The organism is Pseudomonas sp. P8_229 (genome assembly GCF_034008635.1).
Lineage (GTDB): Bacteria > Pseudomonadota > Gammaproteobacteria > Pseudomonadales > Pseudomonadaceae > Aquipseudomonas.
This window is the reverse complement of record NZ_CP125378.1, coordinates 6065208-6122878: the sequence shown is the minus strand read 5'-3', so window position 1 is coordinate 6122878 and position 57671 is coordinate 6065208. Positions and strand designations below refer to the sequence as shown.

General features: G+C 58.9%; 49 protein-coding genes (2 of these 49 cut by a window edge). 28 read left to right on the top strand and 21 right to left on the bottom strand.

From position 1 onward, the window contains the following. The 7 genes in view from QMK55_RS27510 to QMK55_RS27480 are tightly spaced (at most 36 nt apart) and all read right to left on the bottom strand, a layout consistent with a single transcriptional unit that may run on beyond the window. Positions 1-1066: the 5' portion of a hypothetical protein gene (locus QMK55_RS27510; RefSeq protein WP_102355994.1), read on the bottom strand. Its footprint begins 77 nt before the window's first position; only the first 1066 of its 1143 coding nucleotides appear in the window; it begins with the start codon at positions 1064-1066; the stop codon falls past the left edge of the window. Continuing rightward, a complete protein-coding gene (locus QMK55_RS27505) occupies positions 1045-2490 on the bottom strand; it encodes an alkaline phosphatase family protein (protein WP_320328227.1) in 1446 nt (481 codons plus the stop codon). The genes QMK55_RS27510 and QMK55_RS27505 overlap by 22 nt, the downstream gene beginning before the upstream one ends. Further along, positions 2480-3706 carry a metabolite traffic protein EboE gene (eboE, locus tag QMK55_RS27500; protein ID WP_320328226.1) on the bottom strand — a complete coding sequence of 409 codons (1227 nt, stop codon included), beginning with the start codon at positions 3704-3706 and terminating at the stop codon, positions 2480-2482. Before eboE ends, QMK55_RS27505 begins: the two co-directional genes overlap by 11 nt. Further along, positions 3703-4587, bottom strand: a complete 885-nt coding sequence (locus QMK55_RS27495; RefSeq protein ID WP_102355997.1) for a TatD family hydrolase — start codon at positions 4585-4587, stop codon at positions 3703-3705. Before QMK55_RS27495 ends, eboE begins: the two co-directional genes overlap by 4 nt. A 36-nt stretch (positions 4588-4623) precedes the next feature. Beyond that, positions 4624-5394, bottom strand: a complete 771-nt coding sequence (locus tag QMK55_RS27490; protein WP_102355998.1) for an EboA domain-containing protein — start codon at positions 5392-5394, stop codon at positions 4624-4626. Beyond that, the gene (locus QMK55_RS27485) at positions 5391-6281 is read right to left on the bottom strand and encodes a UbiA family prenyltransferase (RefSeq protein ID WP_320328225.1); all 891 of its coding nucleotides are present in this window, start codon (positions 6279-6281) and stop codon (positions 5391-5393) included. Before QMK55_RS27485 ends, QMK55_RS27490 begins: the two co-directional genes overlap by 4 nt. Further along, positions 6278-8152: a 3-dehydroquinate synthase gene (locus QMK55_RS27480; protein ID WP_320328224.1), complete on the bottom strand. Its 1875-nt coding sequence runs from the start codon at positions 8150-8152 to the stop codon at positions 6278-6280. The genes QMK55_RS27485 and QMK55_RS27480 overlap by 4 nt, the downstream gene beginning before the upstream one ends. Positions 8153-8775: 623 nt before the next feature. Between QMK55_RS27480 and QMK55_RS27475 the strand changes: the two genes are divergently transcribed. Then, positions 8776-9291, top strand: a complete 516-nt coding sequence (locus QMK55_RS27475) for a cupin domain-containing protein (protein WP_320328223.1) — start codon at positions 8776-8778, stop codon at positions 9289-9291. A gap of 218 nt (positions 9292-9509) precedes the next feature. On the opposite strand, the gene QMK55_RS27470 is transcribed toward QMK55_RS27475, so the two are convergent. Continuing rightward, positions 9510-10121, bottom strand: coding sequence for a dTMP kinase (locus QMK55_RS27470; protein ID WP_102356002.1), 612 nt, complete (start codon positions 10119-10121; stop codon positions 9510-9512). A 187-nt stretch (positions 10122-10308) separates the two neighbouring features. Here QMK55_RS27470 and QMK55_RS27465 point away from each other — a divergent pair, with 187 nt between their 5' ends. Continuing rightward, a complete protein-coding gene (locus tag QMK55_RS27465; RefSeq protein WP_102356003.1) occupies positions 10309-11436 on the top strand; it encodes an aminotransferase class V-fold PLP-dependent enzyme in 1128 nt (375 codons plus the stop codon). Here the strand turns inward: QMK55_RS27465 and QMK55_RS27460 are convergent. The 4 genes from QMK55_RS27460 to QMK55_RS27445 all read right to left on the bottom strand — a co-directional run bounded on the left by QMK55_RS27460 (position 11429) and on the right by QMK55_RS27445 (position 17962). Continuing rightward, positions 11429-14569, bottom strand: a complete 3141-nt coding sequence (locus tag QMK55_RS27460) for an efflux RND transporter permease subunit (RefSeq protein ID WP_320328222.1) — start codon at positions 14567-14569, stop codon at positions 11429-11431. The two genes, QMK55_RS27465 and QMK55_RS27460, sit on opposite strands and share 8 nt — an antisense overlap. After that, the gene (locus QMK55_RS27455) at positions 14566-15732 is read right to left on the bottom strand and encodes an efflux RND transporter periplasmic adaptor subunit (protein WP_320328221.1); all 1167 of its coding nucleotides are present in this window, start codon (positions 15730-15732) and stop codon (positions 14566-14568) included. Before QMK55_RS27455 ends, QMK55_RS27460 begins: the two co-directional genes overlap by 4 nt. Further along, positions 15729-17147: an efflux transporter outer membrane subunit gene (locus tag QMK55_RS27450; RefSeq protein ID WP_320328220.1), complete on the bottom strand. Its 1419-nt coding sequence runs from the start codon at positions 17145-17147 to the stop codon at positions 15729-15731. Before QMK55_RS27450 ends, QMK55_RS27455 begins: the two co-directional genes overlap by 4 nt. Positions 17148-17272: 125 nt before the next feature. Beyond that, entirely contained in the window at positions 17273-17962 is a 690-nt protein-coding gene (locus QMK55_RS27445; RefSeq protein ID WP_320328219.1) for a response regulator transcription factor, read from the bottom strand. A gap of 117 nt (positions 17963-18079) precedes the next feature. On the opposite strand from QMK55_RS27445, the gene QMK55_RS27440 reads away from it, so the two are divergent. The 3 genes from QMK55_RS27440 to QMK55_RS27430 all read left to right on the top strand — a co-directional run bounded on the left by QMK55_RS27440 (position 18080) and on the right by QMK55_RS27430 (position 21266). Continuing rightward, positions 18080-18772: a response regulator transcription factor gene (locus QMK55_RS27440; RefSeq protein ID WP_102356007.1), complete on the top strand. Its 693-nt coding sequence runs from the start codon at positions 18080-18082 to the stop codon at positions 18770-18772. Further along, positions 18750-20126 (top strand): ATP-binding protein, encoded by a 1377-nt coding sequence (locus QMK55_RS27435; RefSeq protein WP_102356008.1) that lies wholly within the window; start codon positions 18750-18752, stop codon positions 20124-20126. Before QMK55_RS27440 ends, QMK55_RS27435 begins: the two co-directional genes overlap by 23 nt. 75 nt (positions 20127-20201) lie before the next feature. After that, entirely contained in the window at positions 20202-21266 is a 1065-nt protein-coding gene (locus QMK55_RS27430; RefSeq protein ID WP_320328218.1) for a hypothetical protein, read from the top strand. Here QMK55_RS27430 and QMK55_RS27425 read toward each other — a convergent pair. The 4 genes from QMK55_RS27425 to QMK55_RS27410 all read right to left on the bottom strand — a co-directional run bounded on the left by QMK55_RS27425 (position 21238) and on the right by QMK55_RS27410 (position 25421). Next, positions 21238-21687, bottom strand: coding sequence for a fe2+ zn2+ uptake regulation protein (locus QMK55_RS27425; RefSeq protein ID WP_178082127.1), 450 nt, complete (start codon positions 21685-21687; stop codon positions 21238-21240). The two genes, QMK55_RS27430 and QMK55_RS27425, sit on opposite strands and share 29 nt — an antisense overlap. Before the next feature lie 66 nt (positions 21688-21753). After that, positions 21754-23994 carry a TonB-dependent siderophore receptor gene (locus tag QMK55_RS27420; RefSeq protein WP_320328217.1) on the bottom strand — a complete coding sequence of 747 codons (2241 nt, stop codon included), beginning with the start codon at positions 23992-23994 and terminating at the stop codon, positions 21754-21756. A 109-nt stretch (positions 23995-24103) separates the two neighbouring features. Further along, on the bottom strand, positions 24104-24505 hold the full coding sequence (locus QMK55_RS27415) for a ParB N-terminal domain-containing protein (RefSeq protein ID WP_102356011.1): 402 nt from the start codon (positions 24503-24505) through the stop codon (positions 24104-24106). Between the two features lie 25 nt (positions 24506-24530). Then, complete coding sequence (locus QMK55_RS27410; RefSeq protein WP_102356012.1) at positions 24531-25421, bottom strand: HpcH/HpaI aldolase/citrate lyase family protein; 891 nt, start codon at positions 25419-25421, stop codon at positions 24531-24533. A gap of 616 nt (positions 25422-26037) precedes the next feature. Here QMK55_RS27410 and QMK55_RS27405 point away from each other — a divergent pair. The 12 genes from QMK55_RS27405 (at position 26038) to QMK55_RS27350 (ending at position 41167) form a co-directional block, all read left to right on the top strand. Next, positions 26038-27432, top strand: a complete 1395-nt coding sequence (locus tag QMK55_RS27405; RefSeq protein WP_320328216.1) for a Y4yA family PLP-dependent enzyme — start codon at positions 26038-26040, stop codon at positions 27430-27432. A gap of 15 nt (positions 27433-27447) precedes the next feature. Then, complete coding sequence (locus QMK55_RS27400; protein ID WP_102356014.1) at positions 27448-28491, top strand: PLP-dependent cysteine synthase family protein; 1044 nt, start codon at positions 27448-27450, stop codon at positions 28489-28491. A 28-nt stretch (positions 28492-28519) separates the two neighbouring features. Further along, on the top strand, positions 28520-29680 hold the full coding sequence (locus QMK55_RS27395) for an NAD/NADP octopine/nopaline dehydrogenase family protein (protein ID WP_320328215.1): 1161 nt from the start codon (positions 28520-28522) through the stop codon (positions 29678-29680). A gap of 36 nt (positions 29681-29716) precedes the next feature. Then, positions 29717-31567, top strand: a complete 1851-nt coding sequence (locus QMK55_RS27390; protein ID WP_320328214.1) for an IucA/IucC family protein — start codon at positions 29717-29719, stop codon at positions 31565-31567. Between the two features lie 13 nt (positions 31568-31580). Beyond that, the gene (locus QMK55_RS27385) at positions 31581-32825 is read left to right on the top strand and encodes an MFS transporter (protein ID WP_320328213.1); all 1245 of its coding nucleotides are present in this window, start codon (positions 31581-31583) and stop codon (positions 32823-32825) included. 15 nt (positions 32826-32840) lie between these two features. After that, positions 32841-34025, top strand: a complete 1185-nt coding sequence (locus tag QMK55_RS27380; RefSeq protein ID WP_102356018.1) for an aminotransferase class V-fold PLP-dependent enzyme — start codon at positions 32841-32843, stop codon at positions 34023-34025. A gap of 85 nt (positions 34026-34110) precedes the next feature. After that, complete coding sequence (locus QMK55_RS27375; RefSeq protein WP_320328212.1) at positions 34111-34626, top strand: sigma-70 family RNA polymerase sigma factor; 516 nt, start codon at positions 34111-34113, stop codon at positions 34624-34626. Continuing rightward, positions 34627-35604 (top strand): FecR domain-containing protein, encoded by a 978-nt coding sequence (locus QMK55_RS27370; RefSeq protein WP_320328211.1) that lies wholly within the window; start codon positions 34627-34629, stop codon positions 35602-35604. A 98-nt stretch (positions 35605-35702) separates the two neighbouring features. Further along, positions 35703-38117, top strand: coding sequence for a TonB-dependent receptor (locus QMK55_RS27365; RefSeq protein WP_320328210.1), 2415 nt, complete (start codon positions 35703-35705; stop codon positions 38115-38117). Positions 38118-38178: 61 nt separating this feature from the next. Next, a complete protein-coding gene (locus QMK55_RS27360) occupies positions 38179-39360 on the top strand; it encodes an ABC transporter substrate-binding protein (protein ID WP_102356022.1) in 1182 nt (393 codons plus the stop codon). Beyond that, positions 39357-40418 (top strand): iron ABC transporter permease, encoded by a 1062-nt coding sequence (locus QMK55_RS27355; protein WP_320328209.1) that lies wholly within the window; start codon positions 39357-39359, stop codon positions 40416-40418. Before QMK55_RS27360 ends, QMK55_RS27355 begins: the two co-directional genes overlap by 4 nt. Continuing rightward, complete coding sequence (locus tag QMK55_RS27350) at positions 40412-41167, top strand: ABC transporter ATP-binding protein (RefSeq protein WP_102356024.1); 756 nt, start codon at positions 40412-40414, stop codon at positions 41165-41167. Before QMK55_RS27355 ends, QMK55_RS27350 begins: the two co-directional genes overlap by 7 nt. A gap of 131 nt (positions 41168-41298) precedes the next feature. Here the strand turns inward: QMK55_RS27350 and QMK55_RS27345 are convergent, their stop codons facing one another. After that, positions 41299-41703, bottom strand: coding sequence for an acyl-CoA thioesterase (locus QMK55_RS27345; RefSeq protein ID WP_102356025.1), 405 nt, complete (start codon positions 41701-41703; stop codon positions 41299-41301). A gap of 282 nt (positions 41704-41985) precedes the next feature. On the opposite strand from QMK55_RS27345, the gene QMK55_RS27340 reads away from it, so the two are divergent. The 5 genes from QMK55_RS27340 (at position 41986) to QMK55_RS27320 (ending at position 46266) form a co-directional block, all read left to right on the top strand. Beyond that, complete coding sequence (locus QMK55_RS27340) at positions 41986-43167, top strand: ferritin-like domain-containing protein (protein ID WP_320328208.1); 1182 nt, start codon at positions 41986-41988, stop codon at positions 43165-43167. Between the two features lie 10 nt (positions 43168-43177). After that, a complete protein-coding gene (locus QMK55_RS27335) occupies positions 43178-43690 on the top strand; it encodes a PaaI family thioesterase (RefSeq protein WP_320328207.1) in 513 nt (170 codons plus the stop codon). Next, positions 43677-43940 (top strand): acyl carrier protein, encoded by a 264-nt coding sequence (locus tag QMK55_RS27330; RefSeq protein ID WP_158242598.1) that lies wholly within the window; start codon positions 43677-43679, stop codon positions 43938-43940. Before QMK55_RS27335 ends, QMK55_RS27330 begins: the two co-directional genes overlap by 14 nt. An 80-nt stretch (positions 43941-44020) precedes the next feature. After that, positions 44021-45694, top strand: a complete 1674-nt coding sequence (locus QMK55_RS27325; RefSeq protein WP_320328206.1) for an AMP-binding protein — start codon at positions 44021-44023, stop codon at positions 45692-45694. Beyond that, the gene (locus QMK55_RS27320) at positions 45691-46266 is read left to right on the top strand and encodes a thioesterase family protein (RefSeq protein ID WP_102356030.1); all 576 of its coding nucleotides are present in this window, start codon (positions 45691-45693) and stop codon (positions 46264-46266) included. The genes QMK55_RS27325 and QMK55_RS27320 overlap by 4 nt, the downstream gene beginning before the upstream one ends. A gap of 158 nt (positions 46267-46424) precedes the next feature. On the opposite strand, the gene QMK55_RS27315 is transcribed toward QMK55_RS27320, so the two are convergent. After that, positions 46425-47990, bottom strand: a complete 1566-nt coding sequence (locus tag QMK55_RS27315) for a carbohydrate porin (RefSeq protein ID WP_320328205.1) — start codon at positions 47988-47990, stop codon at positions 46425-46427. 168 nt (positions 47991-48158) lie between these two features. Here QMK55_RS27315 and QMK55_RS27310 point away from each other — a divergent pair, with 168 nt between their 5' ends. The 6 genes from QMK55_RS27310 (at position 48159) to QMK55_RS27285 (ending at position 54993) form a co-directional block, all read left to right on the top strand. Further along, positions 48159-49433, top strand: a complete 1275-nt coding sequence (locus QMK55_RS27310; protein ID WP_320328204.1) for an ABC transporter substrate-binding protein — start codon at positions 48159-48161, stop codon at positions 49431-49433. Positions 49434-49454: 21 nt separating this feature from the next. Continuing rightward, complete coding sequence (locus QMK55_RS27305; RefSeq protein ID WP_102356033.1) at positions 49455-50417, top strand: carbohydrate ABC transporter permease; 963 nt, start codon at positions 49455-49457, stop codon at positions 50415-50417. Continuing rightward, complete coding sequence (locus tag QMK55_RS27300; RefSeq protein WP_320328203.1) at positions 50414-51256, top strand: carbohydrate ABC transporter permease; 843 nt, start codon at positions 50414-50416, stop codon at positions 51254-51256. The genes QMK55_RS27305 and QMK55_RS27300 overlap by 4 nt, the downstream gene beginning before the upstream one ends. 27 nt (positions 51257-51283) lie before the next feature. Beyond that, complete coding sequence (locus tag QMK55_RS27295; protein ID WP_320328202.1) at positions 51284-52429, top strand: sn-glycerol-3-phosphate ABC transporter ATP-binding protein UgpC; 1146 nt, start codon at positions 51284-51286, stop codon at positions 52427-52429. 29 nt (positions 52430-52458) lie between these two features. After that, a complete protein-coding gene (locus QMK55_RS27290) occupies positions 52459-53925 on the top strand; it encodes a glycoside hydrolase family 32 protein (protein ID WP_413787261.1) in 1467 nt (488 codons plus the stop codon). A gap of 75 nt (positions 53926-54000) precedes the next feature. Continuing rightward, entirely contained in the window at positions 54001-54993 is a 993-nt protein-coding gene (locus QMK55_RS27285) for a LacI family DNA-binding transcriptional regulator (protein ID WP_102356037.1), read from the top strand. Between the two features lie 168 nt (positions 54994-55161). Here QMK55_RS27285 and QMK55_RS27280 read toward each other — a convergent pair whose 3' ends face one another. The 3 genes in view from QMK55_RS27280 to QMK55_RS27270 are tightly spaced (at most 10 nt apart) and all read right to left on the bottom strand, a layout consistent with a single transcriptional unit that may run on beyond the window. Further along, positions 55162-55815 carry a DUF1266 domain-containing protein gene (locus QMK55_RS27280; protein WP_320328200.1) on the bottom strand — a complete coding sequence of 218 codons (654 nt, stop codon included), beginning with the start codon at positions 55813-55815 and terminating at the stop codon, positions 55162-55164. A 10-nt stretch (positions 55816-55825) separates the two neighbouring features. Continuing rightward, a complete protein-coding gene (locus QMK55_RS27275) occupies positions 55826-57046 on the bottom strand; it encodes a hypothetical protein (RefSeq protein ID WP_320328199.1) in 1221 nt (406 codons plus the stop codon). Next, on the bottom strand, positions 57037-57671 hold the end of the coding sequence (locus tag QMK55_RS27270) for a hypothetical protein (RefSeq protein WP_320328198.1). Its footprint extends 1687 nt past the window's final position; only the last 635 of its 2322 coding nucleotides appear in the window; the start codon falls outside the window, past its right edge; it ends in the stop codon at positions 57037-57039. The genes QMK55_RS27275 and QMK55_RS27270 overlap by 10 nt, the downstream gene beginning before the upstream one ends.

Here is a 57671-nt window from a genome sequence, read left to right as displayed (position 1 = left end):
GCGGAGTGGTTGGGTAGACGATGCCGCCACCTTGCTTGAGGGCGAAATTGAAGTAGCCCTTGTCGTTCGAGTAGGCGGCGGTGCCATGGCAGGCCAGGCAGGACGAGGTGTTCTGGAAAGCCGATTCCAGCTGCGAGTTGGCCAGTACCTGGGTGACGGGCTGGTACTCGACTCCGATCAATTCGTACTTCGACAGCGTCGGATTACTCGCCTGGAAGCTGACATTCACCGGTTTGGCGGCCGGGGTCGGCCCGGTGGTGTTGGTCATCGGCGTCGGTGTCGGCGCGTTGGTCACGGTGTATTTGCTGTTGTTGATGTTTTCGAAGGTGGTCCACACCCAGCTGTCGTCCAGTTTGTTGACGACATGCAGCCCGCTCAATGCCGCATAGCCAACCTGATAAGTGCCGTCGTCCTGCTGGAAATAGGCCTGGGCTACGTAGTAGCCGTCGTTGACCAGAGTTTGTCGGTAGGTCGTGTCCGAGCCGATCCACAGCCAGGCGGCTTTCAACTCCCAGGCAGTCGCCGGGAAGTGAAGGTTGTCGGGCAGTGCGGCCTGACCATTCATGTTGTAGACCTGACGCTGCACGATGTAGTCGAACGTGTCTTGCCCCATCAGCAGTTGAAAGCGTACGGGGTTGCCTTTTTGCGCCGCCGGCACGGCGCCGCCCATATGCAGCGCCAGACCATCGACCTGTTGGGTGGCATTGATGTTATGGAACGCGCGGGACAGGTCCATACCCTGGGCTTTGGCTTGCGTCTCCACGGCGGCCGGGAGCGGCGCGTTACTGGCATAAGGGCCGGGCGCAGCACCATTGGGCAGGTAGACCTGGTCCGAAGGCTTCATCGTTTCCCAAACCCGATTACTGGTCTGGGCGGCGCTGGGCTGGTTCAGACAGACGAACCAGTTCCAGGCCATGGTCTCGGGATTCTGCTCGAACGCAGCCCGGGTCTTGGTGATGTCAGTCCCAAACTTCAGAAATTGGCTGCAATCGAAAGGGGTGGTGTCCTGTGCCTGAGCCAAACCGGCCAGTGCACTGAGAACAGTTATAGAAATGGCTCGCCGCATGGAAGCTCCTTGGCATTGGCCGAGTGGGTGTATGAGTGCCCCAGAAAATGCTGAAGGAGCAGTTGTTTCACTGCCGTTGCCGCAAGGGTTTGCGGCAACGGCAGATCGCAATTGGTGATGAACAGCGGGCCGGTTTCCTCGCGCTCGGGCAGGCGACCGTGACTGCCACGGACCAGTCCGGTGTCCAGTGGAATCAGGTCCATGTAGTAGCGAAAGCCGAGTTTCTTCTGCAGCAGGCGCCGCGCGACTCTCAATTTCGGGAAACGAATGGCCGGGTCGATGAACAGTTCCAGCGGGTCGTAGCCGGGCTTGCGGTGGATGTCCACGGTGCGGGCAAAGTCGGGCGCCTTGCGATCATCGAACCAGTAGTAGTAATCGAACCAGTAACCGGCTGCGGCCACGGCCACCAGCTCGCCGCTGCGCGGGTGATCCAGCTGAAACGCCCGCTGTTCGGCCTTGTCCAGCACCTGCTCGATACCGGGCTGGCGCTGCAGCAGCGCTTTGACGCGGGGAATGTCCTGGGTCCGTTTCACGTAGACATGCGCGATCTGATGATCGGCCACGGCAAACGCTGCACTGGCGCCGGAGTCGAGCAGTTCCCAGGTCAGCGATTGGCGCACCTCCAGCAAACCTTCCGAGCGCAGCAGGCGGTTGATTGAAACCGATTGATTGACCGCTTCGATCCCGTATTCCGACAGCAACATCACCGCCGCGCCCTGTTCTTCGGCAAACGCCAGCAGGCGGCCGACTTCCTTGTCGATGGCCCGAACCTCGTCGGCAATCGACGGATGCTCCGGCCCCACGCGCTGAAGGCTGTAGTCGAGATGCGGCAGGTAGATCAATTGCAGGTCGGGCCGATTGAGCTGAAATTCGGCGATGGCGCAATCGACGATCCAGCGGCTCGAGGCAATGCCGGCCGCCGGGCCCCAGAAGCCCGGAAACGGAAACTCGCCAATCAGTTGCTCGATACGCTCGTGCAGCGCAGCCGGTGACGAATACAGACCGAACATTTTCCGGCCATCGGCCGGGTAGTGAGGGCGCGGGGTGATGGCAGCATCCACGTCGGCGTACATGTTGTACCACCAGAACAACTGGCTGCAGCGAAACCCGGGCAACTCGCGTTTGAGCGTCTCCCAGACCTTTTCGCCCTGAATCAGCGCATTGGGTTGCAGCCAGAAACGCACTTCAGCCTGGTCGCGAAAATACCAGCCATTGCCGACGATGCCGTGCTCGGACGGTGGACGCCCGGTGAGAATCGAGGCTTGCACCGACGATGTGACGGCCGGAAACACCGGTTGCAGGCTGGCCATTTTTGCGACTTTCAGCAGGGCATTGATGTGCGGCGTCGCTTCTCCAAGCAACGACGGCGTCAACCCGACCACGTTGATCAGCAGCAGTGGTTGACGCGCAGGGTCAGAGCGCATCGGCGTACGCCTCCTGTGCTTGTGATTGCAGCAGTCGCCGTTGCCGCAACTGGTCCTCGACCCAGTTCAGTTCTGCGGCGATCCCCTGAAGCTGGGCGGACTCGGTCGTCGGCCGCAGTTGCGCGGGCAGGACGCCCCAGCTGTAGGTTTCCACCTCCAGCACCGGACGAAAGTCCTCGTGGCTGGCGAGAAAATCGAAGGTCTGCGACAGGGCGATCTGACTGCCGCTCAGATCGGGCAACAACAGCTGTTCGCTGAACAACGGGATGTGGAAATGAATCCTCAGTTCGGGGTAACGCCCCGGGAGTTTTGCGCATTCGACGAGGGCGGCGGGCAGATCCGCCCAGGCCTGCAGGCGACCCTGCGCATCGCGCGCCTTCACTTGATGCAGGTAGGTGGTTTCGCAGAAGTCACTCAACGTCTTGAGCACCTGTTCGCGGCGCCCGTCGTCAGGTAGACGACAAATCAATGCGTTGGACAGCTGGATCTTGCCGATGGCTACCTGTGCCTGACGCAGCTTTGCCAACGACTGAAAGCAGTCTTCGAACATCACCGCCTGATGGCAGACATCAAAGCACAGCGCCAGATAGGGATGGTTCGGGTCTGTGGTTTGCCAGCGGCGGAAGAAGGCGATGGCCTGGTCAGTGGTTTCCAGCACGCAATCCGGCTCCATCTCCAGGCAGAACACGATCTTCTTGCCGGTTTCCCGATGCAGTTGGGCCAGCGAAGCGGTGAGTTCGCGCAGTTGCTGCTCGGCCCGTTGTTGCAGCGTCGGGGTCCAGGTGGCGGCATAGCCGAGCGGCACGGTGGAGATCACCCCTTGATGACAATCCGGCGGCAACGCCTGCGCGAGGATGTGCGCCAGATTCAGGCTGTACGCCAGGCGTTTCGGCTCGGCCCAATTGGGCAGGTAGACCTCGGCTTTTATCGCACGGTCATGAAATTGGCCGTAGGGAAAACCGTTCAGCGATGTCAGCCGCAGTCCGCTGCGTTGCAGCAGGTTCAGAAACGCCGAACGCGCCGATTTCTGCTGCAGCCTGGACGCGGCAAGGGCGCTGATCCACAGTCCGCTGTTCTGCGCTTGCAGCCCGCGCAGGGTCCGCACGCCCTGAAAGTGCTGCTCGATCGAAGACTGCAACCCGGCCAGGTCGCGGGTAGGGTGCACATTGCTGCAATAGCCGATCTGTCCGGGCGTCCAGCCCTTGCCGGCGTTCATTTGATCACCGGTTCCTGGCCACGCAGGGCGGAGTTTTCCTGATACTGCCGGCGCTGATCGATGGGCAGCGGGGTGCTGACCAAGGTTTTATCCAGTTGGCCGCTCTGGGCGAAAAAATCGACGGGGTTGTGGAACAGCACCTGCTCGACCTGGGCTTCACTGAAGCCGGCCGCCAACATCGCCTGACCGGTTTTCGGCACTTTGAGCGGATCGCTGATGCCCCAGTCGGCAGCACTGTTGACCACCATTTTCTCGGTGCCGTATTGCTGGAGCAGGGCGACCATCCGTTGTTCCGACATTTTGGTGTTGGGATAGATCGAGTGACCGCGCCAGCAGTCGCTGTCCAGCACCAACGGCAGGGTCAGTTCATTGAGGTGATCGATGATCACCAGACTCTCGTTGATCCCCACCTCGCGAATCACCGCCAACGTCCGCTTGGTACCGCCGATCTTGTCGCGGTGCGGCGTGTGTACCAGCACCGGCAGATTGAATTGTCTGGCCAGCTCCAACTGCGCCGCGAGAAAACGATCTTCCTCGGGCGTGATGTCGTCGTAGCCGATTTCGCCGACCGCCACGACGCCGTCCTTCACCAGATAACGCGGCAGAATCTCCAGCACCTCGTTGGCCACCGACAAGTCATTGGCCTCCTTGGGATTGAGACCGATGGTGCAGAAGTGATGGATGCCAAACATGCTGGCGCGAAAGCGCTCCCAGCCCAACAGGGTGTCGAAGTAATCAATGAAACTGCCGACACTGGTTCTGGCCTGACCTTGCCAGAAGGCTGGCTCGATCACCCCGGTAATTCCGGCGGCGGCCATGTTCTGGTAGTCATCAGTGGTGCGGCTGACCATATGAATGTGCGGGTCGAAATACTTGGGCATGATGAATCCTCGTTGAGGGAAAGGAGTCGTTGGGCATCAGTTCGATGGCGTGTCGGTCAGGTGATCGCGCCATTCCGGCGGCAAACGTCGCTGCTGGTTCAGGCCGATAAGTCGCTGACGTTGCACAGGGCCGAGCTGGTCGAAGGCAATCGCCAGGGGCAAGCCGGCGGACACCGTTCGGTCAGCGGCGAGTTGCTCTTCCAGCAGGTCGAGGGCCAATTGATTGAGGGTGACGCTGCGTCGTTGCGCCAGACCGATCAGGCGTCGCACGTCGAGCCCCATGCCCAGCGCTTTCAGCACCAGTTGGTGGAAGGCTCGTTCCGGGTAGTGACGCGACGGGTAGAGCGTGTCGAGGGCGAGGGCGGCAAACACCTGGCTGTTGCTGGTGCGTCCGGCCTGCAACGCCAGTTCCACGCACAGCCCATGACCGTCGAACCAGTCGAAGGCTTTCAGGGTGGCGACCTTTTCCTGATCGTCACCCCACAGAAATAGCTGACGCAGCAGAGGCCGTTGCCCGACTGGCGGTGATTGCTCAAGGACTTGCGCCAGCAACAAGGCGCGGGCCAGCTGGATCAGGTTCCAGCGACTGTCGGGCAGTGCACGATCACGCAGATGACGCCTGCACTGGCCGCTCAGGAGCGACGCGGTACTGGCGTCCGGCTGGCGGGCAAGTTGCGCCTGCGCCTGACGCCACCAGTGCAGCTCGTTCTCATCGAGTTGCCCGGTCAACACCTGATGCTGTTCGGCAAGGCAATCGTGGCGCATGCCGAGGGCCGCCGTTGGCGGCGCAGTGACGTCCATGTTCATGTCGGTTTGATCCAGCGCTGGAAATGTGGGAGCAGCAAAAACACCAGAACACACAGCAGGCTGCCCAACGGTTGGTTGGCCACGGCCATCACCAACGCATCGAACAGTGGCAGTGCCGCAAGACCTGCACCGATAAAGGCGCGGACTTGTCGGTGTTTCGGGCTGGCAAGGTTGTGCCAGTAATGCCAGCCCAGCCAGCCGAGCCAGAGCAACAGCACCGGCCAGAACCACAGGTTCTCGGAGTAGATCGCCAGGGCCAGAGGACTCAGCATCAGGATCAACGGCAGGCGGCTGAGCAACTGGTTGTGATGCTCATGCCGGGCCAGATAAGTCAGCCCGCTGATGTAGACGCCGAGCAAAATCGCGCAGAGCCAGATCGGCTCCGGTGGCACCGCCAGACTGGCCGCTGCCGTGAGGTACAGCGCCGAGCGGCAGGCGCCCATCAACCACACGCTGTGGGCGTATCTTTTGTGCAGCACGTTGTAACCGATGATGCAGCCCACCAACAGCGTGACGCTGGCCAGCAGCCAATGCGGCTGATCGATCAGTTGGCTCAGGCCGAGTACCGAGGCCGCGGCCAGTGTCAGCAGCAACACCGTGGCGAGGCGCACTTGTTGGCGACTGACCAGGCCCAGCGTGATGGGCCGCGGATTGTGGTGTTGCTGATCCCAGTCTGCATCCAGTAGATCGTTCAGCAACATGCCGGCCAGATACAGCAACGACAGGGTGACCAGCAGCAGAACCCACACCAGCGATGAGGGCGGCGCCAGTGCACCGGCGCTGCTGGCCAGCAGTGCGGCGGCCAGGGTGTTGGTCCAGACCGTGGGCAGATTGGATACCCGGCCCAGCGTCATCCAGGTTTTAAGGCTTTGCGGGGTCTGGTTCATTTCGCGAAGCCCTCGCTCAGGCTGCTGGCCGCAGCGCTGCAGGTAGACAGCCGCATCAGCGCCTGCTCCATCCGCGCGTCGTCGATTTCATGCAGGTCTACCGATTGGCCGATTCCGCTGAGCATCGGGATGGAAAGTTGTCCGCCCAGGTGCTGGCGGAACTCTTCCAACCCGAGCAATACCTGCGAACGACCTTGCACATCTTTCAGGTTCAATTCCGGTGGGCTCAGGTTGAAACCGAGCTTGGTCAACAAGCTCATCACCCGCTCACTGTCAGCATCGCTCAGAAGCCCGAGGGCATTGGCGTAGAGTCCGTCGAGGGCCATGCCCACGGCGACCGCTTCGCCATGGCGCAACCGGTGGTGGCTGAGGTTTTCCAGTTTGTGCGCCGCCCAGTGTCCGTAATCCAGCGGCCGCCCATTTGCGCGCTCGAAAGGGTCGCCGGCACCGGTGATGTGCCCCAGGTGCAGTTCGGCGCAGCGGCGAATCGCATAGCGGCTTGCCGGGTGATCGAAGCGGGCGAGGGCGTCGGCCTGTTGCTCCATCCATTGGAAGAATGCCTGGTCCTTGATCAGCGCGACTTTCACCGCCTCGGCCAGCCCGGCGATCTGGTCACGGCGGGTAAGGCTGGTCAGCAACTGGAAGTCATTGATCACGGCCGTGGCGGGGTAGAAGGTCCCGAGCAGATTCTTCTGGCCGAAGGCATTGATGCCGTTTTTCACCCCGATGCCGGCATCGTTCTGGGCCAGTACGGTGCTCGGCACGCGAATCAGGCGAATGCCACGGTGGAAGGTGGCACAGGCGTAGCCCACGGAGTCCAGTACAGCGCCACCACCGAGGGCGAGGACATAGCAGTGCCGGTCCAGCCCATGTCTCATCATGTCGGTGTAGAGCTGCTGTAACACCTGTGAATCCTTGCTCAGTTCACCGGCCGGAACGGCAATCGGCGGTGCCTGCAAATGCACATCCACTGTATAGGCAGCAAAATAGCCATCGATCTGTTCCAGCAATTGCGGGGCGCTTTTCAGCAGTTGTTCATCGGCGAACACCAGTACGGTCACGCGGCCACTTTGCCGAGCGGTGAGTTGCTGATGCAGGCAGGCATTGGACGGATCGAACAGATGATCGGTGAACACCACCGGGTAGTCGTAACTGACCTCGAAACGTCCGCGGAGCGTCTGCTCGGCGCCGTGCTTGCGCAAGGTCTTGAACAGGCTGTACCCGGCGATGAACAGTCCCGGCAACACCATACTGGCGAGGATAGTCACCAGCAGCGCGTTCTCTTCGACGAGGAACGCGCCAATGGCGCTGTAGGCCAGTGCCAGACCGGCGTTAGCCAGGGTGGTGACCAGCAAGAACGAGCGTAGCGGATAACGTTGCATGCCAGCCGCCACCACTGAGGTTTCAGCCAGCACGGGCACGCCGCGCAGGCAGATCAATGACAGCGTGCCCAATCGATACCCGAGTTGCCCGGGCCGGCGTTGATGCAAACCGAGGCGACTCGAAAGCATCCGGAAATAGCCGGCCCCTAGCGCATACCCCAACCCGGCCCCCAGGCACAGGCCAATGAAAATCACCAGATAACCGCCGACACTGCCCAGCATGGCCACGGCCAGTAGCGCGACCACACTGGAAGGCACGGGCAGCACCACATCCAGCGCCAGCAAGGCGATCAGTAGCAGCGCGAGGTTGAGTTTCTGGGTGGGGGAGGACGGAAGGTACAGGTCGAGATGAGTCAGGAAATCCTGGATCTGCTGTTCGAACAAGACGAAGCTGGCGATCACCAGACCTGAAAAGCAAAACAATGACAGCCAAAAATGTTCGGCTGGCGCCTTTTTCGAGAGCGCACGATACCAACGGCTGTGCTTCATCAAGCATCCCTCTTGATTGTGATGACTGAGTTCCGTTCAGTAACTAAAAGCAGAGTCTTAATTATTTCAGCGGAATGAGTTCTCCCGCCTTGAAGGCTGTTCTTATTATTTGAGTGATGTGCCTGTGAAGATATTCATGAACCTAGACGGTTGTTGTCGTTTTGCAAATAAAATACGAAGTGGCGTTTTTCAGGCGTTATTGAGTCGATAGGCAAGCATCGAAATCGGGCATCTACGGGTGAGTTGTTTATTCAATGTATTCAAGGTGATGAGGGCCTTTGTTGTTGTGAATCAGAGGCTGCTTAATATTCGAAACGAGGAGGACTTTCAATGGGCTTAGTTAGCAAGCTAATTAGATAGTGGCCAGGTGGTATTATTTTGTTATTTAATTTATTGCCTCTGGCTATAAGTGGTTTTGATCGCTGACTCAAACAACATGCACAAGGTATTTCCCGCTATGAATGCTTGTTATCTTTCTCTCGGGGTATCGGCTATTCGCGACGGGAATGGCGAGGCGAAATGAGGCATACGTCTTCGATTAGGGTGCTATTTTAGGTTAACTACACTAAATAGCCGTTTAGTTGAGCTATCAAGTGAATGGCGCTAGATCGAAGGAGCAGGCCATGAATCAACGCAAAATCACCGTCGAGGCCTTGATTGCCGAGCTGAATCTGGAGGCTCACGTTGAAGGCGGTTATTTGCGTCGAACCTTTCAAGCCGATCAACGCGGCATGCTGCAAACAGCATCCGGTCCGCGCTATCTGATGACGTCGATTTATTATCTGCTGACCGAGCAATCGCCGGTGGGTCAGTTTCATTTCAACCAGTCCGACATCCTGCATTATTTCCACCTGGGTGATCCCATCGAGTACAGCCTGATCCATGCGGACGGTTCACTGCAGACATTGATCATGGGCAACGACATGCTTGCAGGTCAGCAATTGCAATTACACGTGCCAGGTGGAATCTGGAAAGCTTCACGGTTGCTGAATGGCACGAATGGATTTGGTTTGATCAGTGAAGCGGTTTCACCAGGATTTGATTTCGCGGACATGCAAATGGGTGGGCGTCAGAAACTCACGGCGCAATTTCCGCAGCATCGAAATCTGATTGAAGAGCTGACGCGAATTGAGGATTGAGGATTGAGGATTGAGGATTGAGGATTGAGGATTGAGCGACGTAGATTTCAAGGATGGCCAAGCATCAGGGGAAGACGTTTTATAGCAGCTGCTGGAGATTCTAAACCTGCGCGCAACTGGGCTGACCCTGAAACACTTTGTTACGTGTAATGTATATTATGTTAAATCATGTATTACGTTGCGCGCCCCTGCATCACCGCCTGTCTCCATTCAAGCAATCACCCCAACACCCTATAGATTTCAGAAACCATCTGCATCGTGGCGTCCTCAATCGTTCCCTCATTACGACATAGAACCCAACCATGCTCCTTGACCGCTTGTTCGAACATCTCCGTGCATCGCACATGCTCTGCGTGCTTCTGGATCACAGTGCCGCCCAATCCTCGAGATCTCGCCGTAGCCCTTGCCCATGAAATATCCGCATCGGTAACGACGCCGACATGCAAGTCCGGCACTCGCACGTCCCGCTCCAGGTTTAACTGGAGAATCTCGGCAAACGGGATGGATTGGCGAAATGCGGCATCAGATGGATACCAGCGATCGATCAAGATAATGCTGTCCAGCGGCTGCTTCGTCAGTACGTGCCGGGAAATCCAGCGACGACTATCAGCCAGGCGCTGACACACAGCCCATTCCAGATCCATGGATGGATTTCTGGCAAGCGTGTTAACCAGGGCCATGGTTTCCCCCCTGAAAGGATCGCTTTTTCTCTCGCAAAGCCGGATGACTTTCTTGTTGCCCGCCCTCAGTACTTTCGTAACGGCCTCCAACAGCGTGGTTTTGCCGGTGCCCTTGGGCCCATCGAGAGAAACAAACAGCGGACGATTCATTGTTCACATCGCTTGGTTGTGGCCGCCGGACCGAGAGTCTCGATGAGAAAATCGATAAACACATTGATCCGGCTGAAGGATGATTGTGCATCACTGTTCCCCTGTCGTCTTGTACCGCCATGCTTGAAAGCAAGTGCTGCCGAGGCTAGGGTCGATATCACTACATCTCTGCCAAAGGAGTTACGCCATGTCAAAGCTCTATCCCGGTATCGATCCTGAGGGCCTGGTCGAGTATTCAGTGGTCTACACCGACCGCTCGCTCAACCACATGTCGCAGTCCTTCCAAGGCGTGATGAAGAACGTTTCCAAGACCCTGAAACAGGTCTACAACGCCGAATCGGTTGCGGTGGTCCCGGGCAGCGGCACATTCGGCATGGAAGCTGTCGCGCGACAGTTCGCCACTGGCCAGCAATGCCTGGTGATACGCAACGGCTGGTTCAGTTATCGCTGGAGCCAGATCCTCGATATGGGCAACATTCCGGCAGCGACCACGGTGCTCAAGGCCCGACCGGTCGACACTGATCGCCAGGCGGCCTACGCCCCGCCGCCGCTGGACGAAGTGTTGGCAGCCATTGCGGCACAGAAGCCGCAGGTGGTCTTCGCGCCCCACGTTGAAACTTCATCCGGGATCATCCTGCCCGACGAGTACCTGCGGGCGGTTGGCGATGCCGTGCATGCGGTGGGTGGCTTGTTCGTGTTGGACTGCATCGCCTCGGGCACGATTTGGGTGGATATGCACAAATGCGCAGTCGACCTGCTGATCAGCGCTCCGCAGAAAGGCTGGAGCGCCTCCCCTTGCTGCGCTCTGGTGATGTTCAGTGCTTTGGCCCTCGAACGCATCGAGCAGACGCAAAGCAGCAGCTTCGCCTGCGACCTGAAAAAGTGGCTGCAGATCATGCAGGCCTACGAACAGGGCGGACATGCCTACCACGCAACCATGCCCAGCGATGCCCTCGCGCGCTTTAACGACGTGATGAAGGAAACGCAAGCCTACGGCTTCGACAGGATCCGCGACGAACAACAGGCACTGGGTGATCGGGTACGCGCGATGTTGACCGGCAAAGGCATCAAAAGTGTGGCCGCTGCCGGCTTTCAGGCCCCCGGTGTCGTGGTGAGCTACACCGATGATGCCGACATCAAGAGCGGCAGGAAATTTGCCGATCACGGCCTGCAGATCGCCGCCGGAGTGCCGTTGCAATGTGACGAACCGGCCGACTTCCAGACCTTCCGCATCGGCCTGTTCGGACTTGAGAAGCTGCAGAATATCGAGCGCACGGTCAGTACGCTTGAGCAGGTACTGGATGAGGTTATTTAGAGACCGGGTTGTCTGGCGCCGGCGCTCCCGGGAAAACCGGATGGAGTGCGGTGATCGGGCCACTCACCCCGGTGGCGTCGGGCTGTGTCTTGCGGCGTCGACGCTCAAACCAGAGATAGACCACGGGCGTGGTATACAGCGTCAGCACTTGCGATACCAATAGGCCGCCAACAATCGCAATACCCAATGGCTGCCGCAATTCGGCACCGGCGCCATGCCCGAACGCCAAGGGTACTGCGCCCAGAAGCGCAGCAAGTGACGTCATCAGAATCGGCCGCAGTCGCAGCAGGCACCCTTCCCTGACCGCTTCGCGGGCTGACAGCCCTCGCTGCTGCGCCTGCAGCGTGAAGTCGACGATCATGATCGCGTTCTTCTTGACGATCCCGATCAGCAGAATGATGCCGATCATGCCCAGGACTGACAGATCCTGGCCGCAGAGCATCAGTGCCAGCAGCGCACCAAACCCGGCAGAAGGCAGTGTGGAGATGATCGTCAGCGGGTGGATGGCATTTTCGTATAGCACGCCAAGCACGATGTAGACCGTCAGGATCGCCGCCAGAATCAGCCAGGGTTGCGACTTGAGCGAGTCCTGAAACGCCTGGGCCGTGCCCTGGAAACTGCCCGTCACTGTATCGGGCAGCGCGACCGCCAGAGAGGCCTGGTTGATTGCAGTGACCGCGTCACTCAAGGCATGGCCGGGAGCGAGATCGAACGACAGGGTAATGGCCGGGAATACGCCCTGGTGGTTGATGATGATCGGCACCTGTTCGGTCTTGACGCTAGCCAGCATGTTCAGCGGCACCAGCGCTCCGGAACCGACGCGGACGAACAGGTGTTCGAGCGTCGCAGTGGATGTCTGCCAGGCCGGGTCGAGTTCCAGAATCACATGGTTCTGATCCAGTTGCGTGAACATCGTCGCAATCTGCCGCTGACCGAAAGCGTCATACAGCACATCGTCGATCGCCTGCACCGTCACCCCCAGACGCGCCGCCGTCGGACGGTCAATGACCAGAGTCGATTGCGCAATGGCCTGCTGCTGATCGGACGTCACATGTTGCAACTGAGGCAGGGTCTTGAGTTTAGCCAGCAGCACCCCGCTCCAGTGATCCAGCTCGGCGCTGTCCGGGTCCTGCAAGGTGTATTGATACTGGGTTTTACTGGCCCGACCGCCAATCTGGATATCCTGGTTGGCCTGCATGTACACCTTGATCCCGGACAACTCGTCGAGCGCCGGTTGCAGGCGCCGGATGACTTCGGCGGCGCTGACTGTGCGCTCGCTGAACGGCTTGAGGTTGATCATCACCTTGCCCTGGCTGACGGTCGGATTCGGGCCGATCCAGAAGTAGACGCGGGCGACCGCCGGATCCTTACCGATCACTTGCGCGGCGCGATTGACCTGCGCGCGCATGGCGAGCGGAGAAATATCCGCCGCCGCTTCGGCCACGCCCTGAATCAAACCGTTGTCCTGTTGTGGAAAGAAGCCCTTGGGGATGCCGACATACAGGATTGCCGTCGCAACTACCGTTGCGATGGCGACGGCCAGGGTCGTGCGCTGATGATCGAGCACCCAATCCAGGCTGCGACGGTATCCGTTGTGCAAGTGCTCGAACCCTCGTTCGCAAGCCTGGGCAAAACGACTCTCTGCCCGGTCGTCATGGGGTTTGAGCAACCAGGCACAAAGCATTGGCGTAAGGGTCAGCGAGACGATGCACGACATGATGATTGCCACGCTGACCGTGACCGCAAATTCGCGCATCAGGCGCCCGACAATCCCTGACATCAACAGGATCGGCAGGAACACCGCAATCAGCGACACCGTCATCGAAACAATGGTGAAAGCCACTTCTCGCATCCCGTCAACGGCCGCTTGCAGTCGCGATTTACCCGTTTCCAGATGCCGGACAATGTTCTCCATGACCACGATGGCGTCGTCCACCACGAACCCGACGGCAATCGCCAGGCCCATGATCGACAGATTGTCGAGGCTGTAGCCCAGCAGGTACATGACGCCGAACGTGGCCACCAGCGACAGCGGAATCGTCAGGCTCGGAATCAGTGTCGCCGTGGCTTTGCGCAGGAAAACAAAGATCACCACGACCACCAGGGCGACGGACAACAGCAAAGTGAACTGCATGTCATTGACCGACGCTTCGATGGTCTGGGTGCGGTCACCCACCACCTGCACTTGCACGTCTCGCGGCAACGAGGCGGTCAACTCGGGCAATTTGGCCTTGATCGTGGCAATGGTCGACAACAGGTTGAAACCCGGTTGCTTGTGAATGTCGACGATGACGGTCGGGTCGGCGCCCAGTTGCGCCGCCTGCTGGGTGTCCTCGGCCCCGGCGATCACCCGGCCGAGGTCGCCCAGTTTGATCGGCATGCCGTTCTTGTAGGCAATGACCTGATCGCGATAATGCTGTGGGTCCAGCAACTGATCGGTTGCGCCCAGCGTGATCGAACGGCTCGGGCCATCGAGGCTGCCCTTGGGCTGATCCAGCGTGCTGACGCCGATGACGCTGCGCACGTCTTCAAGGGTCAGTCCTCGGGCAGCGAGTGCATCAGGATCAATCTGTACGCGCACCGCCGGTTTCTGTTCGCCGTGGAAATCCACCAGGCCCACCCCGGGCATCTGCGACAGACGCTGAGCGATGTAGTTGTCGGCGTAGCGATCGAGCTCCGGCAAGGTGCGCGTTGGCGACGTTACCGCCAGTGACAGCACAGTGCCTTCGGCCGGGTTGACCTTGTTGAAGGTCGGCGCGCTTGACATGGTTTTTGGCAGGTTGGGGGTGGCGGTGTTGATCGCCGTCTGCACGTCCTGCGCAGCGCCATCGATGTCCCGGGACAGATCGAATTGCAGCACGATCTGGGTCTTGCCGGCGGCACTCGAAGAGGTCATCGAGGTGACTTGCGGCACGGCGGCAAACGCGCGCTCCAGCGGCGTGGCAACCGACGACGCCATGGTTTCTGCACTGGCGCCGGAGAGTTTTGCCGTGACCTGAATGGTCGGGAAATCCACTGTCGGCAATGGCGCCACCGGCAATTGAAAGTAGGCGAAAGCACCGAGCAGCATCACCCCCAGGGCCAACAGACTCAGGCCTACCCGTCGTTGAATCAAACCGGCCAGGGCGTTCATGGGTTCACCTGCGCCAGATCAGCATTGGCATCGGTCTTGACCGGCATGACTTTCAATCCCGGTGCAACGCGGGATTGGCCCTGCACAACCACCGTTTCGCCGGCCGTCAATCCCTCGCGTATCCATTGTTTGCCGCCGACCACAGTCGCAGCATCCACCCGTCGCGGTTGCACGCGTTGCTGCGCATCGACCACATAAACGAAATTGCCCTGACGTCCCAACTGCACGGCTTCCGCCGGCACGACCGCCACATTGCGCCGGGTTTGTACCAGCAGACGCGCGCTTACCAGTTCACCGGGCCAGAGTTTTGCAGCAGCATTGTCGAACTGTGCCTTGAGCTGGATCTGACCACTGGCGGCGGTCACCTGACTGTCGATGAAACTCAGTTGACCACGGGCGATTTCCTGTTGACCGTCGCGGGTCATCGCAACCACTTGCAACGCGCCCTTGGCGTTCTCTTCGAGGATTTCTGCAAGGTCGTCCTGCGACACGGCGAAAGCCACGGAAATCGGGTTCATCTGCGTGATCGTTACCAGCCCGGAAGCTTCGGCACCGTGAGCAATGGCGCCGACATCCAGCAAGCGCTGCCCGGTTCGGCCGGTCAGCGGAGCCTTGACCTGAGTGAACTCCAGTTGCAGGCGCGCATTGTCCAGCGCTGCCTGATCGGCCTGCACCGTGGCCTGCTGGGCCGCCAATTGCGCGCGATACGTGTCGACGTCCTGGGTCGGCCCGGCCTTGGCGGCGGCGAGTTTCCCGGCTCGGTCGAGATTGACCCGCAGGTTGGCCAACTGGGCCTGATCCTTGGCGACCAGCGCCTGGGCCTGAGCCACCTGGGCTTGATAGACACGCGGGTCGATCACTGCCAGCAGGCTGCCGGCATTGACTGTCTGCCCTTCGTTGAACAGCACTTTCTGCAGCTCGCCGTCGACCCTCACCCGCACATTGACGCTGTTGAGTGCCTGTACATTGCCGATGGCACTGATCCAGATCGGCAAGTCCTCGACGCTGACCCGGGCCATTTGTACGGGCACCGCGCCGGCGTCGGTTTTTACCGGTGCGGCCTGGGCATGTCGGACCCATTGCGCAGTACTGAAGACAGTGGCCAGCACGACCAACACCAGACTGCCCAAAACAATCGGACGACGTGAGTAGGAGAGATTCATGGGTAAGCCACCTGGGCAGGAGATAGAGAAGCGAGGGTGTTCGGCGCGAAGTCCCCGCCCAGCGCGCGGAACAGTCCGACGGCGGCTTGCAGGTGTTGCAGGTGCACCTGCAACAGCGTGTCTTCGGCCTGATATTGAGTGCGTTCGACGATCAGCAGCGTCTGGAAATCGGTTGAGCCCAGGCGATAACGCACTTGCGCCAACCGCGCGGCTTCGCGCGCCGACGCCACGGCCGACTGGTTCAGCGCGTAGCTTTTATCCAGTTCGCGCGCGGCGCTGAGCTGGGTTTCGACGTCTTGCAAGGCTTCGATGATCGATTCGCGGTAACTGGCGGTCAGCTCCTCGACATGCGCCTGATCAAAATGCAGCTGTCCCTTGAGCTGGCCGCCGGCGAATACGGGCTGGCTGAGGGTGCCGATGGCACTCCAGATTTTTCCACCGGCGATCGTGTCGATACCACCGAGCAAGTCCAGTGACAGATTCGGCAGGAACGCCGCGCGAGCCACCCCGACATCGAAATTGGCCGACACCAGCCGCGCCTCGGCAGCTTGAATGTCCGGACGCTGGCGCAGCAGACCGATCGGCAGCCCCGATGCCGGGTGCGGCACTTGCAGAGCGTCCAGACCGTTGCCTTGCACATGAAAACCCTGGGGCTGCGCGCCGACCAGCACCGCCAATTGATACAGGGCCAGATCGCGCTGCTGACGCAACGCAGGCATGGCGGCTTCGAAAGTCTGCATGGCGTTGCGCTGCTGCTCGACTTCGAGGTTCGACACAGCGCCCTGGCTGGCCTGGACTTCCACCAGTTGCAGAACCTGTCGGGCATCGTCGGCAATCGACTGCGCCAACCGCAGCCGATCCTCCAGCGACAGCACCTGAAAGTAACTGTCGGCGATACTCGCACCCAGACTCATGCGCAAAATATGGGCATCAAATACCGTCGCTTTCGCCAGCGCATCAGCGGAATCGGCGGCAGCGCGTTGCTTGCCCCAGAAGTCCACTTCATAAGTGGCCTCGGCAAATACACTGCGTTTCTGCGTGGTGCCGTAATTGTTCTGGCGTTGAAAGTTGCCGCCCAGGTTCAGCGCCGGGTACTGCCCTGCCCCGACCACTTGTGCCGACGCTCGCGCCTCGTCGATGCGGCTGGCCGCCGCTTTGAGGGTGTAATTGGATGTCAGGCCCCGGTCGATCAACGCATCCAGTTCAGCACTGTGAAACTGCAGCCACCACTGCCCTCCTCCCGCTGCCGACGGGTCAGCAGTGCCGTCCCATTGCTGAGCCAACGGTAAATCCGGTCGCCGGTATTCGGGCACCATCGAGCATCCGCCGAGCGTCATCGCGCCGACGAGCAGCAACAAAACCGATAGATGCAACGCCCGGCGCGCACTGCGCGTCGGCAAGGTTGTAACTGACATGGGCACGCTATCCCCCGCTTGAGCCTCTGTGGACTGCTCCACGAATGCGGGGAAGATAGCGAGGGGCGCCTGCCAGAGCGTTCGCCGGCAGATAAACTTTTATTTAACTGCCACAGTCCCGGGGTTCACTCCTCGACCGGCTCGACCTGAAAACTGTACCCGGCGCCCGGCACCGTCCTGATCAGCGAGTGCTCGAAGCCCTCATCAAGTTTGCGGCGCAAGCGGTGGATGTGTTTATCGATGACGTTGTCGTTGGGGTCGAAGTCGTAGTTCCAGGCACTGTCGAGCAACATGTCGCGCGTTACCACCTGCCCGCTGTGGCGCATCAGTTTTTCCAGCAACAAGGCTTCGCGGTGCTGCAGGGCAATGACCCGCCCGCCGCGCACGGCGGTACGCGTGGCGCAGTCCAGTTGCAGTTCGCCAACCGCCAGTTGCCGCGCCGGGCCGCTGACCTGATCGCGACCGCGCAACAAGGCATCCAGACGCGCCAGCACTTCGGCGAATGCATAAGGTTTGCCCAGGTAGTCATCGCAACCGGCTTGCAGGCCTTCAACCTTTTGCGCAGTGGTCGATTGTGCGCTGAGCATCAGGATCGGTACGCGCAACTGCTGTGCGCGGACGGCTTTGATCAAGCCAATGCCATCCAGACCGGGCAGGCGCCGATCGACAATCAAGGCGTCGTGAATCTGCTCAAGAGCCATGTCCAGACCGCTGTTGCCATCGCTGGCGATATCCACCACGTGGCCACTTTCACTCAATCCGCGCTCCAGATAAGCCGCCGTCTGGGCGTCGTCTTCAACCACTAGAATGCGCAAGGAAAACTCTCCATCGATCGAACCTGAACTTTTATTTAACTGGCGGGAACGTGGCGCCCCGGCAAGCTTTGCCACACTATGCCATCTCAGTCTGACAATGTGAGCGGTTCAACTGCCATGACCCATGTTCTGGTCGTCGAGGACGACTTGCCTACCTGCCGTGAAATCGAAGCGGCGCTGTCTGATCACGGCTTTACGGTGAGTTGCGTCAACAATGGACGCGAAGGCTTGCTCAAGGCCTTGAGTGAACCGTTCGACCTGATCGTGCTTGATCGAATGTTGCCCGGCGGCCTCGACGGCCTGGGCGTGCTGACGTCCTTGCGCGCCGCGAGTGTGACCACGCCGGTGCTGATTCTCAGCGCCCTCAGTGCGCTCGACGAGCGCGTGCGTGGCTTGCGCGCCGGCGGTGACGATTACCTGACCAAACCGTTCGAGTTCATCGAGTTGACCGCTCGCCTGGATGCCTTGAATCGTCGTCGCAACGAAGTGCCGACGCAGGCCCGCGAAACCCGTCTGCGGGTTGCCAGCCTGGAAGTCGACCTGCTGAGCCGGACCGTGCGACGCGGTGAGCGGGTCATCGATCTGGTCCCGCGCGAGTACGCCTTGCTCGAACACTTGATCCGCAACGCCGGCCAGGTCGTCACGCGCACCATGCTGTTCGAGGCCGTGTGGAATTACAGCTACGACGAACGTACCAACGTGATTGAAGTTCACATGAGTCGTCTGCGCCGCAAGATCGACGGTGAAGGCGAACCGCCGATGATCCATACCATTCGGGGAGCCGGTTATGTTCTGCGTTCACCTGAGTGAAATTCCGCGCACCATCAGTTTTCGCACCGCGCTGCTGTTTCTCGGCCTGTTCGGCGCATCGTTCCTGGCCTTGTTCGGCTACATCTACTGGCAAACCGCGTTCTACCTGAAAACCGAAGCCGATACCGCGCTTTACCGCCAGGTGGAAAACCGCAGCGCGCAGCCCCCCGAGTTGCAGTTGCAGGAAATCCGCAAGCATGCCGTGCAGGATGCCGAAGCGCGCTTGCCGCATAGTCTGTTCGACGCGCAGGGCAAGTTCATCGCCGGTGCAATACAGGAACTGCCGCCCTACTCCGCTTTTGACAAGCCGCAAGAGTTTCGCTGGCTCAAGGCCAATGGTCACCACCGCCCTGTGCGGTTCATCGTGCACCGCCAGGCCGACGGCAAGATCCTGATGGTGGCCCAAGATGTTCATGACATCCGGGAGTTCGATGAACTGCTGATCAATGCGCTGATTTCCGGCGGTGTGCTGTTACTGGTCGTCGGTCTGTGCGGAGCGGTCGTCCTGGGTTATTCGGCCCACCGGCGTCTGGACAAAGTCAGTCGCTCGATCAAAGGCATCATCGAAGGCGATCTCACCGGGCGACTGCCCATTCAAGGGACCAACGACGATATCGACCGCCTTGCCGATGTGGTCAACGGCATGCTGGATGAACTGGAGCGCCTGATGAGCGAGGTCAAAGGCGTGTGCGACGACATTGCTCACGACTTGCGTACACCGCTGACCCGGCTGATCGCCGGGCTTGAACGCGCCCAGCGACGCGGGCTGGATGAAGCGCAATACGCCGCCAGCATCAATGCTGCGTTGACTGAAGCCAAGGCGCTGTTGCTGACGTTCAAGGCACTGTTGCGTATCTCTGAAATCGAAAACAGTGCACGCCGCAGCCACTTCGCGACGCTGGACCTGAACCTGATCTGCGCCGATGCCGCCGAGCTCTATGAGCCCTTGGCCGAAGAGCGCGGTATCAGCCTGACGCTTGCTGAAAGCCGACTTCCGGCGATGATTGCCGGCGACGCGCAGCTATTGTTCGATGCTGTCTGCAACTTGCTCGATAACGCCATCAAGTTCTGCCCGGATCACAGCCAGGTGCGCCTGAGCGTTATCGCTGATCAGGAGTCGACAGGCATTCAGGTAGCCGACAACGGCCCGGGCATTGCGCCGGCGGAACGTGAAGCGGTGTTGCGCCGGCTTTACCGGGCCGAATCGAGCCGTCATACACCGGGCAACGGTCTGGGGCTAAGCATGGTAGCGGCCGTTGCACGCCTGCATGATATGAAACTCAGCGTCAGCGATGCGTCTCCGGGCTGCCGGATTGATCTGCTCGGCAAGACCGGAGCAAACGCCCTCGCGTGATTGCTATGATGCACCCCGTTTTGACACTCGGGCCGCGCCCACACCTCTAGATACCTTTGGATGTGAAGAACATTGATGCCGTTGCGAAAAAACCTGCTGGCCCTTGCGAGCCTTGCTACCTGCCTGCTCAGCGTCCAGATGACCGAGGCCAGCGAACCGTTGCTGTACACCCTCAGCGCTACCCGGGCCTTGGCGGGTGAAGGCCACAGTTGGGGCTTTGGCGCACTTGATCCGCAACGGCCTTACTTGTTCATTGCGCGCCGGGAGAACGGGCTGGCGGTGTTCGACGTCGAGCAGCAACGGTTGCTGAAAACACTCGACAACTCCGCCGGCGCCAATGCAGTCACCTTCGTGCCTCGGCATAACCGCCTGTATGTGGCGAACATGGACGGCTCGCTGAGCATCGTGGCGCTGGATCGGCTGGAGGTGCTGCAGCGGCTGGAGCTGGACTCAGGCAATCTGAACAATCTGCTCTACGACGCCAGTCGTGACCGGGTGATTGTCACCAGCGGTCGCCGTGGGGATCATTCGACGCTCTACCTGATCGATCCGAAAAGCGATCGGCTGACGGGCTCTGTCGATGTCCCGGCACAAAAGCTCGATGGCCCACTGGTGCTGGATAACGGCACCTTTATAGTGCCCATGCGTGATGAAGACCAGGTGGCCGTGCTGTCCGGCGCCACGCTGGCGCAGCAGCAATTCTGGAGGTTCGAAGGCTGCCGCAAGCCCGGCGCCATTGCGGCCGATCAGGTGCATCAGCGTTTGTTCGTGGCCTGCCGGGGTGACAAGCCTCGCCTGGTCATCGCCGACCTCGCGACCGGCAAATCCCTGGATACCCTGCCCATCGGTCACGCGGTAAACACACTGGCCTACGACCATCAACGCGACCAACTGCTGGCTCCCAGCGGCGCCGATGCGAGTCTGGCAGTGATTCAGCGCAGCGCTCAGGGTAGCTATCGATTGCTTGGTTCGATCGGCACCCGGCCCTGGGCACACAACATGGTACTGGATGCCAAGCGCGGGCAAGCCTACCTGTTCAGTGCCGACTTCACGCAGCCGGCCCCGAGTCCGGATCAACCCAAACCGGACCCGGTGTTCCATCCCGACACGTTTACGGTGCTGACGTTGCAAGCGAATTGAGGCAGCGATGCGACGCAGTCGCCGGGATCTGACTGTTCGAGTCGCGCTGTGCGAGATACGGCTCGAGCATGTCCCACGCCTCGGGAGTAAAGCTGTAACTTCGGTCCGTTTGAGCGGTGATGACGCCCACCTCGGCAAGACGCTTGAGTACTTCGCGCACACTGACGATCGGCAGCTGGGAAAAAGACGCTTCTATATAAGCATGCACACCGTGCACGCCGATCAAGCGTCCCTCTTGTGCCGCGAGGATCAGTGCATTGATCACCTTCAGCCGAAAGAGGCTGGTGCGCAGTCCGTAAACCCGCAACATCTCGCGGATATGGCGGTTGCCGCTGCAATCATATTCGAGGGCAAGTGGGTGGCTCGTGACTTGACTCGGGCGAGCCTTGATTGTCGAGATAAATCCCGGGTTTTCCAGCATGTGAGTACTCCTGTTCACCCATTGACAAGGCAGGCAGCAGCTACTGGCTGTGCCTGCCCTCGCGCATCAGAAATCGACCGTAGCCGACAACTGCAAGGTGCGCGGATAACCCGGCGAGAACGCGCCGTAAGAAGCAACGCCCGACCAGTACTCACGATCAAACACGTTCTGCACCGTGGCGCGGAAGGTCGTCGGCCGGCCTTCGATTTTCGTTGCGTAGCGTGCGCCGGCATCGAAACGGGTCCAGGAATCCAGTTCCTGGGTATTGGCTTGGTTGACGTACTGACTGTCGGTATAAATGGCGCCGCCCGTCAGGGTGAAACCCTCCAGCCATGGCGTGTCCCATTCAGCCCACAGATTGGCCTGCACATCTGGCACACCGACAGGCTTGTTACCTTTGTTGGCCGCTGTCGCTGAATCGGTCAACTTGCCATCGAGCACCGTCACGCCGCCCATCAAGCGCGTGCCCGTCGCCACTTCGCCGAACATGCTCAATTCGATCCCCCGATTGCGTTGTTCGGCCTGCACCGAGAACACGTTGTCAGTGCCGACTTCTCCGCTTGGCTTCTCTATCTGGAACAACGCCAGGGTGGTCATGAACGTGCCGTGCTCGTACTTCACGCCGAGTTCATGCTGTTTCGATTCGTAAGGTGCGAATGTCTCGCCGGCGTTGGCCGCTGTGCCGGGGGCAATGTCGCCTTTGCTCAAGCCTTCGACATAGTTGTAGTAGAGGGAAACGTCTTCCCAGGGCTTGACCACGACACCCACCAGCGGTGTCGTCGCGCTGTCGTTGTACTTCGAACTGACGGAGCCCGAAGCGTTGTAGTTGCGCGACTCGATGTCTTGACGGCGCACGCCGAGCGTCAACTGGAAACGGTCGTCGAGCATCGACAGCGTGTCGGTGAACGCAACGCCGGACAGATCCGATTCGGAAACCCGCAGCACTTTCGGTGAGCTGATGTATTGCTTGGGTACATCGATCGGGTGATAGATGTTCGAACGGATTTCCGTGCCGTTGTTGATGCCGCGGGACAACTCATCCTGGTACTGGGTCGCCATCAATGTGGTCGTATGGGTGATCGGCCCGGTGGCGAACACGCCACGGATGCCGACATCGGCGGTGGAACGGTCGACGTTGAATTTGTAGTAGCCCGGAATGTTGCTGGTGTCCCCTGCCTCATTGAGGATGCGCGGCACCTGGTCGGACATGCGCTTGACGTCCGACTTGCCGCCACCGGCATGGGCAAACACGGTGACCGTATCGCTCAGGTCATATTCACCGCCGAGCAACGCCGACTGCTCTTTGGTGTCCGACCAGCCCCAGTCCTGCGACAGGTTGGTGCGGCCATTCGGCGCGGACGGTACATCGACGCCCGGCGCGATGGTGAAAGGTCGCGAGGCGCCCTCCCAGCTTTCTTTCTGGCTGATGTAGTCCAGGTTCAGGCGCAAGCGCTCACCGCGATAATCCAGGGCGATTGCACCGATCCCCAGGTCTCGGTGCTGATCGTCGATGGCCGTGTCGCCGCCCTGCAGGTTACCGTTGAAGCGCACACCGAACTGGTTTTCCGAGCCGAAACGACGGCTGAGGTCCAGATGACCACCGACCTGGGAATCCGAGGCGTAGGTGGTAGTGACCCGTGTCAGGTCTTCGTCCAGCGGACGCTTGGGAACGATGTTGATCACCCCGCCTACGCCACTGTTCGGCGAGATGCCGTACATCAATGCGCCCGGCCCCTTGAGCACTTCGACACGCTCGGCGTACTCGGTGAACACCCGGTAATTAGGCGCGACGCCGTACACGCCATCGAACGCCAACTCTCCCAGGTTGCCTTCGCCAACCGGGAAGCCACGGATGTAAAACGAGTCGACGATGCCGCCCGTCTGGCCGGTGGAGCGCACCGAGGGATCACGCTCCAGCGCGTCGGCGACGGTGACGGTTTGCAGATCAGCGAGGGTTTTGGCGGTGTAACTGGTGACGCTGAACGGCGTGTCCATCACGTCTTTGTTGCCCATCATGCCCAGCCGCGCGCCCCGTGCAACCTGGCCACCGGCGAGGGTTTCCGGCAACGCCGTGGCGCCGTTGTAACGGGCGTTGATGTTGGTGGTGTCGAGGGTCAGCGCGTCGGTGCTGTCGTCGGCCAGGGTGACTGGCGTAGCGTTCGAGGTTTTATCGGCGGCAACGTCTTGTTGCTCGGGGCCGGCGGCCCAGGCGTTGGCGCTACCTGCGACCAGAACGAAATTCAACATGGCGGTACGCACGGCGAGTGTTAGCACTCGCTCACCGCTAGGACGACTGACAACAGGCATGACGAGAGGATCCTTTCATCGAGAGAAAATGGTAATCACTCCTATTGCCAGTCGATCTGCGAAAAAGTATCACCTGCAGCAAATTTTTTTGTTTTGGCCCGGCCCGGGATCAGTCGTAGAGGCGTTCCAGCGGGATCGCGACCACCGGCAACGCGGGGTCAAACGCGTGCCGGGTGGTCTTGTACGGGAAGATCTCGCCCCGGGCGATGGTGCTGAAAATCCGCGCCACTTCGAACGCTTGCCCGGTCTGCCAATGCCGCACACACACTCGCGGATCGGCGTAGTCGAGCTGGATGCACGGCACGCGCTTGAGGCCCAACTGCAACGCCGCGTTGAAGCGGTGATTGCCGTCCATGACGATGCCTTGCGAACGCTCGACGATGATCGGCTCCAGCCAGTGACCGGCGCGGACAATCGACTCGCGCAGCATCGTCACGTTGGCCGGGTCGACCTGCTCCGACTGCAGCACTTCACACAGCGGCCGCAACGCAATCTGATAACCGTGTTCCATGGTGGGTCTCCTGATTGAGCGGTTTTCAGCAGGCGTCGGCGCGGGGAGCCGGCGCGTATTGGCTGGCCACATCGAGCAGCCGCTGGGCGTGTTCGATCAGCGGCAAGTCGACCATCTCGCCATCCACTTGCACAGCGTGGCTGCCCGTGGCGACCGCCCTCATCACCCGGCCAGCCCAGGCCAGTTGACGCGAGTCCGGCAGGAAGGCGCGTTGTACCGACACCAGTTGCGCAGGATGGATGCACAGCTTGGCGCCGAAGCCCAGCGAGCGTGCGTAGTGCGAGTCTTGAGCGACCACCGCCAGGTCGCTGATGGCCGGAGTAACGCCGTCGATCGGTGACGGCAAATCCGCTGTCCGCGAAGCCAGCACAATGCGGTTGCGGGCAAACAGAAACGCTTCGGGAGTCTGGCTGCAGTCGATATCCAGCGAGAAATCCAGCGAACCGAACGCCAGCCGCGCCAGGCCCGCAATAGCGGCAATCGACTCGACCTGCTGCAGGCCTTTGGCGGTCTCGATGATCGCCACGATCTGCAGTCGTGGCTGCCACTCCAGCAGGTGTTCAACCACCCGCGCCAGGGTTTCGGGGCATTCGGCCTTGGGCAGGAATATTCCGTCGCATCGTTCGGGATGGCGCATGTCGCCGAGCCAGGCCAGGTCCTGGCGAAACAGCGTGCTGTTGACGCTGTTCAGGCGAATGTAACGCTCGCAGGCGACCTTCGGCGTGCTCTCCTGCCACGCGCGGATGGCGGCGCGAGCGGCGGCTTTGCTGTCGGGGTGAACGGCATCCTCAAGGTCGAGAATGATCGCGTCCGGGCCAGCCTCCACGGCTTTGGAAAACCGCTCGGGGCGGTTGCCCGGCACGAACAGGTAGCTGATCGCGGGTGGGGTTTTGCGGCTGAGTCGATCGGATTGCATGGCGTTGCTCCTTGGCGTGAACCAGTCGTGATTTCTGAAAAATTTCAGGCCCTGCCGACAGCGATTTTCGCGGCGCTGCCCGGGCTTCTCGCAACAACCCTCAACGCCTTGTTGATCAAGGAATCAAGGGTCTTTTTTATCTCGGGGCGAACGCGTCCTTGAGCGTGTAAATACACGTTCATTGATTCGCCTTTCGCAGGTCTTTATTCAAAAATATTTGAAAACCTTACTTGATAATCGTTCCTGTTCGCAATATTGTTCACGCCGCCAAGAGGAACTATCCTCGTTTCAAAGCCGGTAATCAGCGTCACGGGAAGTACATATTACTGATGTCATTTGAATGTCAGTTACTGTCCCGCAACTGGAAATTGACCACTCAACTAGTGGTCAGTTAGCACATCCGTACAAGCCTTAGGGAATGGGGTTCTCATGCCGTTTTTTTGTGAGCCATTTATTACGATCGATGCTGCGGACTTATCTTCATTTTTCATCTGGCCGCCGCCAGCATTGCGTTTAAAGTCTCGTGACTGACGAGTAAAAAAAGACCACATCCATCGATAACGATCGGTTATCGAAACATTAATGGCGAGGTTGTTTTCGACGCCAGGGGTCAACTATGCCTACAACAAATGCAGCACCTGTTGAACAGCAAAACAACGTTCATCAACCGGGACTGTTAAATCCGCTGATTGATCCTCTTATCTCCACATTTATCAATGATTTCCCGAGCAAGCTTGAAAACCTGGTTAAACGACACGGTTCGCCGTTGAACCTGGTCTGGCCCCACGCCTTTGAATTGAATACACAAGCGTTGTTGGCCGTATTGAAGCAATACAACGTGGCTCATGCGCTCTTCTACGGAGCCAAGGCCAACAAGTCTCAGAGCCTGCTCGCTGCTGCGGCAAATTTGGGCATCGGCGTCGATGTATCGAGCATCCACGAGTTGCACGCCGCACGGCGGGCCGGTACACCGGCAGGCAGAATCTGCGCCACGGGACCGGCCAAAACCACTGAATTTCACCAGGCACTGGTGAGCGCCGGCTCGTTGATTTGCGTGGACTCGCTGGAAGAATTCGACCACCTGGCCAGCGTGATTGCCTCACAGCCAACGCCGATAAAGGCCCGAGTTTTACTGCGTTACAGGCCGAAAAGCAGTCTGAAAAGCCGATTTGGAATGGGCACCGAGGACTTGCTTGAATGCCTGCAACGTCTGACCGGGCAGCCGGCGCTTTTTCACTTCGAAGGTTTCCACTTCCATCTCGGTGGCTATGGATACGAATCCCGCGCACAAGCCTTTCGTGAGGTGACCGGGTTCGTCGAAGCGGCCAGAGAAATGGGCCTGCATCCGCAGATGATCGACATCGGCGGGGGCTTGCCGATCCGCTATGTCGAGCCTCAGGCCTATGCCCGGTTCCTGCAGAACGACAACAATCCCGGCAATTATTACAACCACAAAGTTCCGACCGCTTATTATCCCTACGGCGGTGACCTGACAGCCCCACAATGGTTGGCATTATTGCTCGAGGCCGAGCATTCACAAGGCTTGTCGATCGCCAATTACTTGAAACTTCACAATATAACCCTGGCACTCGAGCCCGGCCGAAGCCTCGTCGATCAAGCGGCCATTTCAATATTCCGCGTGACCCGAAGCAAACAGCTCGCCGACAACAAAACCGTTCTGTTTGTCGAGGGCAGCAGTTTCAGCGCCTGTGAAACATGGTTCGCCTCTGAATACCTGGTCGATCCAATACTGATCAGTACCCAAGAACTACCCGACACACCCACCCAAGCCTATATCGCTGGCCATAGTTGTCTGGACGATGACGTAATAACTCATCGCCTGATCAACTTTGCCACCGCACCCAAGGCCGGCGACTTATTGATCTACGTCAATACTGCCGGTTATCAGATGGACCTGCTGGAGAACGAGTTTCATCGCCACCCCCTGCCCCGGCGGTTGACGGCGACCTGCTGTACGGAAGGTAACTATGTGTTTTCACCTGACTACTAAAGGGAACAATTGAAAATGATATTGACCAAAGTCTCGGACCTTATTGGTAATACACCGATGTTGGGTATTGATGTTCCGGACACCAACGCCCGTTTGTTGTTGAAGATTGAAAAAAACAATCCCGGCGGCAGCATCAAAGACCGCATGGCGCGCAACATGGTGCTGGCCGCTCTCAAGTCCGGTCGATTGAAACCCGGCGGCGTGGTTGTCGAGTCGTCATCCGGCAATACCGGGATCGGTCTGGCGATGGCAGCGGTCGAGTTCGGTCTGCATTTCATTGCTGTGGTCGATCATCACGCCGCGCAAGACAAGATTGCCGTGATGAAAGCCCTCGGTGCCGACATTCGCTTCGTCAAAGGCACCTACCGCGAAGACGAAGTCGCAGTGGTCGAGCGCCAACAGATGGCCGCGGAACTGGCGACCGAGATTCCCGGCGCCGTGTTCATGAACCAGTCCGACAACGCAGCCAATGCCGGCGGCTACAGTGATTTCGTCCGCGAAACCGTCGCTCAGGCTGAAGGCGCTATCGGTGCTTATGTCGGATGTGTCGGCACCGGCGGCTCGATGACCGGAATCGCTCGCGGCTTGAAAGTGCACAACCCGGACACCGTCACCGTCGCGGTGGAACCCGCCGGCTCGATCGTCTTCGGCCATCCCGGTTATCCCTACTATCAATCGGGCACCGGCACGCCAGCCGGCGACACCGTGGGCCTGGTGCTCGATTACAGCTGCATCGATCTGGGTGTGCAGGTCACCGACTCTCAAGCGTTTGAAACGGCCCGCTACATCGCGCGCAATTTCGCCCTGCTGGTGGGCGGTTCGACCGGCGGTGCGATTTTCAAGGCACTGGAGCTGATCCACAAAGGTGCGCTGCGCGGCAACGTCGTCGTGCCGATTGCCGACGGTGGTGAAAAATACCTGCACACCGTGTTCGACGACAAATGGCTGCAGGAACGCGACCTGATCGACGCGAGCATCGCCCCGCAACTGGACGCCTGGCTGGGCAAGACCCAATGGCTGGATTCCGTTTCCGCGCCGCTGCAACTGAGCGTCGCATGACCCATCCTTCACACAGGAACGCCTCTCGATGAATCTGTTGAAAGTCGCCATTTGCGGTGGTGGCAGGACCGGTCACCTCAACGCCATCCTGTTCAAACAGCTGCCCGATGTTCAGGTTTCGATGCTTACCAGCAACCTGGAGATCATCGAACAACACGCCCGTCAGACGCCAATGCAGGCGCTGCTGCCTGACGGTTCGACCCTGAGTGCCCGACTGGATCGGGTGACCACCGATGCCAGAGCTGCCGTCGAGGATGCCGACATCGTCATCATCACCGTGCCGGCCCATGCCCGCGCGCAAATCCTCAAGGACATCGCCCCGCATCTGAACGCGAGCAAGCCGGTGTACATCGGCGCGATTCCCGGTTTCTGCGGTTTCGACTGGCTGGCCGAAGCCACCCTGCCCGACCGCCCGAACCTGGTGATCTGGGGCATGAAGGACGTCCCGCATACCGCGTTCGAGCTGACGCCGGGCCGCTCGATCAAAATGGGTGGCGGCAAAAGCCAGTTGTATGTGGCGACCCACGCCAGAGAGCCGCAAACCGCCCGCCGACAACTGGAGAAAATACTCACCAGACTGTACGGCCCCTGCGTGACGATGCTGGAAAATTACCTGGAGATCACCCTGACGCCGGGCAACCCGATCATGCACAGCTCGGTGATTTATGGATTGATCGGCCCCTACGGCCAGTGGCATCGCAAGATTTTTCCGCAGCGCATGTGCTGGTGGACCGAATGCCCGGAACTCGGCGCCTACTTCCTCGAGCGCATGGACCAGGAAAGCCAGGATTTGTGCGCGGTCATCAGCCAGCGCATGGGCGTCGACCTGTCCTCGGTCAAGTCACTGAAACAGGAAATCGTCGAGGCCTATGGCGAACAGATCCGTGACCAGAGCAGCATGTTGTCGATTCTGCGCACCAATCAGGCCTACAACGACATTCTCGCGCCGATGGTGCCCGCCGCCGACAACCGCGCCGGTTACGTGATCGAACGCGAGAGCCGGGCCTTCAACGAAGACGTCGCCTACGGCCTGGTGCTGTTGGTGGAAATGGCCAAGCGATTCGACCTCAAGGTGCCCTACATCGAAGAGGTCTTGCACTGGAGCGTTGACTACATGCAAGGCCTGCGCGACTCGGCACTCGACTATTTCCCAAGCCACTGGCCTCGCACGACAAGCGCCGCCGCGTGATCTCTTTACTCAACTTTCGACGAGCAGACCGCTGATATGGATGACTTCAAGACACTGATCGCCTACTCCCGCAAAAACGCCATGCGCCGCCTGATTCGCTGCCTTTTTGCGGAAAACATCCTCGACCGTTCGGCCCTGAGCTTTTGCGTCGAGGGCAACCAGGCCACTTACCCGCTCAAGGGTGGCCGCGCTCACCTGGCCTTTTCCGATATCGCCAAAGGCCCGGCCGACACGGTGGTCAACGACGGTGACGTGGTGCTGGTGACGGACGAAGGCGTTCGCCAGGTCATCACCAGCCATCAGGACATGCTCGATGTGCTGCGCGACAGCTTCGACTTCGAACCGACTGACGAAGGCGTGGCCGGGCTCAAGGCCGACATGGAAAACAGCCTGACCAACGACGCTCACGCCCGTCAACATCGCCAGCAATGGAATGCACGACTGCAGCAGGCCACCACGGATGCCGGGCTCAACAGCTTCACCGACTACCTGCGCCAGCACGCCAGAACCAAGGACGCTGCCATTCTTCTGGATCAGTGGGGTTCGCTGGAAGGCCATCCGTACTACCCGACATGGAAAGCGCGCCCGGGCCTGAGCGATGAGGAAGTCGAGCAACTGTCACCCGAGTTCAATGCGCAGGTGCCGCTGCGCATCGCCGCACTGCGCGCCGACAACGCGAAAAGCGAAAGCATGCCGCACGTGATCGATTACCGCGCCTGGTTCGCCGCAAACTTCCCGGCGCAATGGGAACAATGGAAATCCTCGCTGAACAACAAGGGGCTGGACGAAAACCAGTGGTTGCCATTGCCAATCCACGGTTGGCATTTGCAGGCCTACGTGCTGAAAAACTTCGCGCAAGAAATCGCCGACGGCATTTTGATTACCGACGGCCCGGTCCTTCCTGCCCTGCCGACCATGTCATACCGCACGATGATGCCGCTGCTGGATGAATGCGCGCCGCTGATCAAGCTGCCGATTGCCGTGTGGATGACCAGCGAACTGCGCAGCCTGCAAGCCAAATCGATTCACATGGGCCCGCGCATCAGCACTGTGATCAGCAAGATTCTTGAGGTTGAAAACGGCTTTGATCAGCGCCTGGAAATCTTCCCGGAAGAAATCGGCGTGCGTTACAAAAACGCAGTCACTCAGGACGATCATCCGGGCCGGCACTTGTCCGTGGTGTATCGCGCCAGTGCCCCTGCGTTCCAACGCAACGACGATTGCCTGCCGATTACCGTGGCGTCGCTGTTCACCCGTTTACCGGGCAGTGGTCGTCCGCTGTTCACCGATCTGATCGAGCGTGATGGCGTGCGCGCCGACGCTGCACAAGTCGAGCGCTGGTTCCGTGAGTACGCGAAAGTGGTCACTCACCCGGTGGTGGCGATCTATCTGATGTACGGCGTGGCCCTCGAAGCCCATCAGCAGAACACCATGGTGCTGTTTTCCCTCGACGGCAAAGCACGTAGTCTGCTGATCCGCGATTTCGGCGATGGCCGCACTTACGCGCCGCTGCTTGAAGAGCGCGGCTACAGCCTGCAACCGCATGTGCAGCCGGGCATTCTGCCGACCGTATTCTCGGGCGATATCGAGCCGGTGCGCATGTTCGTCCTGGATGCGGCGTTCCTCACGCACCTGCACGAAATGGCCCTGTGGCTGACCAAGGAATACGGCTTGAACAACACGCGGTTGTGGCAGGTATTGCGCGAGGAAACCGACCTGGCCTTCGAGGCTGTGCGCGATCGTGTCGCGCCGGCTCTGTGGGAAGTCGAGCACAAGGCGTTCGTCGAAGATCCATGGCCGACCCGGTCGTTGTTGCGCATGCACATGATGCAGTACAGCAACTATCGTTTGCAGCACACCCTGACCAACCCGCTCGCTAGCGTTTAACCGAGGCAGACTCATGTCCCATGCAGGTGTCATCCAGGGTTCGAGAGTAAGAATCCTGATTTATCTTCTATTTGCGATCCAGTTAGTGTCCATGGGCGCGATGGAAATGAGCGGGCCGTTCTGGCCTGTCCACCTGCGTGGACTGACGACTTCGGAGTCGGTTTTCAGCTTCGCCAGCATCGCCGTGTATGTCGGACCGATGCTGGGCATTATTCTGACCAGTGCATTCTGGGGCCGTATCGGCGATCGCTACGGCCACAAGTTGATGATGATCCGCGCCCTCGCCGGCTTGTCATTGACCCAGCTTGGGCTGGCCCTCTTCAGTGATATCTGGGTCATTCTGATCCTGCGTTTTCTGCAGGGCGCCTTCGCCGGCTACATTGCCCCGGCACAGGCTTACGGGGTCAGTATCGAGGCCCCTTCGCGGCGAGCGCGATTGTTCGCCATCCTGCAAATCTCCACCAACGTCGGCTCGTTGCTCGGCGCGGTGGTCGGCGGGTTGATTCTCGACTACGCGACGTTCTTCTGGATCAACATCATTGCTTCGGTACTGTGCGCCGTGTGCACGGTGATCGCTGCTGTGACCTTGCCGGACGTACCGCCGGTGAAAAAAGCGCCGGTCGCGGACAACGCCGCCCCTGTGCGCCGTTCCGGCAATCTCTGGCAAGGTTCGCCATTGCTGTCGCTGCTCGGGGTAATGGGCATACTGCTGTTGGCGCGGATGCTGCCGCAGACCTCGTTCTCGCTGTATGTCAGCTCGGTGTTCGAGGTCAGCAATTCGGTGGTCGGCCTGTGCTACGGCTTGCTGGCACTGGGTTTTATTCTGTCGGCCACGGCCTGGTCGCGCTATTTCGAACACCGGAGCCAGCAGGACACCCTGCACCGCATCACTTACATCGTCATCGGCTGCATCGCCCTCACTGCTGTGGCGGGCGTCACGCGCAATCCGCTGGTGTTTGTGGTCGCCTACTTCATCTGGGGCGTATTGCTGGGGGCTACCACGCCAGTGCTGATGGCCTTGATCTCGAAAACCGCTGACAGTTCGCAGCAGGGTCATGTGCTAGGAATCGCACAGGGCACTGCGCAGTTTGCCTCGATTGCCGGGATTTCCGCCGGTGGCCTGCTCAGTCAGGTCTACGGCTTGCAATACACCTATCTGTTCGTTTGCCTGGCCTACGTGGTGGCGCTGATCCCGATTGTCGCCCTGCGTTACTGGCCCGCGGTGATGCAACCGAGTGCAGCCCCGCCGGGGGACTGATCAAGGAGTCTGCTTTTGAACATTGAACAACTGCGCGCCGACACCCCCGCTGTCGCGCATCTGATCCATTTCAACAATGCCGGTGCGGCGCTGATGCCCGCGCCGGTGATCGAGGCCATGACCCGGCACATTCATCTTGAAGCGAATCTTGGCGGGTACGAAGCCGCCGGACAGTGCTCAGCCGAAGTGGAAAATGTCTATGGCACCATTGGCCGCCTGATCAACGCACAACCCGATGAAATCGCGGTCATCGAAAACGCGACGCGCGCCTGGGACATGGCGTTCTATTCGTTGCCATTGCGACCGGGCGATGTGGTGCTGACCTCGACCACCGAGTACGCCGGCAACTATATTCCATACCTGCAATTGCAGCAGCAGCGTGGCATCGAGATACGCGTCATTCCCAATGATGAACGGGGCCAGGTCTCGTTATCGTCGCTCAAGGACATGCTTGCCGATGATCGGGTCGCACTGATTTCCCTGCCCGTGATCGCCACCAATGGTGGGCCGGTGCAACCCATCGAACAGATAGGCGCCCTCGCTCGTGCGGCCGGCGTGCTGTTTCTGCTCGATGCCTGCCAGGGTGTCGGGCAGATGCCGATCGATGTGCAGAAAATCGGTTGCCACATGCTCGCCGCCACCAGCCGCAAATACTTGCGCGGGCCGCGTGGCATGGGATTTCTGTATGTCGAACGCGGGTTGTGTCAGAACCTTGAGCCGGCATTCCTCGACTTGCATGCGGCTTCTTTGCAAACCGCTGACAGTTTCGAAATCCGCCCGGACGCGCGGCGTTTCGAAAACTGGGAATGCAACGTCGCGGCCAAACTGGGCCTTGGTGCGGCGGTGGAATACGCGCTGGCGCAAGGTATCGAACCGATGTGGTTGCGAATTCAGCACCTGGCGGAGTACCTGCGCCAGCAACTGTCCGACGTTCCGGGCATCACCCCGCGAGACCTCGGCGCGGTCAAGTCCGGCATCGTCACCTTCACGCATCGCGATAGCAGCGCCGTGCAGGTTCAGCAGTGGCTGGCTGCTCAAGGTAAACGCATCAACGTCACAACCTCGACCTGCGGTTCGACCCTGCTCGACATGCAGCACAGAGACTTGCTTGAAGTCAGTCGCGCATCACTGCACGCGTACAACACCGAGGCGGAAATCGACACGATGATTGCAGCCCTGCGGCAACTGCCATACGCCTGAACAGGACACCAATCGGCGCTTGCGTCAGAGCCAGTTTGTAAACTAGCATTGGGAATACTTCTCAATTGCATGAATGCCTGCAGCCATGAGCCAAACCCTTCCCGCGAACAACGACAATCACCTGCGCGCGATCGAAGCCCTGTACAGCGGCCATCATGGCTGGCTGTACGCGACGCTGAGAAAAAAACTGGGTAACGCCATGGATGCGGCGGACCTGGCGCAGGACACCTTCACACGCATCCTCGCCTCGCAAGTCACCGTCATCGAGCAACCGCGGGCCTATCTGAGCTGTGTGGCCAAGGGCATTCTGGTCAACTGGTATCAGCGCAAGGCGCTGGAACGCGCCTATCTGGACGCTCTCGCCCACGTACCTGCGCAGGAAGTACCTTCGCCGGAATTGCGTTTCATGGTGCTGGAGACCCTGCACGAAATCGACGCGATGCTCGATGCGCTGCCGCCATTGGTCAAACGTGCGTTCCTGCTTTCGCAGATCAGCGGCCTCAAATACGACGACATCGCCGAACAGTTGGGCGTGTCGCTGATCACCGTCAAACGCTACATGAAGCAAGCCTTCGTGCAATGCCTGCTGCTGGTGGAGTGAATGCTCACCCTGCGCAGTCAGCCTCATCCCGATCAACAAGCCCTTGAGGAGGCGGCCGACTGGCTGATCCGCTTTAGTGAAGGCGAACTCAGCGACACTGAGCGAGCCGAATGGGAATACTGGAAAACCAGCACCCCTGAACGCAGTCGCGCCTGGGCGCGGGCGCAGTTGCTGCAGAGCAAACTCGGTGGGCTGCCACCGTCGTTGGCGATGTCGTCGCTTGATCGTCCGAGCAGCCCTGAGCGCCGTGCGGCACTGGGCAAACTGGCGATGATCCTGGCGATCCTGCCGGTCGGCTGGGGCAGCTGGAAGCTGGCAGAGTCTCAGCAATGGTCGGCCGACTATCGCACCGCTGTTGGCCAGCAACGCGCGCTGACCCTGGCCGACGGTTCGAAAATCACTTTGAATACCGCCACCGCCATCGACGTCCTGTTCGATGCCAATCAACGGCTCATTCATCTGCGCGAAGGCGAAATACTGGTGCAAACCGCAACGGACAAATCGCCGAAGCCCCGTCCATTCCTGGTCAGCACCCGCCAGGGCCGCATGCAGGCGCTGGGCACGCGCTTCACCGTTCGAGAGCTGGAACCGCGCACTCACCTTGCGGTACTCGAAGGCGCGGTAAAAGTCGAGCTGGCGGAAAATCGCCAAGGGACGCCACTGATTGTCAATGCCGGGCAACGTACCGATTTTTCGGCGCATACCTTCGGCCAGGTCAGCGTCGCCGAGCGCTACGTCGGCGCCTGGGCGCAGGGCATGCTGATGGCCGACAAAATGCGCTTGGCGGACTTCGTCGGCGAGTTGACGCGCTATCGCCGTGGGTTTGTGCGCCTCGACCCGGCGATTGCCGATCTGCGTGTGTCCGGCGCCTACCCCATCAGCGACACCCAGCGCACCTTGAACATGCTCGCGCAAACCTACCCGATCCTTGTCAGCGGCCATTTGAATGGCTTCTGGGTCATGCTTTCCCCCGCCTGAATCAAAAAAACATTTACCGATCCGGTGATACTTTTTCTGATCTCGACTGGCTTGTAGGGAGAAGCACTCTACCGTCCTGTTTATAGGTCCATCCATTCATGCTCGCTGCACGCCCTCTGCGTCCGGATCGTCAGTTCAAACCAGTTATTCGCAGTGCGTTGCTCAGCCTTGCCCTGATCGCGGCCGTCAGCCCGCTGGTTGTGGCAGGCATGCCGGTGCAACTGGACACTGTTGCGGTGCGTGCCTACAACATTCCCGCAGGGCCGCTGGGCGCGACCCTGTCGAACTTTGCCGTGGATGCCGGTATTGCCCTGTCGTTTCAGCCAACGTTGACCGAGGGCCTGAACAGCCCTGCGCTGATCGGCCAGTTCTCGACCCGGGACGCGGTCAATCGCTTGCTCGAGGGCAGTGGTCTGGACATGGTGTTGCGCAGCGACGGCAGCTACACCCTGGTACAGCGCCGACTGACCCTGGACGAAACCGCCGTGATCGGCAGCGAAAAAACCGCCGATGCCTTGCCACCGGTGTACGCCGGCGGCCAGGTGGCCAATGGCGGGCGCCTGGGGATCCTCGGCAATACCGATGTGATGGACGCGCCTTTCAGCATCAGCACCTACACCTCGACACTGATCAAGGACCAACAGGCGGTCACCGTGGGTGATGTTCTGGAGCGCGATTCTTCGGTGCGCTCCACGGGCCAGACCGGGGGCATCGTCGACTCGTTTTTCATCCGTGGTTTTCCCGTCGGTGAAGGCAACCTCGGTGAACTGGCATTCGACGGCGTGTACGGCGTGGCGCCCAACTACCGGGTGTTCACCGAATACGCCGAGCGTATCGAGCTGGTCAAGGGCCCCGGCGCCCTGCTCTACGGCATGTCGCCGAACAACGCGGTCGGCGGTGTGATCAACGTGGTACCCAAGCGTTCCCTTGATGAGGACCTGACCCGTGTCACCACCAGCTACGCGATGAACTCACAGCTGGGCGGCCACCTCGACGTCAGCCGGCGTTTTGGCGAGGAGCGTCGATTCGGCGTGCGCCTCAATGGCAGCACGCAACTGGGCGATGCCGCCATCGACGATCAATCGCGCCATGTCGATATCGGCGCCCTGTCCCTTGACTATCAAGGCGAACGCCTGCGCACCAGCTTCGACTGGCTCAATCAGGAAGAACGCTTCGACGCCGCATCACGGCCCTTCCTGATCGCCCCGGGCGTGGACATTCCGTCGGCAGCCAATGGCCGCATCAATGTCAGCCAGGACTGGGGCTGGTCGCGAACCCGTGACAAATCCGCGCTGCTCAGTGGCGAATACGACCTCAGCGACGCCCTCACGGTGTTCGCCCATGCCGGCGGCGGCAAGTCGGATGTCGCGCGGATGTCCGACCAGACCCCGACCATCATCAACGCGGCGGGCGATACCTCGTCGATTCCCGGCTATTACAAGTTCGAAGTCGAGCGCTACACCGTTGACGCCGGTGCGCGCCTGCGATTCGACACCGGGCCGATCAGTCACCGCACATCCCTGCAGGTCAGCCGTTATCGCGATGTGCTGTCGCGCGGGATCATTTCCGGTGCGCCGATCCTGTCGAATATCTATCACCCGGTGGATCGCCCAAAACCGTACATCCCCAAGCCGGACACGCCAAAAGTCTCCGACAGCGAACTGACCGGCGTGGCGCTGGCCGACACCCTGTCGGTACTCGATGACCGGGTACAACTGACCGTCGGCGTACGCCAGCAGCACATCAAGTCCGACAACTACAACGCCGCCGGGGTCGTCACCACGTCCTACGACGACGGCCGGGCCACGCCGCTCTATGGCGCGGTGATCAAGCCATGGGACCACGTTTCGTTTTACTACAACTACATCGAAGGCCTGAGCAAGGGCGACATTGCCCCCTCCACGGCATCGAACGCCGGCGAAATCTTTGCCCCCTACATCTCCCGTCAGCACGAACTCGGGGTCAAGGCCGATTACGGCACCTTCACGTCCACCCTCTCCCTGTTTCAGATCACCAAACCCAGCGGCGAACTGGCTTGCGGGGTGTTTTCGGTGCAGGGCGAGCAACGCAATCGCGGGCTTGAGCTGAATGTGTTCGGCGAAGTCGTGCCGGGCACGCGACTGCTCGGTGGCGTGACCCTGCTTGACGCACAACTGAGCAAAACCTCGGTGGCCGGCAACCGTGGCAATAAACCCGTGGGCGTACCCGAGGTGCAAGCCAATCTGTGGGCCGAATGGGACACCTCGTGGGTCGAGGGACTGACGCTCACCGGAGGGGCGATCCATACCGGCAGCCAGTACGTCAACCAGGCCAACACGCAGAAACTCGATGACTGGACCCGCTTCGACGTCGGCGCGCGCTACACCACACGCATCGACGAACGACCGACCACGTTTCGCGCCACCGTGCAGAACGTGTTCGATCACGAGTACTGGTCGGGCGTCGCCTCCTACGGCGCGTTCTCCCAAGGCTCACCGCGCACTTTATTACTGTCGGCAACTGTCGATTTCTGAAACGTTCAGCCGGGTGGCGGTGTGAGCCGTTGGCCGAACTGACTTTGCAAAGGCTTTGAGCATGGTGATTTTCGATCGACGCAGCTACGCGCTGGCGGCGCTGCTAATGGCAGGCGTGCTGGCTGTGTTTTCTCTGGTGCCGCGCACGGCGCACGCCGCCGAGGCAGATCCGGCGCGCACCGAGGTCACCGATCTGCTGGGGCGCAAGGTCAAGGTTCATCTGCCGGTCAGGCGCGTCATTCTTGGCGAAGGACGGCAGTTGTATCTGGTCGCCGCCCTCGACACGCAAAATCCCATCGAACGCATCGTCGGCTGGCGCAAGGACCTGATTCAGTCGGACCCGGACACCTACAACGCCTACCTGCGCAAATTTCCCGACATTGCCAAAATCCCGACCTTCGGCGGCTTTGAAGACGGCACCTTCGACATCGAGCAGGCGATCTCGCAGCGCCCGGACGTGATCATCCTCAATGTCGAGGCACAGCACGCCACCGAGGATGCGCGCTACATCGAAAAACTCGACGCACTGGGCATTCCAGTGGTGTATGTCGACTTTCGCAACAACCCGATGCAGAACACCGAACCGACCATGCACCTGTTCGGCCAACTGTTTGGCAAAGAACAACGCGCGCAAGCGTTCATCGACTTTCGCAACCAGCAGATTCACCGCGTCACCGACGTCATCGAAAAGCAACACCCGGCCCGGCCCAGCGTGTTCATCGAGCGCATCGGTGGCTACACCGACGATTGCTGTCTGAGTTTCGGCAACGAGAACTTCGGCCTGTTCGTCGATATGGCCGGTGGCAATAACATCGCCCGGCGCATCATTGCGACCACGTTCGGCCAGTTGAATCCCGAGCAAGTGATCGTCGCCAATCCGGCCCACGTGGTGGTCACCACCGCCAACTGGGAGGCTTTTGCTCCTGGTGGTCATTGGGTCGGCGTCGGCCCGGGTGCCGACATGGCCGAGGCGCGCAAGAAACTGGCGTGGTACACCCAACGGCCAGCGTATGCGGGTATCAAGGCGCAGGACACGCAAGCCTTCCACGCCATCTGGCATCAGTTCTACAACAGCCCGTATCAGTTCGTCGCTATCCAGCAATTGGCGAAATGGTTCCACCCCGAACTGTTTGCCGATCTCGATCCGGATGCGTCATTTCGCGAACTGCATGAGCGCTTCCTGCCGGTGCCTTATGAGTCTGGCTACTTTGTCAGCCTGCGCGCGCCTGAGGTCAAACCATGAGCTCATTGACTGACGTAGTGGTCGTGCAGCGCGAAGCCTATCGTCGGCTGGTGCTGCGCAAACGTCTGATCCTCGCAGGGCTGGTGTTCCTGTTGCTGTGCAGTGTGCTACTCGACCTGGCGCTGGGGCCCGCGAGTTACAGCCTCGGCGAAGTGCTTGGTGCGCTGATTTCACCGGACAGTGCCTCGCCGCAGGTGCGTGTGGTGATGTGGGACATTCGTCTGCCGGTGGCGCTGATGGCGGTGGCCGTGGGTGCCGCGCTGTCACTGGCGGGCGCGCAGATGCAGACCATCCTCAATAACCCGCTGGCCAGCCCGTTTACCCTGGGCATTTCCGCTGCCGCCGGTTTCGGCGCTGCACTGGGCCTGGCGTTCGGTGTCGCGCTGTTTCCGCTGGCCGCACAATTCATGGTGCCGCTCAATGCGTTCATCATGGCCATGCTCTCGGCGCTATTGATCCATTTTCTGAGCATGCGTCGCGGCGTCACTGCTGAAACCATCGTGCTGCTCGGTATTGCGCTGGTGTTCACCTTCAATGCGTTGTTGGCACTGGTGCAGTTTTTCGCCACCGAACAGGCGGTAGCCGCCGTGGTGTTCTGGACCATGGGTAGCCTGACCAAAGCCACCTGGCCAAAACTGGGGGTGATCTGCGTGGTAATCCTGATCACCCTGCCGATCTTCGCCAAACGCGCGTGGGCCTTGACGGCCCTGCGTCTTGGCGACGACAAGGCCGCCAGTTTCGGCATCAACGTGCGCAGCCTGCGCTTTCAGACGCTGATCATGGTCAGCCTGCTCGCCTCGTTTCCCGTGGCATTCGTCGGCACCATCGGCTTCATCGGGCTGGTCGGCCCACACATTGCGCGCATGCTGATCGGTGAAGACCAACGGTTCTTCCTGCCCGCCTCGCTGCTGACTGGCGCGCTGATTCTCTCGGCCAGTTCCGTGGTCAGCAAAACCCTGATCCCCGGCGCGATCTTTCCCATTGGCGTGGTCACTTCGTTGATCGGCGTGCCGTTCTTCATATCTCTGATTCTGGGCGGGAAGAAAAACTCATGGTGAAGCTGCAACTGGACAATATCGGCGCCCGTTACGGCCAGCGCGAAATCATTCGTGACGTGTCGACATCGATGTTTTTCGGTGGTCAGGTGGTGGCTGTGGTCGGCCCCAATGCTGCCGGTAAATCGACGCTGTTCAAACGCATGGCCGGGCTGATCGACGGCCCCGGACAGGTGATACTGCAGGACTCGAAAAAAAGTTCGGCGAGCATCAGCTACATGCCTCAGGGCTTGAATGCCAGTGCACGTTTGACGGTCTACGAGTCGGTTTTGCTGGCCCGCAAGCAGTTGACGCCCGGTTGGGCCGTGAATGATGACGAACTGAAACTGGTCGACGAAATTCTCGCGGCGCTGGGCATCAGTGAACTGTCCTTTCGCAACCTGGGTGAACTCAGCGGTGGCCAGCAACAGTTGGTGTCCATCGCACAAACCTTGGTGCGGGAGCCGGAAATCCTGCTTATGGACGAACCGACCAGTGCGCTCGACATGCACCGTCAGGTGCAGGTGCTGAACTTCATGCGCACACTGGCCCGTCAACGGCAAGTGATTGTGTTTATCGCCATCCACGACTTGAACCAGGCACTGCGATTTGCCGATCAAGTGCTGGTCATTGCCGATGGCACCACTCAAGGAAGTGGTCCCACAAATGAGGTGATAACCGAACAGATGCTGCGCAGCGTCTACAAGGTGAAAGCCCGTATCGAACAATGCAGCCTCGGGTTGCGACACATACTCATCGACGATGTCAGTTGAGTGTCCACGTGTCTTTGATGTGCATCGTGCTGGCAGATGGGCACACCTTGGAATAATGCGTTGAAGCTTCGCGCGAGTCGGTGCCGGACCTGAGTATCCGATTGGATCACGAGACACATAGCGACTGGCGCCTATGAAAGAAGCACTCTCAATGGCGCGGGAATGGGTACAACTTCTTTACTGTCTGGTGAGATACATACATGTGTGATATTCGCTGTAAAAGACAATACGCCTTTACCTGAAAAACCCTCAACCAAGAAGGTGAAAGAGTGCTCTCCAAGCTTAGCCACACCAACCTTGATAATCATTTCGTCATCCCACGTCACCGGGGCCAGCAACTCTATCGACATCGCGCGCACCGGCGGCAATATATTAAAACCCATTAAAGTTCTAAGCCCAGGCGCTCCTACCCACCTATCGAGCGCTATACCAATAGCCTCTACAGCAAAATATGAGAACCGCGGGGTGTAAACCACCCCTGCCGGATCACAATCGCCGAACAAAACAGTTCGATTTACAAAAACCGCATCCGGCATTAGTCCATCCCTGTAGTTATTGCCTGACCAAGCGGCCGGCAGCTTGCCTTAAGCCTCACCTTCTTGAAGCCCATTTATCACAAAAATACCGGATTAGCAATCAGACCAAGGTCTTGTGATCAGCGCCTGATTCACTTCTTTTTTTTGGATCCAACGTCTATATACTGGGCCCCGCCGTGACCAAGACTGGATTTATGGTCTAAAAACTGACCTTACAGTCATGGTTCTGGCGCGACACGCTCAGGTGTCGATATGGAGATGTAAACATTGCAAAGGACTTCCATGAATATCTTTTACCTTCATTCCGGTGACATTAACTCGTCCGCTATCTCGCTAGTTGACCGCAAGGGTTATGCTGTCGTCGAAAAAGCCATTCATGAGTTTGTTAATGACGTTGACTTAGAGGATTCCGGTTGCTCGGTTATTCTGATCGCCTCTGACCAATTGCATGAAGTAGAACAGGTGCTGGAAGCCGTCAAAAAACCAGGCCTGCTGGTCAGTACACGGGTTTTACTGGTCAGCGATGACCCGAAAGTGTGCACCCTCGGAGATTCGGTAAAATACGACATTCAAGGTGTCATCTCGCCTGAAACGTCAATAGCCGACATTGAGAAAGTTATCGAGAAAGCGATTTTTGCTTTTACGACCCTTCAATCAAAGCACAACATCAAGGAGTTCTATCTAGATAATAAGTTTAACGAAGTCTTTGACTGGTTCGAGCAATCACGATGGGAATGGTCGGAAATCGGGGATCTTTCAAATATCGATAGAAGCCTGTTGACTGATGAAGACATTCAGCTTCTGCATGACGGTGCTGTTGTAGAGCATACGACACTTCCCGGCTCACACAACTTCCTCAACGAATGGCGTGATGAATTCGGGTTTTCCACCTGGTCATTGATGTGGGGCGCGGAAGAAGCCAGGCATGCTTTGGTTCAGGCCAAATACCTGAAGCAATTGGGTATTGAGGTTCGCTCAAAACACGCCATGTTTACGCGTAAGCCGTATGAGGTGGGTGACTACCCTTCCGCTACTCTAATGATGAACGTGATCTCTGAGTACCGGGCGGCGAACTACTACAACCTGCGTGCACATCGCACGAATGAGCCCACACTGAAGAAAATCTGGCGCTTGCTCAGCAAGGACGAATCTCGTCATGCCAAGGCGTTCTATGTTTTCTGCAAAGAGTTGTGTGAGGAAAGCGATGTCAACATGTTGGAAGCCCTCAAGATGGCTTATGTCTGGCTGATTGATGCGTCCTATGGCGTCAAGCATCCTGCCGGCTTGTTTTTCCCGAACGCGGACTCACCCGACTCGGTCAAGACCATTGAGCAGGACGTGGTGGGCGATGATGACAATGAACGCGGTGATGCCAACGTCTATCGCGCCTTGCGTAATCTCACCGGCAATAAAGCCATCGTCGATACGCGCTCACTGAAATCCGAGATCCGCGCCAGAATGTAGGTCATGCTTCATGAAAAACGCTCTTGTAGATGCGGTAGATGTAGCATCGAATTGTTTTGGTTGCAGCGTTCAAAACGATATTGGCTTGAAATTAGTGTTTGATGACGGCTTGGACGAGGTGTCTGCCCCCGTATCTCTGGGGCGTGAGTATGAATCGTACCCCGGCATAGTTCACGGTGGAATTGTTTCTACGGTTCTGGATGAGTCCATGGGAAGAGCCATTATGGTCTTCACTGGCAAAATGGCGGTGACGATGGGGCTGCGAGTGCGCTTCATCAGTATCTGCGAGTCATTTGCAGCATACCGAGTCACCGGCAAAATCATCTCCATGACCGGCAACATGATTAAAGCTGAAGCACGACTCTTGACCCCAGCAGGCGATCTGGTTGCCTTGGGTGAGGCATCGTGGATTGTGATTGAGCCTGAGTCGGTCATCAGTGGGCAGACTAAAGTCCCACATAGAACATCTCTTTATATAGAAAATGAAGTTAACCGCAATGGAGCTGCTTGTGAACGAAATTGAATTCGATGTGTTGGACATTATAACCAAGGTCGTTGGCCTGGACGTCGGCTCGGTAACGACAAGTACCAGCATCAGAGATCTTGGCGTGACATCGATGAAGATCGTCGAAATGATTTTGATGATCGAGAAGAAATACAACATCGAAATGCCTGATGACGCAACATACACTATTGAAACTGCGGGACAGCTGATTGCAACCGTGCAGGTGTTGGTTGAAGCCAATCAAGTTGAGTCGCTCGTTATTAGTTGATCGGCCAATAGGTTGCGCCTTGCCGTAGATCAATAGACGGCAAGGCGTTTATTCGCCAATTTTAAAAATCAGGGAATGATGTGATTACGATATTGACTGCACTTTCACGTACAGCCAAGCTGTCACCAGAGCGCGGATTTCACGTTATTAAAAATGGCAAGGTTACGTCATTTTTGAGCTATGCCAGCCTGCATGAAAGCGCACTGGCCAACGCCAGTTCAATGCGTGGGCAGGTAAGGCTAAACGAACGAGTCGGGTTGATATTTTTCAACGAACTCAGCTTTATCGAAAGCTTCTTCGCCATCCTGTTTGCGGGTGGCGTCCCCGTCCCCATCGCACCGCCGCAACCGTTCTCCCCGCTGCACGGTTTCTTCCGGCGGGTCGGGCTAATTGCCAGGCAATCCAATATCCACAGAATTCTGGTTTCCGAATCGATCAGCGATGAGGTCAAAGAATCTCTCGGCATTCATACCTCCTCGATCGTGCAAACGCTTGATGAGTTCTGCGCTCTGGATGAGAGCGATGCAGTGGTTCCACTTGCTGCCCCCAACGCAATCAGTGATACCGCGTTGATCCAGTACACTTCCGGCAGCACTTCGGATCCGAAAGGGGTCGTGGTCTCTCAAGAAAATCTGATCTTGAATGTCGCCGCGATGTGCGAAGCGTTTGAAATGAATGCCGAGTCTGCCGGTGTGACGTGGCTTCCGTTCTTTCATGACATGGGTTTGATCGGGGGGCTTTTATTGCCTGTGTTTGCCGGCTCTGACTCTTACATCATGCGAACCGCTGACTTTGTTAAAGCGCCGCTTAGCTGGTTAAGGGCCATCTCCGACTTTTCCTTGAAGATTTCACCCGCGCCCAACTTTGCCTATAAGTATTGCCTGGAACGATTCAACGCCGACTCTTTATCAGGCTTGAACTTGACCTCCTGGCGCTCCGCCACAAGCGGAGCGGAACCCATCAACCCCAAAGTCATGCGAGCCTTTGCGCAGGCTTTCGCTCCTTATGGCTTCTCTGCAGATTCGATCATGCCTCTGTATGGAATGGCCGAAGCGACGCTCGGGGCAACGTTCAGCGCCGTCGGCGCAGGCATGCAAAGTATCTATGTCGACCGTGAGGCCTTGAACAAAGGTCTGGTTGTGCGGACAGACAACGATGCCCCCGGAAACAAAGAGATCGTCTCGTGCGGGAAGCCCATTCGCCATGTAGAAGTTAGCATTCGTGCCGACAACCTGCAGTTTATGAATACCCCGCTCCTGCTGGGTGAAATTGCGCTGAAAGGCCACTCTGTATGCAGCGCATATGACAACGATCAGAAAAACACCACGGCGATGCTTGAAAATGGCTGGTTCTTGACTGGCGATATAGGCTTCTTGCTTGAGGAGGAGTTATATGTTGTGGGGCGAAGCAAGGAAGTCATCATTATCAACGGCGCCAATTACTTCGCCAATGACATTGAAAGTTATACCTCTGAAGTCGATGGCGTTCGAGGCGTTGTGGCCGTTGCGCAGATCGGATCGGACAGCGAAGAGTGCGCGTTACTCATCGTTCCGGCAAAAGGCAGTGACCCAGACAATCTGACTAAAATCGTTCGCAGAAAGATCAATGACGAACTGGGAATCCACATCGCGAGTATCGATATCATTGCTGCCGGGCAGCTGTTCAAAACGACCAGTGGAAAGATTGATCGAGCGAAAATGAAATCACTCTACAACGAAAACTTCTCACGATCCGCCGAGGCCGTTAACCCATGAACCTGTTTTTCAGATTATTCATCATGTCGTTGGCGGGTGCTGTAATGCGATGGCGCAAACCTGCCAATTTCAGGAGCGCGACAACCATTAAATTCACCGCCGCACCGCTCGATATCGATTTGAACATGCACATTAATAACGGGCGTTTCTTATCGCTTGCAGATCTCGGCAGGCTGCATTTCCTGTGGTCTGTCGGCACGCTTGGGGGGATTCTGAAAAACGGCTGGATGCCTCTGGTAGGCAACGTGGATATTGAATACAGAAAGTCGATAAAACTTTTTCAACGGTTTGAAGTTAAAACCGAACTTCTTTACTGGGATGAAAAATGGTTTTACTTCCAGCATGTCTTCATGCTTGGATCGAAGGTGTCGGCAGTGGCCAACGTCAAGGCACTCTTGATCGACCGCTCGCGCAAAACTGTTGAGCCTGCCCGAATATTTGCACTGATCGGTGAATGCCCTGAACGTCCAGCCGTGCCCGATTCCATCAAGGATTGGGTAATACGCCCCCGGGCACAACCCCAAACTGCGACGTCCTTACCGCCCAAAGCCCTCGAATCACAGAGCGAGTAACACTGATGGCTTGAACGACGCATCCCAAAGCGGCTGCTCTTCGTTTTGAGCCATCAATTTATAGCCAACCTCAAAGTGGATGGCTGCAGCCGACATCTCTGTTTGCGACAACAGCCAACAGGTGCGCTCAGGACGTGTTGGCCGAACGCGTTCAAATATTAAAACCAGGTTTCCATCTGAATGCCGTATTGCCAGACACCTCCAGCGTGGAAGTCGGTCATGCCGAAGGAATCCGTGGTACTGAATCTGTCCAGGTCCGAAGACCAGTTCATGAAGCTTGCGAACACTCGCAACTCGGGACGCGTGAGAAGATCTGCGACGTCAAGTTTGAATGTCGGGGCGACCGTGAATTTCCAGAAGTTACCGTCGACCGCATTACGCTGCAGATAGCCCTTGGGATCGAGATTCATGGTTTGCCAGCTCATTTCGTAGGCCATTTCGAAGTTGCTGTTGATTTTGTTAGCCAATCGCACGTTCAGGGTCAGCCAGCGGTAGTCGTCACCCTTGACGTATCTATCCTTGCTTTGCTCGGCCAGCAAGCTGGGCCCGATACGCCAGTCAGGCGCAAGCGGGGTCTCACCGTAAAGTGCAAGACGCAGCGCGCGGGCGTCGTCAATCAGTTCACCGTCCGAGCCGACGTTCTTGACCTCTGCCCCCAGACCTTGCCCATAGAGCAGCGCCGTTTTGAAGAAGCCTTCCCTGCCGAAAAAGTTTTTCTGATGGTTGGCCAGCATGCTGTGCAAGCCGGAATTCGCAGGCGTCAAACCGGCTTTATTGGTGCGCGTAGCGAAATCGTTTTTCTTGGCGCCGATGGCGTTGTACATCCACTGCCACTGGCCATCGTTGAAGAACTGGTTGGAGGTCAGGATGTAGCTCTCCACGTCGGCATTAATACCGCTTTGACTGAAATCCCCGTAGCTGCGCCCAATCAAGGAGTAGTTCGAGCGCCAATTCTTGCTCATCTGCACATCGTAAATTCCGCCGCCGGTGCCGGCCAGGTAAACGACGTCCGAGTCCAGCCAGTGGATATCGAAATTATCTCTGTCGAAGCGCTTGCCTGCCCACAGCGTGGAGTTCTCGAACACTGAGTTCCCTTTGAACGCAGCGACATGGTCGAGCGTTGTGAATACCTGGCGTACGTTCAGTTTGCTTTCGTCCGCCGTCCAGTCGTTGGAACTTTCCACACCGTCGGCGATGGAGACCGTGAATTTGGAGCGGGTGCCGTTTTGCGCATAGATTTCTTTCGACAAGTCTATGCGCATGTAGGTGTCGTCTTCGTTACCAAGTCGCCCGACTGCCCCGCCCACCGAACCGGCCGGCGTTGTATAAGGGCCGCCACGGCCACCCCCCAGCCCCTCGTCGATCAGCAATCCTGAGCGGGCATAGCCGTTGAAGCTGAACCCGTCAGTGAGGTGTCCGGTATTGCTCTCTTTCTCCAGGCTTTGCTGACGGGCTTCGAGTTTTGCCACTCGGGTATCCAGGGCCGGCGCCGAAGTGACTGGCGCAGTGGACGCGGCGGGCTGTAAGGCGGGAGTGGCGAGTTTGAGTTGTTGCAATTCCCTGGCAAGTGCCTGGGTTTGCTGTTCGGCTGCGGCTGCACGCCTTTCTGCTGCGCTGGTGCGGGCTTCAAACGCGGCCATCCGCTCTTCCAGAGTCGCGGCCTGAGAGGTCACCGCCGATGTGCCCAGCACACCTGCAAGTAGCCAGCTTGATCCTTTCTGCATGTGAATTTCCTGTTTTGTTTTTATTGTTTGGTTACGCCATCTGCCCTTTTTTTCGTGAGTGGCGAGTTGTCACAATCGATTAAAAAAAGGGTGCCTCATCGCAAATACGCTGCTACATTTGGCGATGTTAACGTTAACTTTTCTAAAAACAAAAATAAAGGATGCTTGATGAAACATCTGAAATCGCTCCTGCCAGCCGCATTAATCTCCCTCATTGCCGGACTCCCATCCGTCTCGAGCGCAGCCGATCTGACGATCTCCTGCGGTGCGGTGGGTGCAGAGTTGCAACTGTGCAAGGAGGCCGTCGAGAGATGGTCGAAACAGACTGGCAACAACGTCGAGGTGGTTTCCACGCCTAACTCGGCGACCGAAAGGTTGTCGTTCTACCAGCAGATCCTCAGTGCGCAGTCCACCGACATCGACATCATTCAGATCGATATGGTGTGGCCGGGGATGCTGGCCAAACATCTGCTGGATCTGCGTGAGGCGCTTCCAGCCAACGCGACTCAAGGCTACTTCCAGGCACAGGTCGATAACGCCACGGTCAACGGACGGCTGGTGACGATGCCGTGGTTCACCGACTCGGGCCTGCTGTATTACCGCAAAGACCTGCTTGAGAAATACAACAAGCAGGTTCCCCAGACGTGGGAGGAAATGACCGCTACCGCCAGGGATGTTCAACAGGCTGAACGCAACGCAGGGAACGCCAGTGCGTGGGGTTACATCTTTCAGGGACGCGCTTACGAAGGGCTGACGTGTAATGCGCTGGAGTGGATCAGCAGCCAACCGGAAGGCGGGCTGATCAATCAACGCGGAGACATCGTGGTCAACAGTCAGGCCTCAAGAACGGCTTTGACGTTGGCGAAAAGCTGGGTGGGAGACATCTCCCCGCGTGGCGTGCTCAATTACACCGAGGAAGAAGGCCGTGGCGTATTCCAGTCGGGTAATGCGCTGTTCATGCGCAACTGGCCTTATGTCTGGGCCCTGGTGCAAAGCCAGGACAGTGCCGTAAAAGACAAAGTCGGGGTCGCTCCCCTGCCCCGCGGCGGCGAGACCGGCGACCATGCCTCCACCCTCGGTGGTTGGGGCCTTGCGGTATCGCGCTACAGCGCACATCCCAAACTTGCCGCCGAACTGGTGAGCTATCTGACCAGTGCCCAAGAGCAAAAACATCGTGCCCTGATAGGCGCCTATAACCCGGTGATCGAGTCGCTGTATCAAGATCCCGAGTTGCTCGCGGCCATGCCTTATTACGCTCAGCTGCACAGCATTCTCAACGATGGGGTCATGCGCCCGGCCTCAATCACCGCCGATCGCTATCCACGAGTCTCCAATGCGTTCTTCGATCGAGTGCATGGCGTGCTGGCGGGCGAGTTGCCCGTCGATCAGGCGCTGGCCGAACTGGAAAGCGAACTCACGCGTATCAAACGCCAGAACTGGTAAGCCACAAGGAAGGAAACCACCGTGTCTGTCTCTACTACCCATGCCCCCTTTGACGAGCTTCTGCTCACCAGGGAAACGCCCGTACAACGCCGCCGCGTGCGTGCTGCCTGGTTGTTTCTGACACCGATGCTGCTGTGTCTGGCGCTAGTGGCCGCCTGGCCGCTACTGCGCACATTCTGGTTCAGCCTGACCGACGCCAACCTGGCTGACACCGGTGGCGGAACGTTCATAGGCTTGAGCAATTATCTGTTCCACAACGGTTCCAGTTGGTCGGGCATCCTCGTCGATCCACAATGGTGGAACGCTGTGCGCAACACCTTGCATTTCACCGTAGTGTCGGTGGGACTGGAAGTCGTATTGGGGCTGCTGGTGGCGTTGCTGCTGAACATCAAGTTCACCGGCCGCTCTCTGGTACGTGCGTTGATTCTGATTCCGTGGGCGATTCCGACCATTGTCTCGGCGAAGATCTGGTCATGGATGCTTAACGACCAGTTCGGCATCATCAATCACCTGATGCTGAGCCTCGGTCTGATTGACGCGCCCCTGGCCTGGACGGCAGACGCCGATCTGTCGATGTGGGCGGTGATCATCGTTGACGTCTGGAAGACCGTGCCTTTTGTCACGCTGCTGATGCTGGCGGCCTTGCAGATGTTGCCGAGCGATTGCTACGAAGCCGCAAGGGTCGATGGCATTCATCCGCTGAAAGTGTTCTGGCGTGTCACGCTTCCTCTGTTGATGCCTGCACTGCTGGTGGCGGCGATCTTCCGCATCCTCGACTCGCTGCGGGTATTCGACGTTATCTATGTGCTGACCTCGAATTCGTCGAGCACCATGAGTATGTCGGTGTATGCCCGCCAGCACCTGGTGGAGTTCCAGGACGTCGGTTACGGCAGCGCGGCTTCGACGCTGTTGTTTCTGGTGGTGGCAGTGATCGCCATGCTTTATCTCTACCTCGGACGCCGTCAACTGGAGGTCCGCTCATGAGCCCGCGCCTGCTGAAAAAAAACCTGTTGCGCCTCGGGTTCTGGTGTCTGATCGGGATTTTGCTGCTGTATGCGGTGTTCCCTTTCTACTACGCCATCGTCACGTCGCTGAAGCCGTCCAGCGCCTTGTTCGAGGTGAGCTACTGGATCGAAAACCCCGACTTCTCCAATTACGCGGCGGTACTCCACCAAGCCTCATTCCTGCGGGCGATTGGTAATTCGCTGGTGGTCGCACTGTGTGTAGTGACACTGGCGCTGTTCCTCAGCCTGACCGCCGCCTATGCCTTGGGCCGAGTGAAATTCCGTGGACGTGGCACGGTGTTGATGATGGTCCTTGGCGTGTCGATGTTTCCCCAGGTCGCGGTGCTCTCGGGGCTGTTCGAGGTGATCCGCGCCCTGGGTCTGTACAACACGTCCTGGGCGTTGATCCTGAGCTACACGATTTTCACCCTGCCCTTCACCGTCTGGGTGCTGACCACGTTCATGGGGCAACTGCCCCATGAACTGGAGGAAGCGGCAATCATGGATGGCGCTTCACCCTGGGTCACGCTGACCCGCGTGCTGTTGCCGCTGCTCTGGCCTGCACTGGTCACCACTGGCTTATTGGCCTTCATCGCGGCGTGGAACGAGTTCCTGTTTGCCCTGACCTTCACCCTCACCGACACCCAACGCACGGTGCCGGTCGCCATCGCCTTGATTTCCGGCGGCAGCCCCCATGAGTTGCCTTGGGGATTGTTGATGGCTGCATCGGTGCTGGTCACCGTCCCACTGGTGATTCTGGTGCTGATCTTCCAGCGCCGAATCGTTTCCGGTCTCACTGCCGGCGCGTTAAAGGGTTGATGCCCAACAAAGACAAGGAACAGCATCGTGATCAAATTGAAACTGGACAACGTGAACAAACAATTGGGTGGCGCGCGGATTCTTCGCGACATCAACCTGGAAATCGCTGCGGGTGAGTTCGTGGTGTTCGTCGGCCCTTCGGGCTGCGGAAAATCGACCCTGCTACGGCTGATCGCCGGGCTGGATTCGATCTGCGCCGGCGAGCTGCTGATCGACGGGCGACGGGTCAACGACCTGGAGCCGCGCGAGCGTGGCGTCGGCATGGTGTTTCAGTCTTATGCGCTGTACCCGCACATGAGCGTCTACGACAACATCAGTTTTGGTCTCAAGCTGGCCAAGACTGAAAAGAGCAGCCTGCGCGAGCGCGTGCTGAAAACTGCGCAAATCCTGCAATTGGACAAACTCCTGCAACGCAAACCGAAAGAACTGTCTGGAGGGCAGCGTCAGCGTGTGGCCATGGGCAGAGCCATGGCGCGGGAACCGGACATTTTGTTGTTCGATGAGCCGCTTTCCAACCTTGATGCATCCTTGCGGGTGCAGATGCGCAACGAAATCGCCCGGCTGCATGACCGACTGAGCTCGACCATGATCTACGTCACCCACGATCAAGTGGAAGCGATGACCCTGGCCGACAAAATTGTCGTGCTCAATGGCGGTCACGTAGAACAGGTCGGTTCACCCCGCGAACTCTATGAGCGTCCGGCCAGCCGCTTTGTCGCCGGTTTTCTCGGTTCGCCCAGAATGAACTTTCTACCGGCACGCCTGCATGCCCTGGGCGAAACCAGCCAGGTCGATACTCCCGTTTTAGGGATGACCACCCTGCCCTTCGACAGCTCGAACCTGGCGGCAGGCGCGCAGTTGAGCCTGGGGATTCGTCCGGAGCATGTCTCCCTCAAGGCGGCGGATGGAACCGCCGGCGTTGTCGTGACCGGGGTCGAATACCTGGGCAGCGAAACCTATGTGCACCTGGATACCGGGCAGGACGAGCCGTTGACCTGTCGTTGTGAGGTCAGCGCCGGTTGGCAGGTGGGCGATCGGGTCGAACTACAACTGGACATCGACAACCTGCACCTGTTCGACGCCGACGGCGCCGCCTTGAAGCGCCATCCACAAGCCATTGAAACCCTGCCGGATGGCGCTTCTCTGCGCCCGGTACGAGCACGCGCCCTATGACCTTGTCTTTGAAAACCCTGAGCGATCCAATGTCTTCGTCCCTTGACCTTGCGCAGCGTGCGCTGAGTGACAGTCAGTCGCGCGTTATCCCGGATTATCGGCCCGGTTATCACATTTCTCCGCCGGCAGGCTGGATGAACGACCCTAACGGGGTCGTGTACTTTCGTGGCGAATACCACGTGTTCTATCAGCATTACCCCTTCGACGCGAAATGGGGCCCGATGTATTGGGGGCACGCCAAGAGTGCCGATCTGGTTCATTGGCAGCACCTGCCCATTGCGCTGGCACCCGGCGATGACTACGACCGTGACGGTTGTTTTTCCGGTAGCGCCGTGGTGTGTGGCGATACCCTGGCGCTGATCTACACCGGGCACACCTGGCTGGGGGAAGTGGGTGATGAGCGCTTCATCCGTCAAGTCCAGTGCCTGGCAACCAGTACCGATGGCATCCGGTTCGCCAAACATGGCGTCGTCATCGACACCGCGCCGCAAGACACCATCATGCACTTTCGTGACCCCAAGGTATGGCAGGAGGATGACTGTTGGTACCTGATTGCCGGCGCACGTCTGGGCGATGTGCCGCTGCTGCCGTTGTACCGCTCCACCGATCTGCACGCTTGGGAGTTCCTTGACTATGTGTCCAGCGGCAACGCGGGCGATGGTTATATGTGGGAATGCCCGGATCTGTTCCGCCTGAATGGACGCGATGTACTGCTGTACTCTCCCCAGGGCATGCAAGCCGAAGGTTACGACCGGCTCAACAAGTACCAGACCGGTTATCGAGTGGGCGAACTCGATAGCAAATGGCACTTCACTGGCGGGCCTTTTATCGAACTGGATAACGGCCACGACTTCTATGCCGCGCAAACGCTACAAGCCGCTGATGGTCGGCGCCTTGTGTGGGCTTGGCTCGACATGTGGGAAAGCCCGATGCCGAGCCAGGCCCACCACTGGTGCGGCATGCTCGGTTTGCCGCGCGAACTTGAGCTGTGTGCCGATCGCCTTTGCGTGTATCCGGCACGGGAGCTCACCGCTTTGCGCAAGGCGCCATTGCCGGGCACGGCTTGGTGGGATGAGTCCGGCACCCGGTGGGTGCCAGACGTGAAAGGCGACATGCTCGAAATCCATGTGCATCTGGATCTGCTCGGCTGCACCGGGGACTTGGGGATCGCCTTGCGTTGCAGCGATGATGGCCGTGAAGAAACCCTGCTCTACTATGATCCATCACTGCAGCGCCTAGTGCTTGACCGCAGCCACTCGGGTGCGCAAGTCAGCGGCCAGCGCAGCGTGGCGATAGACCCGACACAAGAGCGGCTGGAACTGCGTGTGTTCCTTGATCGCTCGTCCATCGAGGTGTTCGACGAAAACGGGCGTTTCAGCCTCAGCAGTCGCCTCTACCCGCGGCCCGACAGTCTGGGGGTGAAGCTGTTTGCCAGCGGGAGTGGCGGGCGTGTCTCGATTCCCAAGGCATGGCCGCTCGGTTCTGGCTGGCTATGAGTGGCGTCATTCAAGTCGCGAGAAGCCCGGGCTCTGTGTCATGATTCTGCGTCAACCTGACCGGCCTTGCCTCGCATGACTTCAGTGAAAGACGTTGCACAGCTGGCCGGCGTGTCCCTGATGACGGTTTCTCGAGCGCTCAACAACCCGGAAAAACTGAGCCCCGAAACCCTTCTGCGGGTGCGTCGAGCCATTGATGAACTGCAATTCGTACCGAGCCTGTCAGCGCGCAAGATGCGCGGCGACAACCTCCAGTCGCGAACCATCGGTGTGTTCGCGCTGGACACCGCGACCACACCATTCGCGGTCGAGTTGCTGCTGTCCATCGAACAGACCGCGCAGCAAGCAGGCTGGAATGTCTTTATCCTCAACCTGTTAAGCAACCCGCCCACCGACCAGAACATCGACCTGATGCTGTCGCACCGTCCGGACGGGTTGATCTTCAGCGCCATGGGGTTTCGCCAGGTGTGCATTCCCGAGCGATTGAAGAGCAAACCCCTGGTGCTCGCCAATTGCGTGGCCGATGACAGCCGTCTCGTCAGCTATGTGCCCGACGACGAAATGGGCCAGTATCGGGCCGTCCACCACGCGTTGAGCCTCGGCTATAAGCGTCCTCTGTGTATCAACCTGCCAAAACAAAGCCTGGCCTGGGGGCTGCGACAAAAAGGCCTGCTGCGTGCCTGTCAGGCATTCGGACTGGCACCTGACGCGCTCCTGCAATACGACCTTTCCGATCATGATGCCTATTGTGAAACAGCCGCTGTCCTCGACCGACACACCATTGATGGCCGACCCCAATTCGACATTCTGATCTGTGGCAACGACCGCATTGCCTTTTGTGCCTATCAGCTGTTGCTGAGCCGTGGCCTGAAAATCCCCGATGATGTCGCCGTGCTCGGCTATGACAACATGATCGGTATTGCGCAGCTGTTCATTCCGCCGCTGACCACGGTGCAACTGCCGTACTACGAGATCGGTCGCAAGGCTGTACGGCACCTGATCGAGTCCCTCGACGTATCGGGAGCCCAGCCAGTGGATTGTCCATTGGTGGTCAGAACATCTTTATGAGAATGGGTTGGTTCGCTGATAGCGCTGCCGATTACTTTCGATTTGCTGACCGTCTTCAACCGCACCTCGTGAATGAAATACAAAGAGAGCCCGCGAGGGGGCCCTTCTGTACTCAAACAAGTAACCGCGCTGCTCCAGCGCCGCGAACAAGGCCGCGAAGTCGATACACTACCGCGACAGAACCGGGTTCAACGCTGCTGGCGTATGCCAGGAAATGTCGGCCCAGGCACCGCTGCCGGGGGCCAGCAACTGGCGAAGATGCTGCTCGGGGAACGCTTTACCCAGCGAGTCGACGCGAAACGCTGCAACCCACTGTTCGCGCCCTGACTTATAGGCTGTGCCGAAATCCTCCCAACTGTCGAAGCAGTCCTGCGCTCGCTGTGCATTAAGCAGCAGCACCAGCCAGGCGAGATCAGGCTCGATCCAACGCATCAGTAGCGCACAACGGACCAGAAACGCTACCCGCGCGCAGGCAAAAGCCATGGCCGCACGCGGCTCATCATCGGCCGTCAGCGCCTGCAGGTCGAGGCGGTACCATTGCTGTTCAAGGGTCGCCCTGAAGTGCGACCGCACCGCCTCGTCATTGCAATTGCTGCGTATCCCGGCCTGGTGCAGCAACGCTGTGCGCATGATTTTTTGCGCTTGCTCGGTGAAGTGATCGCACGCCGGCGAGTAGAACCCCTCGACTTGCATTGCATCGGCCATGGGCCTGGCCAGCAGCAGCGACCAGTGCTTGCGCTGGCTGAACAACCGCGGGCCGCGTGGCTGGAATGCTCGCCACAACAACCACGCTGAAACAATAACTGCGATGAGTAAAAACATGCGGTTCTCCCTACCTTGCCCGGGCCTGCCACGCCTGGATTTCCTCGGCCTGGGGCGCAGCCATGTCAGGCCACGGCACACCTTCGGTCAGGTACAGCGGGTCACCAGGCTGACGCTCCATGCGGTTGCTGAAAATATGCCGGATGGCGTACTTGACCGACACCGCTTGCGGAGCAACTTGCAAGAACTGCTGCGGCTGACGCCCGGCCACCAGCCATTCGACCATCGCCGAAGGCGCATCAAGGCGCTCGTACAGCTGCGGATAACGGGCCACCAGGCGAGTCTGGGCAGTCGGATCACTGACCTCTTCGATGCGCATCCAGCCGGCTTCGGTGCGCACAATGCCGATGGCGATGCAGTCGTCTGGCGTCTGCTGATCGGTGCCCAGAGCGTTCAGGCACTGCAGCAGGTCCTGGTAGTAACGCTCGACCGGTGGCCGGTTCTGCTTGCCCTTGACCTGCTCGACGGTCAAGGTGCCGTCGGCGTGGACGATCAGGCTGATGGTGATGTGTGGCTGGCCCTGGCCATCGCGGAAACTGAACACGCGCATCTGCCCCTGCTCCACTGCTTCGGCATAGCGTTCGCCGTAGCCGCCGGTCAAGGCGCGGCGATCAGCAAACTGGCCAAGGCAATGGCGCATCACGTAGCTTTCAAAGGCCATTTCCTCACGCAGCAAAGCACTCTCGGGACGCAGTTCCTGCAAGACGTGCTCAGTGGTGGTCACCCGCGTGAGCAGGGCTTCGGGTTGACTCTGGCGCCAGCCCTGCTCGACCCGCGCAGCCATCTGCGCGTGTTCCTTTTTCCACAATGCCAGCGCCTGCGGGCAGTTGATACGGTCGAGCTTGCCGGCCAGCGCCGTGCCCTGACGCGAGGTCAGGAACTCCACCAGCAAGGTTTCCTGGGCCAACAGTGGCGCCTGCTGTGAATCGAGCCAGACCAACGGCGCAAGCGCCTGCTGCGAATCTTTGCCGGCGTCGCTCAAATGCCTGACCACCCATGACGGCGGTTCGGCGCCCAGTGCCTCGACTGCTTGCTCCAGAGTCAGAATCCGCCGCGCAGGCTCGAAGTTGCCGACCAGATGACGGTAGAAATGATTGAGCAACCATTTGCTCACCTCGGGTGCATCCCCGCGGGCTTTACTGCGCTCGGCAATGCCGCGCTTGAGTTGATCGGCATTGAGGGCGTTGCGCGGGGCGTAACCAGACTGGCGCAGCGGCGCTGTCACTTCCATATCTGCCACCAGGCCTTGCCGGCCGGTTTTGCCGAACCCTGCAACCCGGCGATGCTCTGGCGGAAAACTTCATTGTTGCGCTGGTCAAGGTCGTTGTCAGGATCACTGCGCAGGATGGCGCGCTGGTAATAGTCCAGAGCCTCTTCCTTGCGCCCGAGGCTCTTGAGCGCATCGCCGGAGCAACCCAGCAGCGAGGGTTCGTCGCTTTCATCGAAGTATGGAGCGTAACGCTGCCAGAGACTGGCGGCCGCCTCCGGCAAGTTGTACGACAGGAACAGAATAATTTTCACCCGTGAGAACAACGGCGAGTACCCAAGCTCTTTGTCGCTGATTCCACGCTCTTCCTGCCATTTGAGAATGCGCTCCAGCCAGATCAGAATTTCGCGTTCGCGGTCCTGGCGGAACAGCGCGCGGGTGACCGCAAACAGGTCTTCTTCCGGGTCGAAGCGGCTGTAGCCATGGTCGGCTGCGTAGTGCCAGAGTTGCTCGGCGGCTTCGGCGATGCCCGGGTCATCCTCCAGTTGAATACGGTTGTTCAGGATGCCCTGATAATGCTCGGCGAACGAACTGGCAGCAATGCCGCGGTGATGCAACTCAAGGGCCTGCTCATACAGGTTGTAGTAGC

Excerpts from the sequence above, each read along its gene's own strand:
- QMK55_RS27420 (WP_320328217.1), bottom strand. The coding sequence starts at position 23,994 with ATGCCTGTTGTCAGTCGTCCTAGCGGTGAGCGAGTGCTAACACTCGCC.
- QMK55_RS27285 (WP_102356037.1), top strand. The coding sequence starts at position 54,001 with ATGACTTCAGTGAAAGACGTTGCACAGCTGGCCGGCGTGTCCCTGATG.
- QMK55_RS27310 (WP_320328204.1), top strand. The coding sequence starts at position 48,159 with ATGAAACATCTGAAATCGCTCCTGCCAGCCGCATTAATCTCCCTCATT.
- QMK55_RS27400 (WP_102356014.1), top strand. The coding sequence starts at position 27,448 with ATGATATTGACCAAAGTCTCGGACCTTATTGGTAATACACCGATGTTG.
- QMK55_RS27475 (WP_320328223.1), top strand. The coding sequence starts at position 8,776 with ATGAATCAACGCAAAATCACCGTCGAGGCCTTGATTGCCGAGCTGAAT.
- QMK55_RS27315 (WP_320328205.1), bottom strand. The coding sequence starts at position 47,990 with ATGCAGAAAGGATCAAGCTGGCTACTTGCAGGTGTGCTGGGCACATCG.
- QMK55_RS27415 (WP_102356011.1), bottom strand. The coding sequence starts at position 24,505 with ATGGAACACGGTTATCAGATTGCGTTGCGGCCGCTGTGTGAAGTGCTG.
- QMK55_RS27465 (WP_102356003.1), top strand. The coding sequence starts at position 10,309 with ATGTCAAAGCTCTATCCCGGTATCGATCCTGAGGGCCTGGTCGAGTAT.
- QMK55_RS27350 (WP_102356024.1), top strand. The coding sequence starts at position 40,412 with ATGGTGAAGCTGCAACTGGACAATATCGGCGCCCGTTACGGCCAGCGC.
- QMK55_RS27410 (WP_102356012.1), bottom strand. The coding sequence starts at position 25,421 with ATGCAATCCGATCGACTCAGCCGCAAAACCCCACCCGCGATCAGCTAC.
- QMK55_RS27395 (WP_320328215.1), top strand. The coding sequence starts at position 28,520 with ATGAATCTGTTGAAAGTCGCCATTTGCGGTGGTGGCAGGACCGGTCAC.
- QMK55_RS27290 (WP_413787261.1), top strand. The coding sequence starts at position 52,459 with ATGTCTTCGTCCCTTGACCTTGCGCAGCGTGCGCTGAGTGACAGTCAG.
- QMK55_RS27385 (WP_320328213.1), top strand. The coding sequence starts at position 31,581 with ATGTCCCATGCAGGTGTCATCCAGGGTTCGAGAGTAAGAATCCTGATT.
- QMK55_RS27405 (WP_320328216.1), top strand. The coding sequence starts at position 26,038 with ATGCCTACAACAAATGCAGCACCTGTTGAACAGCAAAACAACGTTCAT.
- QMK55_RS27335 (WP_320328207.1), top strand. The coding sequence starts at position 43,178 with ATGAAAAACGCTCTTGTAGATGCGGTAGATGTAGCATCGAATTGTTTT.
- QMK55_RS27320 (WP_102356030.1), top strand. The coding sequence starts at position 45,691 with ATGAACCTGTTTTTCAGATTATTCATCATGTCGTTGGCGGGTGCTGTA.
- QMK55_RS27375 (WP_320328212.1), top strand. The coding sequence starts at position 34,111 with ATGAGCCAAACCCTTCCCGCGAACAACGACAATCACCTGCGCGCGATC.
- QMK55_RS27495 (WP_102355997.1), bottom strand. The coding sequence starts at position 4,587 with ATGCCCAAGTATTTCGACCCGCACATTCATATGGTCAGCCGCACCACT.
- QMK55_RS27370 (WP_320328211.1), top strand. The coding sequence starts at position 34,627 with ATGCTCACCCTGCGCAGTCAGCCTCATCCCGATCAACAAGCCCTTGAG.
- QMK55_RS27280 (WP_320328200.1), bottom strand. The coding sequence starts at position 55,815 with ATGTTTTTACTCATCGCAGTTATTGTTTCAGCGTGGTTGTTGTGGCGA.
- QMK55_RS27455 (WP_320328221.1), bottom strand. The coding sequence starts at position 15,732 with ATGAATCTCTCCTACTCACGTCGTCCGATTGTTTTGGGCAGTCTGGTG.
- QMK55_RS27345 (WP_102356025.1), bottom strand. The coding sequence starts at position 41,703 with ATGCCGGATGCGGTTTTTGTAAATCGAACTGTTTTGTTCGGCGATTGT.
- QMK55_RS27355 (WP_320328209.1), top strand. The coding sequence starts at position 39,357 with ATGAGCTCATTGACTGACGTAGTGGTCGTGCAGCGCGAAGCCTATCGT.
- QMK55_RS27360 (WP_102356022.1), top strand. The coding sequence starts at position 38,179 with ATGGTGATTTTCGATCGACGCAGCTACGCGCTGGCGGCGCTGCTAATG.
- QMK55_RS27440 (WP_102356007.1), top strand. The coding sequence starts at position 18,080 with ATGACCCATGTTCTGGTCGTCGAGGACGACTTGCCTACCTGCCGTGAA.
- eboE (WP_320328226.1), bottom strand. The coding sequence starts at position 3,706 with ATGAACGCCGGCAAGGGCTGGACGCCCGGACAGATCGGCTATTGCAGC.
- QMK55_RS27485 (WP_320328225.1), bottom strand. The coding sequence starts at position 6,281 with ATGAACCAGACCCCGCAAAGCCTTAAAACCTGGATGACGCTGGGCCGG.
- QMK55_RS27480 (WP_320328224.1), bottom strand. The coding sequence starts at position 8,152 with ATGAAGCACAGCCGTTGGTATCGTGCGCTCTCGAAAAAGGCGCCAGCC.
- QMK55_RS27505 (WP_320328227.1), bottom strand. The coding sequence starts at position 2,490 with ATGCGCTCTGACCCTGCGCGTCAACCACTGCTGCTGATCAACGTGGTC.
- QMK55_RS27425 (WP_178082127.1), bottom strand. The coding sequence starts at position 21,687 with ATGCTGGAAAACCCGGGATTTATCTCGACAATCAAGGCTCGCCCGAGT.
- QMK55_RS27435 (WP_102356008.1), top strand. The coding sequence starts at position 18,750 with ATGTTCTGCGTTCACCTGAGTGAAATTCCGCGCACCATCAGTTTTCGC.
- QMK55_RS27365 (WP_320328210.1), top strand. The coding sequence starts at position 35,703 with ATGCTCGCTGCACGCCCTCTGCGTCCGGATCGTCAGTTCAAACCAGTT.
- QMK55_RS27390 (WP_320328214.1), top strand. The coding sequence starts at position 29,717 with ATGGATGACTTCAAGACACTGATCGCCTACTCCCGCAAAAACGCCATG.
- QMK55_RS27460 (WP_320328222.1), bottom strand. The coding sequence starts at position 14,569 with ATGAACGCCCTGGCCGGTTTGATTCAACGACGGGTAGGCCTGAGTCTG.
- QMK55_RS27490 (WP_102355998.1), bottom strand. The coding sequence starts at position 5,394 with ATGAACATGGACGTCACTGCGCCGCCAACGGCGGCCCTCGGCATGCGC.
- QMK55_RS27300 (WP_320328203.1), top strand. The coding sequence starts at position 50,414 with ATGAGCCCGCGCCTGCTGAAAAAAAACCTGTTGCGCCTCGGGTTCTGG.
- QMK55_RS27430 (WP_320328218.1), top strand. The coding sequence starts at position 20,202 with ATGCCGTTGCGAAAAAACCTGCTGGCCCTTGCGAGCCTTGCTACCTGC.
- QMK55_RS27470 (WP_102356002.1), bottom strand. The coding sequence starts at position 10,121 with ATGAATCGTCCGCTGTTTGTTTCTCTCGATGGGCCCAAGGGCACCGGC.
- QMK55_RS27275 (WP_320328199.1), bottom strand. The coding sequence starts at position 57,046 with ATGGAAGTGACAGCGCCGCTGCGCCAGTCTGGTTACGCCCCGCGCAAC.
- QMK55_RS27450 (WP_320328220.1), bottom strand. The coding sequence starts at position 17,147 with ATGTCAGTTACAACCTTGCCGACGCGCAGTGCGCGCCGGGCGTTGCAT.
- QMK55_RS27340 (WP_320328208.1), top strand. The coding sequence starts at position 41,986 with ATGAATATCTTTTACCTTCATTCCGGTGACATTAACTCGTCCGCTATC.